Source organism: Albidovulum denitrificans (genome assembly GCF_002973535.1).
GTDB classification, from domain to species: Bacteria; Pseudomonadota; Alphaproteobacteria; order Rhodobacterales; family Rhodobacteraceae; genus Albidovulum; species Albidovulum denitrificans.
The window spans coordinates 113,514-157,226 of record NZ_PVEP01000008.1 but is presented as its reverse complement, the minus strand read 5'-3'; the positions used below and the strand labels follow the sequence as shown (position 1 = coordinate 157,226).

The 43,713-nt window shown below is 65.2% G+C and carries 42 protein-coding genes and 1 pseudogene (1 of these 43 cut by a window edge); 22 read left to right on the top strand and 21 right to left on the bottom strand.

What is annotated here, in order from left to right; translation table 11 throughout:
- On the bottom strand, nucleotides 1-578 hold a 578-nt coding region (locus tag LX70_RS16410), incomplete at its 3' end, for a GTP-binding protein (RefSeq protein ID WP_146111629.1).
- 90 nt (nucleotides 579-668) lie between these two features.
- Nucleotides 669-1,322, bottom strand: a complete 654-nt coding sequence (locus LX70_RS16405; RefSeq protein ID WP_245885113.1) for a hypothetical protein — start codon at nucleotides 1,320-1,322, stop codon at nucleotides 669-671.
- Nucleotides 1,323-1,442: 120 nt separating this feature from the next.
- Between LX70_RS16405 and LX70_RS16400 the strand changes: the two genes are divergently transcribed.
- Nucleotides 1,443-2,807 (top strand): cytochrome P450, encoded by a 1,365-nt coding sequence (locus LX70_RS16400; RefSeq protein ID WP_425430597.1) that lies wholly within the window; start codon nucleotides 1,443-1,445, stop codon nucleotides 2,805-2,807.
- A gap of 85 nt (nucleotides 2,808-2,892) precedes the next feature.
- Nucleotides 2,893-3,846, top strand: coding sequence for a tellurite resistance TerB family protein (locus LX70_RS16395; RefSeq protein ID WP_105515879.1), 954 nt, complete (start codon nucleotides 2,893-2,895; stop codon nucleotides 3,844-3,846).
- 120 nt (nucleotides 3,847-3,966) lie between these two features.
- Here the strand turns inward: LX70_RS16395 and LX70_RS16390 are convergent, their stop codons facing one another.
- From LX70_RS16390 to LX70_RS16380, 3 genes are all read right to left on the bottom strand, one after another.
- Nucleotides 3,967-5,109 (bottom strand): M48 family metallopeptidase, encoded by a 1,143-nt coding sequence (locus LX70_RS16390; protein WP_105515878.1) that lies wholly within the window; start codon nucleotides 5,107-5,109, stop codon nucleotides 3,967-3,969.
- Nucleotides 5,106-6,317: a YjgN family protein gene (locus LX70_RS16385; RefSeq protein ID WP_105515877.1), complete on the bottom strand. Its 1,212-nt coding sequence runs from the start codon at nucleotides 6,315-6,317 to the stop codon at nucleotides 5,106-5,108. The genes LX70_RS16390 and LX70_RS16385 overlap by 4 nt, the downstream gene beginning before the upstream one ends.
- A gap of 69 nt (nucleotides 6,318-6,386) precedes the next feature.
- Nucleotides 6,387-8,738 carry a DNA topoisomerase IV subunit A gene (locus LX70_RS16380; RefSeq protein ID WP_105515876.1) on the bottom strand — a complete coding sequence of 784 codons (2,352 nt, stop codon included), beginning with the start codon at nucleotides 8,736-8,738 and terminating at the stop codon, nucleotides 6,387-6,389.
- Nucleotides 8,739-8,932: 194 nt separating this feature from the next.
- Here LX70_RS16380 and LX70_RS16375 point away from each other — a divergent pair, with 194 nt between their 5' ends.
- The 6 genes from LX70_RS16375 to pheT all read left to right on the top strand — a co-directional run bounded on the left by LX70_RS16375 (nucleotide 8,933) and on the right by pheT (nucleotide 14,237).
- Entirely contained in the window at nucleotides 8,933-9,442 is a 510-nt protein-coding gene (locus LX70_RS16375) for an SH3 domain-containing protein (RefSeq protein ID WP_170076230.1), read from the top strand.
- Nucleotides 9,443-9,559: 117 nt separating this feature from the next.
- Nucleotides 9,560-9,760 (top strand): 50S ribosomal protein L35, encoded by a 201-nt coding sequence (gene rpmI, locus LX70_RS16370; protein WP_105515895.1) that lies wholly within the window; start codon nucleotides 9,560-9,562, stop codon nucleotides 9,758-9,760.
- A 12-nt stretch (nucleotides 9,761-9,772) separates the two neighbouring features.
- Nucleotides 9,773-10,135, top strand: a complete 363-nt coding sequence (gene rplT, locus LX70_RS16365; RefSeq protein WP_105515874.1) for a 50S ribosomal protein L20 — start codon at nucleotides 9,773-9,775, stop codon at nucleotides 10,133-10,135.
- A 124-nt stretch (nucleotides 10,136-10,259) separates the two neighbouring features.
- Complete coding sequence (gene pheS, locus LX70_RS16360; RefSeq protein ID WP_105515873.1) at nucleotides 10,260-11,342, top strand: phenylalanine--tRNA ligase subunit alpha; 1,083 nt, start codon at nucleotides 10,260-10,262, stop codon at nucleotides 11,340-11,342.
- Entirely contained in the window at nucleotides 11,339-11,731 is a 393-nt protein-coding gene (locus tag LX70_RS16355; RefSeq protein WP_146111628.1) for a DUF2513 domain-containing protein, read from the top strand. The genes pheS and LX70_RS16355 overlap by 4 nt, the downstream gene beginning before the upstream one ends.
- Before the next feature lie 97 nt (nucleotides 11,732-11,828).
- Entirely contained in the window at nucleotides 11,829-14,237 is a 2,409-nt protein-coding gene (gene pheT, locus LX70_RS16350; RefSeq protein ID WP_105515871.1) for a phenylalanine--tRNA ligase subunit beta, read from the top strand.
- A gap of 36 nt (nucleotides 14,238-14,273) precedes the next feature.
- Here pheT and LX70_RS16345 read toward each other — a convergent pair whose 3' ends face one another.
- Nucleotides 14,274-14,969, bottom strand: coding sequence for a glutathione S-transferase N-terminal domain-containing protein (locus tag LX70_RS16345; RefSeq protein ID WP_105515870.1), 696 nt, complete (start codon nucleotides 14,967-14,969; stop codon nucleotides 14,274-14,276).
- 160 nt (nucleotides 14,970-15,129) lie between these two features.
- Here LX70_RS16345 and mscL point away from each other — a divergent pair, with 160 nt between their 5' ends.
- On the top strand, nucleotides 15,130-15,549 hold the full coding sequence (gene mscL, locus LX70_RS16340; RefSeq protein ID WP_105515869.1) for a large conductance mechanosensitive channel protein MscL: 420 nt from the start codon (nucleotides 15,130-15,132) through the stop codon (nucleotides 15,547-15,549).
- Between the two features lie 67 nt (nucleotides 15,550-15,616).
- On the opposite strand, the gene ald is transcribed toward mscL, so the two are convergent.
- Nucleotides 15,617-16,735 carry an alanine dehydrogenase gene (gene ald / locus LX70_RS16335; protein WP_105515868.1) on the bottom strand — a complete coding sequence of 373 codons (1,119 nt, stop codon included), beginning with the start codon at nucleotides 16,733-16,735 and terminating at the stop codon, nucleotides 15,617-15,619.
- A gap of 140 nt (nucleotides 16,736-16,875) precedes the next feature.
- Here ald and LX70_RS16330 point away from each other — a divergent pair, with 140 nt between their 5' ends.
- Nucleotides 16,876-17,334: an Lrp/AsnC family transcriptional regulator gene (locus tag LX70_RS16330; RefSeq protein ID WP_105515867.1), complete on the top strand. Its 459-nt coding sequence runs from the start codon at nucleotides 16,876-16,878 to the stop codon at nucleotides 17,332-17,334.
- Nucleotides 17,335-17,337: 3 nt separating this feature from the next.
- Here LX70_RS16330 and LX70_RS16325 read toward each other — a convergent pair whose 3' ends face one another.
- Nucleotides 17,338-17,784, bottom strand: coding sequence for a lytic transglycosylase domain-containing protein (locus tag LX70_RS16325; RefSeq protein ID WP_105515866.1), 447 nt, complete (start codon nucleotides 17,782-17,784; stop codon nucleotides 17,338-17,340).
- A gap of 246 nt (nucleotides 17,785-18,030) precedes the next feature.
- Nucleotides 18,031-18,237: a 30S ribosomal protein S21 gene (gene rpsU / locus LX70_RS16320; protein ID WP_010398727.1), complete on the bottom strand. Its 207-nt coding sequence runs from the start codon at nucleotides 18,235-18,237 to the stop codon at nucleotides 18,031-18,033.
- A gap of 109 nt (nucleotides 18,238-18,346) precedes the next feature.
- Between rpsU and LX70_RS16315 the strand changes: the two genes are divergently transcribed.
- From LX70_RS16315 to LX70_RS16290, 6 genes are all read left to right on the top strand, one after another.
- Nucleotides 18,347-19,027: a COQ9 family protein gene (locus LX70_RS16315; protein ID WP_105515865.1), complete on the top strand. Its 681-nt coding sequence runs from the start codon at nucleotides 18,347-18,349 to the stop codon at nucleotides 19,025-19,027.
- On the top strand, nucleotides 19,024-20,016 hold the full coding sequence (locus tag LX70_RS16310) for an NAD(P)H-quinone oxidoreductase (RefSeq protein ID WP_105515864.1): 993 nt from the start codon (nucleotides 19,024-19,026) through the stop codon (nucleotides 20,014-20,016). The genes LX70_RS16315 and LX70_RS16310 overlap by 4 nt, the downstream gene beginning before the upstream one ends.
- 111 nt (nucleotides 20,017-20,127) lie before the next feature.
- Complete coding sequence (locus LX70_RS16305) at nucleotides 20,128-20,595, top strand: SpoIIAA family protein (protein ID WP_105515863.1); 468 nt, start codon at nucleotides 20,128-20,130, stop codon at nucleotides 20,593-20,595.
- Nucleotides 20,596-20,676: 81 nt separating this feature from the next.
- Entirely contained in the window at nucleotides 20,677-21,309 is a 633-nt protein-coding gene (gene parA / locus LX70_RS16300) for a ParA family partition ATPase (protein ID WP_105515894.1), read from the top strand.
- A 96-nt stretch (nucleotides 21,310-21,405) separates the two neighbouring features.
- On the top strand, nucleotides 21,406-21,723 hold the full coding sequence (locus LX70_RS16295; protein WP_105515862.1) for an antibiotic biosynthesis monooxygenase family protein: 318 nt from the start codon (nucleotides 21,406-21,408) through the stop codon (nucleotides 21,721-21,723).
- 190 nt (nucleotides 21,724-21,913) lie between these two features.
- Nucleotides 21,914-23,494, top strand: coding sequence for a gamma-glutamyltransferase family protein (locus LX70_RS16290; protein WP_105515861.1), 1,581 nt, complete (start codon nucleotides 21,914-21,916; stop codon nucleotides 23,492-23,494).
- 12 nt (nucleotides 23,495-23,506) lie between these two features.
- Here LX70_RS16290 and hspQ read toward each other — a convergent pair whose 3' ends face one another.
- Entirely contained in the window at nucleotides 23,507-23,833 is a 327-nt protein-coding gene (gene hspQ / locus LX70_RS16285) for a heat shock protein HspQ (protein ID WP_105515860.1), read from the bottom strand.
- Between the two features lie 235 nt (nucleotides 23,834-24,068).
- Between hspQ and LX70_RS16280 the strand changes: the two genes are divergently transcribed.
- Nucleotides 24,069-24,650: a transglycosylase SLT domain-containing protein gene (locus LX70_RS16280; protein ID WP_105515859.1), complete on the top strand. Its 582-nt coding sequence runs from the start codon at nucleotides 24,069-24,071 to the stop codon at nucleotides 24,648-24,650.
- Here the strand turns inward: LX70_RS16280 and LX70_RS16275 are convergent.
- A complete protein-coding gene (locus LX70_RS16275; RefSeq protein WP_105515858.1) occupies nucleotides 24,647-25,249 on the bottom strand; it encodes a LolA family protein in 603 nt (200 codons plus the stop codon). The two genes, LX70_RS16280 and LX70_RS16275, sit on opposite strands and share 4 nt — an antisense overlap.
- 161 nt (nucleotides 25,250-25,410) lie before the next feature.
- Between LX70_RS16275 and LX70_RS21150 the strand changes: the two are divergent.
- Nucleotides 25,411-25,470 (top strand): annotated as a pseudogene (locus tag LX70_RS21150) (BrnA antitoxin family protein); the annotation flags it as partial.
- Nucleotides 25,471-25,483: 13 nt separating this feature from the next.
- On the top strand, nucleotides 25,484-25,699 hold the full coding sequence (locus tag LX70_RS20945; RefSeq protein WP_245885111.1) for a hypothetical protein: 216 nt from the start codon (nucleotides 25,484-25,486) through the stop codon (nucleotides 25,697-25,699).
- 65 nt (nucleotides 25,700-25,764) lie between these two features.
- Here LX70_RS20945 and LX70_RS16265 read toward each other — a convergent pair whose 3' ends face one another.
- The 9 genes from LX70_RS16265 to LX70_RS16225 form a co-directional block, all read right to left on the bottom strand.
- Nucleotides 25,765-27,240, bottom strand: a complete 1,476-nt coding sequence (locus LX70_RS16265; RefSeq protein ID WP_105515856.1) for an ATP-dependent nuclease — start codon at nucleotides 27,238-27,240, stop codon at nucleotides 25,765-25,767.
- 17 nt (nucleotides 27,241-27,257) lie between these two features.
- Nucleotides 27,258-30,164, bottom strand: a complete 2,907-nt coding sequence (locus tag LX70_RS16260) for a DNA translocase FtsK (RefSeq protein ID WP_105515855.1) — start codon at nucleotides 30,162-30,164, stop codon at nucleotides 27,258-27,260.
- A gap of 12 nt (nucleotides 30,165-30,176) precedes the next feature.
- The gene (locus LX70_RS16255; RefSeq protein WP_105515854.1) at nucleotides 30,177-31,355 is read right to left on the bottom strand and encodes an aminotransferase class I/II-fold pyridoxal phosphate-dependent enzyme; all 1,179 of its coding nucleotides are present in this window, start codon (nucleotides 31,353-31,355) and stop codon (nucleotides 30,177-30,179) included.
- 125 nt (nucleotides 31,356-31,480) lie between these two features.
- Entirely contained in the window at nucleotides 31,481-32,809 is a 1,329-nt protein-coding gene (locus LX70_RS16250; protein ID WP_105515853.1) for an amidase, read from the bottom strand.
- A gap of 308 nt (nucleotides 32,810-33,117) precedes the next feature.
- The gene (locus LX70_RS16245; protein ID WP_105515852.1) at nucleotides 33,118-33,741 is read right to left on the bottom strand and encodes a queuosine precursor transporter; all 624 of its coding nucleotides are present in this window, start codon (nucleotides 33,739-33,741) and stop codon (nucleotides 33,118-33,120) included.
- Between the two features lie 94 nt (nucleotides 33,742-33,835).
- A complete protein-coding gene (locus LX70_RS16240) occupies nucleotides 33,836-34,720 on the bottom strand; it encodes an esterase-like activity of phytase family protein (RefSeq protein ID WP_105515851.1) in 885 nt (294 codons plus the stop codon).
- Nucleotides 34,693-35,586, bottom strand: a complete 894-nt coding sequence (mepA, locus tag LX70_RS16235) for a penicillin-insensitive murein endopeptidase (protein WP_105515850.1) — start codon at nucleotides 35,584-35,586, stop codon at nucleotides 34,693-34,695. The genes LX70_RS16240 and mepA overlap by 28 nt, the downstream gene beginning before the upstream one ends.
- Nucleotides 35,583-36,953: an MFS transporter gene (locus LX70_RS16230; RefSeq protein ID WP_105515849.1), complete on the bottom strand. Its 1,371-nt coding sequence runs from the start codon at nucleotides 36,951-36,953 to the stop codon at nucleotides 35,583-35,585. Before LX70_RS16230 ends, mepA begins: the two co-directional genes overlap by 4 nt.
- An 80-nt stretch (nucleotides 36,954-37,033) precedes the next feature.
- Complete coding sequence (locus LX70_RS16225) at nucleotides 37,034-37,567, bottom strand: acyl-CoA thioesterase (protein WP_105515848.1); 534 nt, start codon at nucleotides 37,565-37,567, stop codon at nucleotides 37,034-37,036.
- A gap of 139 nt (nucleotides 37,568-37,706) precedes the next feature.
- Here LX70_RS16225 and LX70_RS16220 point away from each other — a divergent pair, with 139 nt between their 5' ends.
- Both LX70_RS16220 and recQ read left to right on the top strand, forming a co-directional pair.
- Nucleotides 37,707-38,000, top strand: a complete 294-nt coding sequence (locus tag LX70_RS16220) for a YggT family protein (RefSeq protein ID WP_105515847.1) — start codon at nucleotides 37,707-37,709, stop codon at nucleotides 37,998-38,000.
- Between the two features lie 62 nt (nucleotides 38,001-38,062).
- Complete coding sequence (gene recQ, locus LX70_RS16215; RefSeq protein WP_105515846.1) at nucleotides 38,063-40,105, top strand: DNA helicase RecQ; 2,043 nt, start codon at nucleotides 38,063-38,065, stop codon at nucleotides 40,103-40,105.
- Here the strand turns inward: recQ and LX70_RS16210 are convergent.
- Nucleotides 40,084-42,294, bottom strand: coding sequence for a response regulator (locus LX70_RS16210; protein WP_245885110.1), 2,211 nt, complete (start codon nucleotides 42,292-42,294; stop codon nucleotides 40,084-40,086). The genes recQ and LX70_RS16210 overlap by 22 nt on opposite strands.
- 139 nt (nucleotides 42,295-42,433) lie before the next feature.
- On the opposite strand from LX70_RS16210, the gene LX70_RS16205 reads away from it, so the two are divergent.
- A protein-coding gene (locus tag LX70_RS16205) for an alpha-2-macroglobulin family protein (RefSeq protein WP_105515844.1) crosses the window boundary here: on the top strand, nucleotides 42,434-43,713 show its beginning. The gene runs 4,174 nt beyond the window's last position; the window shows 1,280 of its 5,454 coding nt (coding positions 1-1,280); it begins with the start codon at nucleotides 42,434-42,436; its stop codon lies off the right edge, out of view.

The following is a 43,713-nucleotide window of genomic DNA, read 5'->3' as shown; positions in this document are numbered from 1 at the left end:
ACCGCTTCCATCAGCGCCTTGATCGAGTTCTCGCCGATCTCCGCGTCGCGCCCTTCCAGAGCCGCAAGCGCCGAGCCCTTGATGATCGGAATGTCGTCGCCCGGATAGTCGTAGGAGGACAGAAGCTCACGCACTTCCATCTCGACCAGCTCCAAGAGTTCCTCGTCATCCACCTGGTCGACCTTGTTCAGGTAGACGACCATGTAGGGAATGCCGACCTGACGGCCGAGAAGGATATGCTCGCGCGTCTGCGGCATCGGGCCGTCGGCCGCGTTCACCACCAGGATCGCGCCGTCCATCTGCGCCGCACCCGTGATCATGTTCTTGACGTAGTCGGCGTGGCCCGGGCAGTCGACATGGGCATAGTGACGCGTCGGCGTCTCATATTCCACGTGCGCGGTCGAGATCGTGATCCCCCGCGCCTTCTCTTCCGGCGCCGCGTCGATCTGGTCATAGGCCTTGAAATCACCGAAATACTTCGTGATCGCAGCCGTCAGCGTCGTCTTGCCGTGGTCAACGTGACCAATGGTCCCGATGTTCACGTGCGGTTTCGTCCGTTCAAACTTTGCCTTTGCCATATCGCGGGCGCCTCATGCTCGGGGGGGCCGGCGCGGCCCCCGTGTCAACATCGCGCGCTACCTATTGGCTGGAGGCCGAAAAATCAAGCGTCAGTTGGCCGCGGCGGGTGTCGCGGGGGCGGACGTGCCGGCGGGCTTGGCAGTGGGCTTGGGCGGCGCCACCTTCTCTGGCCCCTCGGCGGCGGTCACGGCCGCCCGCGCGGCGGCAGCCTCGGGCGTGAACCAGGCCTTGTTCTCCACCAGCCAGTCATTGATAAGCCGCGCCGCGTTTTCCGACAGCGCCTTCATCTGCTCCTCGCGGCTCCGGGTCAGGCCGGAACCGACGACGGTCGATCCCGAAAGCCCCTCGAAGACGGTAAAGGTCTTGGGTTCGGAATTGACGGTCCGCTGCGCGCTGTCGTCCCAGATGTTGACGGTAATCGCCAGCACCGATTTCGGGCTGAGGACAAGGGGAATGCCCGGCACGGCCAGCGCATAGGCATCGACGCCGATGCCGATATGGTAAAGCTTCTCGCCCTGATACCGCTCGAATCGCGCGGCGATGGCGGTCTTGATCGCCTCTTCCCATTCGGCGGGCGTCGCCTGGCGCGAGGGGCCGACAGGCTTCGCATTCTTCGCCACGACGATGTTGTAGCCGAGGCTGAAATCGCCGAAATCCTTCGGCGGACCGGAAAGGTCGTTGTTCGCGCAGGCAGCGAGAACGAGAAGCCCCGTCAGGGCCGCGAACAGTCGGACGAGTCTCATGCTTCCCCCATCGGTCATTCCCCCAGCCATAGCCCGTCACGGCGGGCCGGGCAATCGGATAGGCTTGGCCGCACGCGGCCGCGCGCCTATATTGACCGGCGAAAGGAGCGTTTCATGGACATGATCGCGCCGGGGGCAGAGGCCGGGGTTCCGGTCCGGGTTCCGCTGGTCACCAAGCCGATGGGCGTCTGGGGCAGCTTCCAGACCGGCCGTCAGAACGTCCTTGAACTGATCCCCGAGATCGCACTGCACCAGCCCATCGTCTCAGGCCGGACCGTCAAGCGCTGGCACATGGTCATGGACCCCGGCGCGCTGCGGCGCATTCTGAAGGACCGGGTGGAGGATTATCCGAAGTCGGACGTCACCAAGATGATCCTGCGCCCGGCGATCGGCGACAGCATGTTCATCGCCGAGGGCGCGCATTGGCACTGGCAAAGACGCGCCGCCGCCCCGGCTTTTTCCCCGCGCAACGTGCAGGCGCTTGGCCCGGTGATGACGGCCGCGGCCGAGATCGCCGCCGAACGGATCGGCCAGACCGAAGGCCGCGCGACGAATGTCTTCGATGAGATGGTGACGACGACCTTTCAGGTGATCTCGGACGTGACCTTCGCGGGCGGGCGCGCCTTTGACCGCGAGGCGGTGCATCACGCGATCAACAGCTATATCGAAAGCACCGCGCGTGTGTCCTTCCTGGACATCGTCGGCGCACCGTCCTGGATTCCCCGACCATCGCGGCTTGTCACCGGATCGGCGATGCGGGCGATGAAGACGATGGCGGATCAGGCCATCGAGGACCGCCGCGGCGCGCCCGACCACGGCATTCCCGACCTTCTCGACCTGCTGCTGGATGGCGAGGACCCGGAAACGCAGCGGCGCATGTCGACCTCGGAACTGCGTGACAACCTGCTGACCTTCATCGTCGCGGGGCATGAGACGACGGCGCTGTCGCTGGCCTGGGCGCTTTATCTCTGCGGCTTCGACCCCGCCGTGCAGGACCGCGCGCGGGACGAGGCGAAGGCGGCGCTGGGCGACCGGGCGGCGACAGTCGCGGACCTGCCCGCCCTGCCCTTCTGCCGCCGGATCGTGGATGAGGCGCTGCGCATGTATCCGCCCGCCGCCTTCCTGTCGCGCACGGCCAGGGCGAAGGACAGGCTTTGCGGGCGCGAGGTTCTGCCCGGCGACACGGTCATGCTGCCGATCTACGCGCTGCACCGGAACCACCTTCTGTGGCCCGATCCGCACCGCTTCGACCCGGACCGTTTCGCCGGGGATGCCAGCTATGACCGCTTTGCCTATCTGCCTTTCGGCGGCGGGCCGCGCATCTGCATAGGCGCCTCCTTCGCGTTGCAGGAGGCGGTCATCATCCTGGCCACGCTTCTGGCGCGCTTCCGCTTCACCCGCGTTCCGGGCCGCGATCCGCGCCCGGTCCTGATCCTGACGCTGCGCCCCGAAGGCGGTGTCTGGCTGTCGGTGGAACGGGATTGAGGGCGAGACGCCAAATTTCCCCCTATCGACCGGGGACCCGATCTGTAGGCTTTGCACTGGAACAGGAAAACCGGGGGTATTGAGAATGAGTTTGATGGGAACGCTGGCCAAGGTCGCGATCGGTGTCGCGGTCGCCAAGGGCGTCAGCAGCATGATGGGCAAGAAAGCCTCTGGCTCCGCAGGTAGTGGCGGGACGTTTGGCGGGACGCATTCGCCCGGCCGGACCCAGGGCGGCGGGCTTGAGGACATGATGGGTGAGGTTCTGGGCGGCCGCCGCAGCCCGCAGGACCAGAGCGGCGGCATGTTCGGCGGATCGGGCAGCACCGGCGGCACCGGCGGGGGCCTGGGCGATTTCCTGAATGAACTTGGCAAATACGCGCCGGGCGGGGCCGGATCGACCGGGACGACGACCAGCCGCGGCGGTTCCGGTCTGGATGACCTGATCGGGTCACTGGGCGGCGGTAGTGGTGGTGCCTCGGGCGGCGGGCTTGGCGACCTCCTCGGCGGTATCCTTGGCGGCGGCGCGGGTGGTACGCAATCCGGCGGCGGGCTTGGCGATCTGCTGGGCGGGCTGCTTGGCGGGATGGCCGGGGGCGCGGCGGCGGGCCAGGGCGGCAGCTTTGGCGATCTTCTCAACCAGTCGCTTGGCAACCGGGGCGAACCCGACGCCGCCCCCACCCCGCAACAGGACGCGGTCGCGGGGCTTCTTCTGACGGCGATGATCCAGGCGGCCAAGTCCGACGGCAAGATCGACGCCGAGGAACAGCGCAAGCTGATGGGCAATCTGGGTGACGTGACGCCCGAGGAGAAGCGCTTTGTCGAGGCCGCGATCCGCGCGCCGATCGACGTGCAGGGCCTTGCGCGGCAGGTGCCGAAGGGGCTTGAGGCGCAGGTCTACACCATGTCCCTGATGGCCATCGACCTCGACAACCGGAATGAGGCGACCTACCTGCACCAGCTTGCCACCGCGCTTGGCATCGACCAGCGCCATGTCAACGCGATCCACGCCCAGCTTGGGGCGCCCGCACTCTACAGCTGATCACCTTGGGGCGCCCGCACTCTACAGCTGATCACCAGGGTGAGGCAGGCCCGGCAAAACCACGCAGCCGGGCAGGACGGGCGGGGCCATGGTCCCGCCCGTGTTCGTATGGCGAAGGGGTCAGTCCCCCTTGGCGCAGATCGCCTTCAACGCGGCCCAGTCGTCATCATCGAGCGAAGGGCGCGTATCGCCCTGCATCCCCGCCTGATCATGCGCGCGCTGCGCCCGCCCTGCGCTCAGCGGGTGGGAAGAGGTATATTCCGGCAGCATGTCGGTATCGGCCGAAATCCGGTCGAAGAACCCCGCCAGCCCCTCGGCACTGATCCCGGCACCGTCCAGAAGGCCCAGCGCATAGCGGTCCGCCTGCGCCTCGGCATCGCGGGTATAGGAGGCGCGCATCAGGTATTCGCCCGCCGCCGCGATGGCCGTGCCGCCGCTGACATCGCCAAGGATCATCGACAGGATGCCCGCCGACCCCGCCGCGCGCAGCGCGATGCGCGTCGGATCGCGCGCGGCGACATGGCCGATTTCATGCGCGAGAACCCCCGCGACCTCATCCGGCCCCTCGGCCTTGTCCAGAAGCCCGCGAAAGATCACGATCTGCCCGCCCGGCACCGCGAAGGCATTGACCATCTTGTGGTCGAAAACCGAAAGCTGAAGGTCATAGCCAAGGTCGCGCCCCTCGATCAGGCGGTCCTTCATCCGGTTCAGCGCGGCAAGGCCATCGGGGTTGGTGCAGGTCAGGTCGCCCGCGCCCTCCTCTTTCACCATCCATTCGACCTGCCGCATGACCGAGCGGCCAAAGGCCGTCTCCGTCTCCACCGGCAGGTGACCGGCGAGATAATCCGACAGCGCGGGCAGGATCACGAAAAGCATCAGCACCATCGCCGCCGTCGCCGCGCCCAGCCAGAGCAGGACCTTGCGGACCGTCCCCGCATGCACGTCGCGCTTGCCAAGATCGGGAACCATGCGGCGGAACCAGAGGATCGCCAGCGGATCGGTGACGACCAGCCGCGCCGGATCGCGCGGCGCCTCATCCCCTTCATCGGAATGAAGGGTCAGGGTGATGCTCTTTTCGTCGGACTGGTCGCGAAGCGCGCGCAGCCGGTTCATCTGCCACAGGAACTGGTGGCCCTCTGACGTCTCGAGGACCAGCATACGCTGATCCTCGGACGGCCAGACAAGAACCGGCTGACGCCGTGCGGAGAGGCCGTCATAGAAGCTTGCGGCAATCTTGCCGGACGGCACCTCCGGCGCGGTCATATCGCCGCGCCAACATCAAGCGCATCGGCGAACCCGCCCGCATCGGCGGCCGGATCGTAGGCGCGCTGCTGAACCTCGTCGATGATCGAGGGATCGGTCAGGGTCAGTGTTTCGGCGAAATGGGCGATGATCGGCTGGATGAGGAAGACCAGCCCCAGCGCCCCGGCGGCGATGAACACGCACAGATACAGCACCGCGATCAGCACAAACATGGCCGGGCCGGGGGCGCCCCCGGTGGCCTGGCTGGCGGCGGCCATTGCGGCGATGATCGCGCCGAAGAGAAGCATGCCAATACCGATAATCAGGCTGATCGCGATGCTGCCCAGGATATAGATACCGATGATGCGGCCAGTGCGCGGCTCGGCCCGGAAGATCCGGCGCCCCATGAGGATCGTGTTGTCCATCAGGTAGCGATAGGCGTGAACGCGGTAATAGAGATAGCCGATGGCGGCCCAAAGCAGGCCGATGAAGGTCAGCACAATTCCGATCATCGCGATGGCAGAGAGGTCCTCGCCACTTGAGCCCTGCGCCATCACTCCGGCCACGACCATGGCCACGAAGCCAAGCACGACAAGGGCAAGGCCGATCAGAACATGGCGCATGGCGCCGTAAAGCCCGGTCCAGCGGCCGTCCTGCGTGAACTTCTGGTCGCCGTACCAGCTGCGGTCGGTCTTGTATTTCTCAAGCCAGAAGGTCTGGCGCGGCAGCAGGATGCCCAGCGTGACGACGGTCAGCGCCCCATGCGCGATGGCGCGCCAGACATAGCCCCAGGCACCCTTGTCCATGCCGAAACGAATGCCCATGAAGCGCGTCCGCGCCATCATGTAGCGCCGCGCGCGGTAGCGGGCGAAGATCATCAGCGGCATGATCGCGAAAAGCGAGATATAGACGACCGCAATCTGCATCAGGGCCTGCGCCTCCGATTTCGGCTCAAGCACGAAATGCATGCCGAAATAGAACAGGATCAGCTGGACCAGGCCCAGATAGATCGCGAGAACGACAACCGCGACGAGAAATCCAAGGAATTTCTCAAGCCCGGTCCCGGTATATTCCGGCCGGTTGCCGCCAAGATCAACGGACGACCAGATATAACGCCGGATACGGGTCTTGCCCCAGAAGCGATAGATGCCGAGGGTGAGGATCGTGAACAGGCCGTTCAACAGTGCGAGGCCGAAAAGAGCGCTTCCTGTTCCAGTGTAACGTGCCATAACGGCAGGGGATTTCAGATCAAACATGGTCACCACTTTAGTTTAACGCAACCGCGCGATAGCGGCTAATTAAGGAAATTTGTTGTCCCTCGGGAAACCATGCGGGGGCGTTTTGCCCACACCGGCCCGTTTGGCGACCCAATCGGTCATATCCTCGGTCCGCGTGTTCCCGTTCGACATCGGCCAGGACAACCCCTTGGCGAGTTCGAATGTCGTCAGGTCGGACAGGCCGCCGTCAAGCTCCAGCACCCCCTGACGCCCGCGCGCCATGTTGTATTTCTGAAGCCGGACGCCCTTGCCGCGGGTCATCTCCGGCAGATCGGCCAGCGGGAAGACCAGAAGCTTGCGGTTCTTCGACACGATCGCCAGATGATCGCCCGCGACGCGCTTGCAGATCGCCATCCGCGCCTCGGACGGCAGGTTCATCACCTGCTTGCCCGCCCGCGTCTGCGCCACCGTCTCATCGGCCGAGACGACGAAACCCTCGCCCGCCGTCGAGGCGACGATCAGCTTTTCGCCGGGCCGGTAGATCAGCAGATCGACGATCTCCGCCTCATTCGGCAGGTCGACCATCAGGCGCACCGGCTCCCCCAGCCCGCGCCCGCCGGGCAGGTTCGCACCCAGAAGCGTGTAGAACCGCCCGTTGGCCCCGGCGAGCAGGATCTTGTCGGTCGTCTCGGCATGGAAGACAAAGCGGCCTTCGTCGCCGTCGCGGAACTTGACCTCGGCATCGACCGGCTGATGCCCCTTCATGGCGCGGATCCAGCCCATCTTCGAACAGATGACGGTGATCGGCTCCCGCTCGATCATCGCCTCAAGGGGGACCTCCTCAACCACGGTGGCATCGGCGAAATCGCTGCGCCGGGCGCCGCCGGGGGCGTCCTTGCCAAAGCGCTTCTGGATGTCCTTCAACTCCCCCACGATCTTCTTCCACTGAAGCGTGTCGGAGTTCAGCAGGTCGTCCAGCTCGGCGCGTTCGCGCATCAGCGCGTCCTGCTCCTTGAGAAGCTCCATCTCCTCAAGCTTGCGCAGGGACCGCAGGCGCATGTTCAGGATCGCCTCGACCTGAACCTCGCTCAGCCCGTCGGTGGAATGCGGCAGGGTCAGGGGGGAGACATAGTCCTTCTCCGACGTCGCGCGGGCCTGCTTGCGCGCCCAGTCCTCGGCCATCAGCGCGGATTTGGGATCGGCGTCGTAACGGATGATGTCGATCACCCGGTCAAGGTTCAGGAAGGCGGTGATGAAGCCTTCCAAGACCTCAAGCCGGTGGTCGATCTTGTCCATCCGGTGCTGGCTGCGGCGGATCAGAACCTCGCGCCGGTGGTCGAGGAAGGCGCGCAGCACCTCTTTCAGCGAACAGACCTTCGGCACGCGCCCGTCGATCAGCACGTTCATGTTAAGGCTGAACCGGGTTTCGAGGTCGGAGTTGCGGAACAGCATCCCCATCAGCATCTCGGGATCGACATTTCGCGAACGCGGTTCCAGCACGATGCGGATGTCATCGGCGCTTTCATCCCGCACATCGGCCAGAAGCGGCACCTTCTTGGTCTGGATGATCTCGGCCAGACGCTCGATCAGCTTCGATTTCTGCACCTGGAACGGGATCTCGGTCACGACGATGTTCCAGGTCCCGCGCCCGGTATCTTCCTTTTCCCACCGCGCGCGGGTGCGGAAGCTGCCGCGCCCGGTCAGATAGGCCTCGCGGATCGATTCCTTCGGCTCCACGATCACGCCGCCGGTGGGGAAGTCCGGGCCGCGCACAAGCTCGATCAGCGTGTCGTCGCGAACCAGGTCGGAATTCTCGGCCTTGGCCAGATGGATGCAGGCGTCGATCAGCTCATGCAGGTTATGCGGCGGGATGTTCGTGGCCATGCCGACCGCGATGCCGCTGGCGCCATTGGCCAGCAGGTTCGGGAAGGCGGCGGGCAGCACCACGGGTTCTTCCAGCGTGCCGTCATAGTTGGGGCGGAAATCGACGGAGTTCTCCGCCAGCCCCTCCATCAGCGCCTCGGACGCTGCGGTCAGCCGCGCCTCGGTATAGCGGCTGGCGGCCGGGTTATCGCCGTCGATATTGCCGAAGTTGCCCTGCCCGTCCACAAGCGGGTAGCGCATATTGAAGTCCTGCGCGAGACGCGCCATCGCGTCATAGATCGCCGCATCGCCATGCGGGTGATAGTTTCCCATCACGTCGCCCGAGATCTTCGCCGACTTCCGAAACCCGCCAGAGGAGCTGAGCTTCAGCTCGCGCATGGCGAAGAGGATTCGCCTGTGGACCGGCTTCAAACCGTCCCGCGCGTCGGGCAAGGCGCGGTGCATGATCGTGGAAAGTGCATAGGTCAGATAGCGCTCGCCGATCGCGCGAGAGAGCGGTTCGGAGGTCGTCAAATGCTCGATCTTGCGGTCTTCGGGTGCGTCGCTCATGCATGTTGTGTAGTAGCTGGAAACGACCGGGTCCAGAACGAATTCTTGGTTTCGCCACAGGCGTGTAATCGACCGGAAAACGCCAAATCGCTTGGCGTTCGGGGGCGAATCTGGTCTAGCGTTCGGCAGGGGAAGTGCCGGGGTAGGGTATGGTCCGGGTGGGCCTTGTAACTTGTGCTGTGGTTTTCACGGTGATGCTGTTCATTCCGATGCCGCTTCGGAAGGGTGAGGCTATCCATGCGCCGCAGGACCTGACGCAGGAGGTCGGCACCGCCCGCGTCGTCGCCCGCCACCCGATCGCCGCCTTCGCCAGCATCGAACCCGACCGCCGGGTCGAGGTCCCCGCCCCGCCGCTGCCGCAAACCGATGACCTGCTGTCCCCCATCATCGTCTCCGCCCCGCCGGTCGTGGCGGCGGAAGCGGCGGCAGAAGCGGCACCGGCCGCCAAGCCGGGTCCGAAATCCCTCCCGCCGCGCGAACCCGACTTTTACCGGGTGACAAGCGCCAAGGCCGCGCTCAGGGCCGGACCGTCGGGAGACACCCGCAAACTGGCCATGCTCGGCGCCGGGGATACCGTCGACGTGCTGACCAGCTTTGACGGAAAGTGGTACTTTGTCCGCCTCGCCGACGGGCAGACCGAAGGCTATCTGGAACAATCCGACGTGGCCAGGGCGGACACGGCCGCCGTCAGCCTGGGCCAATAGCCCCCGCCCCCTTGCCAGATCGGGCCGGGGCGCGTATACGGCGCCTCTCGAATACCCCGCGTGTCCGGCCAAGTGGCATTGCCGAGTCGCGCGTTCACTCTGACCAAGGAGATGAAAATGCCCAAGATGAAGACCAAATCCGCTGCGAAGAAGCGGTTCAAGATGACCGCCTCCGGCAAGGTCAAATCCGGTGTCGCCGGCAAGCGTCACGGCATGATCAAACGCTCGACGGACTTCATCCGCAAGGCGACCGGCACCATGGTGCTGTCCGATGCGGACACGAAGATCGTCAAGAAATACATGCCGTATAACCGCTGAGGAGAGTGACACATGGCTCGCGTTAAATCCGGCGTCGTCACCCACGCCCGTCACCGCAAGGTCATCAAGAAGGCGAAAGGCTACTACGCCGCGCGTTCGACCAATTTCCGCACCGCCACGCAGGCCGTGGACAAGGCGCAGCAATACGCCACCCGCGACCGCAAGGCCCGCAAGCGCAACTTCCGCGCGCTGTGGATTCAGCGGATCAACGCGGCGGTCCGTGCGATCGACGCCGAAATGACCTATTCGCGTTTCGTGAACGCCCTCGGCAAGGCCGGGATCGAGGTGGACCGCAAGGTTCTCGCCGATCTTGCCGTGCATGAGCCGGCGGCGTTTGAGGCCATCGTCGGAAAGGCGAAGGCCGCGCTCGCGTAAGCTCAGGACTGAGGGACAGTCAGAACCCCGCGAGTGGCCGCCCGGCCTTCGCGGGGTTTTTCTTTGGCGCCTTGCAATGCGGGGGCGCCGTGGGTAGCAGGAACCGGATGGGCCGGAGGAAGACATGGACGGATTGGACGCGCTGAAGGGCAAGTATCTGGAAGGGATTTCCGGGGCCGGGGACGAGGTCGCGCTTGAGGACCTGCGCGTGGCGGCCCTTGGCAAGAAGGGTGAGATTTCCCTCAAGATGCGGGAACTGGGCCAGATGGACCCGGCCGAGCGTCAGGCGGCGGGCGCGGCGCTGAACCGCCTGAAGGATGAGATCGACGCAGCGCTGCGCGCCAAGAAAGCGGCGCTGGCGGATGCCGCGCTGGATGAGCGGCTGAAATCCGAATGGCTGGACGTGACGCTGCCGGGGCGCCCCCGCCGTCAGGGGACGATCCACCCCGTCAGCCAGGTCACCGAGGAGATCACCGCGATCTTCGCCGACATGGGCTTTGCCGTGGCCGAGGGGCCGCAGATCGAAAGCGACTGGTACAATTTCGACGCGCTGAACATCGCGCCCGAACACCCCGCCCGGCAGGAGCATGACACCTTCTTCATGGCCCGCGAGGCAGGCGACAACCGCCCGCCGCACGTCCTGCGCACCCATACCTCGCCGGTCCAGATCCGCGCGATGCAGACGCAAGGCGCGCCGATCCGCGTCATCGCGCCCGGCCGCGTCTACCGCATGGACATGGACCAGACCCACACGCCCATGTTCCATCAGGTCGAGGGGCTGGCCATCGACCGCGACATCTCCATGGCCAACCTGAAATGGGTGCTGGAGGAGTTCTGCCGGTCGTTCTTTGAGGTCGACAGCGTCGAACTGCGCTTCCGCGCCTCACACTTCCCTTTCACCGAACCCTCCGCCGAGGTCGATATCCGTTGTTCGTGGGAAGGCGGGCAACTGAAGATCGGCGAGGGCGACGGCTGGATGGAGATCCTCGGGTCGGGCATGGTGCATCCGAAGGTCTTGCAGGCGGCGGGCGTGAACCCCGACGACTGGCAGGGCTTTGCCTTCGGCATGGGGATCGACCGGCTGGCGATGCTGAAATACGGCATCCCGGATTTGCGGGCGTTCTTTGAGAGCGACCTGCGGTGGTTGCGGCATTACGGGTTCGCGAGCCTCGACATGCCGACGGTGGCCGGGGGGTTGAGTCGGTGAAGCGTGATCTCGACCTTGTTCGCAGTATGCTCATAAAAGCGGAAGATTCCGATGAGCGATACTTTGATATCGGGGTGTGGGAGTGGACTGACCATGACATGCGAGACCGAGAGCTTGATACCAAGCTTGGCCAAGCGGAACTCTTCCATTTGGACTTAATGGAGCAGGGCGGACTGATAAAGAAATCTGTATGCGAGAATTCAGATATCGTGATGTGGGAGATTACGTGGTACGGCTATGATTTTCTGGATGCCAGTAGATCTGAAAAACTGTGGAACCGGCTTAAGAGAGAAGCCAAAGCACAGGGTATATCTCTGACCGTCAGCGGAGCCATATCTGCCGTAAGAGCTCTAAGTGCGGAACTGCTTTCGGTAGGAGCGGCTCAATGAAGCTCGACAACAATCCTTACCACGCCGTAGGGCGGGGTTCATCCCGCCACGCGCCACAATGGCGGGGTGAACCCCGCCCCACGAATGGGACGACAAGATGAAATTCACCCTCTCCTGGCTGAAAGACCACCTGGAAACCGAGGCGAGCCTCGATGACATCCTCTATGCGCTGACCGACCTCGGCCTTGAGGTCGAGGAGGTGCAGGACCGCGCGGCGAAGCTGAAACCCTTCACGCTCGCCAAGGTGCTTGAGGCGACCCAGCACCCCGATGCCGACCGGCTGCGGGTCTGCCGCGTCATGACGGATGAGGGCGAAAAGCAGATCGTCTGCGGCGCGCCTAACGCGCGGGCGGGGATCACGGTCGTCCTCTGCAAACCGGGTGACTATGTCCCCGGCATCGACGTGACGCTGGGCATCGGCAAGATCCGGGGCGTCGAAAGCCACGGCATGATGGCCTCGGAACGCGAGCTGGAGCTGTCCGAAGAGCATGACGGCATCATCGAACTGCCCTCGGGTGAGGTCGGCGAGAAGTTCACCGACTGGCTGGCGCAGAACCGCCCCGGCGCGGTCGATCCGATGATCTATATCAAGATCACCCCGAACCGCCCCGATGCGCTGGGTGTGCGCGGCCTTGCCCGCGATCTGGCGGCGCGCGGTCTTGGCACACTGAAACCGCTGAAAGTGGAGCCGGTGAAGGGCGGCTTTGACAGCCCGATCACCGTGACGCTGGCCGAGGACGTGAGGGGCAATGCCTGCCCGCATTTCGTCGGCCGCTACATTCGCGGCGTGAAGAACGGCCCCTCTCCGGTCTGGTTGCAGGAACGGCTGAAGGCGATCGGCCTCCGGCCCATCTCGGCGCTTGTCGACATCACCAACCTCTTTACCTTCGACCTGAACCGCCCCTTGCACGTCTTCGACGCCGACAAGGTCCATGGCAACATCACCGCCCGTCAGGCGCGTGAGGGGGAAACGCTTCTGGCGCTCGATGGCAAGACCTATGCGCTGGGGCCGGGGATCACCGTCATCGCCTACGATCAGGCGCCCGAGGCGCTGGGTGGCGTCATGGGCGGCGAGGTGTCGGGCGTGACCGAGGAGACCGTGAACGTCTTCGTCGAATCCGCGTATTTCGACCCGATCACCACGGCGGCGACCGGGCGGCGGCTAAAGATCCATTCCGACGCGCGCTACCGCTTCGAACGCGGCATCGACCCGGCCTTCACCCGCGACGGGATGGAGCTTGCCACGAAGCTGATCCTCGACCTCTGCGGGGGGGAGGCGTCGATGATTGTCGAGGCCGGCGCCCCCGCGCTGTCTGACCGCGCCTATCGCTTCGACCCGAAGAAGGTCGTCAGCCTGGTCGGCATGGACATCGCCGAGGGCGACCAGCGCGCCACGCTTGAGGCGCTGGGCTTCACCCTGAAAGGCGACATGGCCACGCCGCCCTCCTGGCGTCCCGACGTGCTGGGCGAGGCCGATCTGGTGGAAGAGGTGGCGCGGATCGCGTCGCTGACGAAACTGGAAGGCAAGCCGCTGCGCCGCACGAAACCGGGCGTGCCAAGGCCGATCCTGACGCCGATCCAGATGCGCGAAAAGGCGGCGCGGCGGACGCTGGCGGCGCTGGGCTACAACGAATGCGTGACCTATTCCTTCATCGACGGCGCGACGGCGGACCTGTTCGGCGGCGGTTCGGAGGCGACGCGGCTGGAAAACCCGATTTCCTCGGAAATGACGCATATGCGCCCCGACCTGCTGCCCGGCCTCTTGCAGGCCGCCGCCCGCAATCAGGCACGCGGCTTCATGGACATGGCGCTGTTCGAGGTCGGCCCGGTCTTTTCCGGCGGGGAGCCGGGGCAGCAAGCCTTGCAGGCGACCGGGCTTCTCGTCGGCGCGACCGCGCCGCGCGATCCCTATGGCTCCCGCAGGGTGGCGGACCTTTACGACGCCAAGGCCGATGCCGAGGCGGTTCTGGCCGCCATCGGCGCGCCCCAGAAGGTGCAGATCAGCCGCAAGGCCGAAGGCTGGTGGCATCCCGGCCGGTCCGGCGTGATGGGCCTTGGCCCCAACGCGCTGGCGACCTTCGGCGAGGTGCATCCGAAGGTCCTCAAGGCGCTTGACGTCAAAGGCCCGGCGGTCGCCTTCACCCTGCGGGTCGAGGCCATCCCCTTCCCGAAGACGAAGACCGCGACGCGCCCCGCGCTTGGCCGGTCCGATCTTCAGGCGGTCGACCGCGATTTCGCCTTTGTCGTCGACAAGGGGGTTGAGGCGCTGACGCTGGTCAACGCCGCGCAAGGCGCCGACAAGGCGCTGATCGACAGCGTCGCCGTCTTCGACCAGTTCACCGGCGAGAAGGCAGAGGCACAGATGGGCGCGGGCAAGAAATCCCTTGCCATCACCGTGCGCCTGCAACCGCGCGACAAGACCCTGACCGACGAGGAGATCGAGGCGGTCAGCGCGAAGATCGTCGAGAAGGTCGCGAAGGCCACGGGCGGTGCGCTGAGGGGCTGAAGAGGCGGGGGCTAAGGGGGCGGCAGCCCCCTTCCCTCACTCTCGTGCCGGGATCTTCAGCCCGCGCTGCACCGCCGGGCGCGCAAGGAAACGGTCAAGCCAGGCGGCAACATTGGTGAACCCGTCGAACCCGACCTCTTCGCGCGCGCCGTAGAAATCGCGCAGCGTGCGCAGCCAGGGGCAAAGCGCGATGTCGGCGATGGAATAGTCGCCCGCGATCCAGTCGCGCCCCTCCAACTGCCGGTCCATCACGCCCAGAAGCCGCTTCGCCTCGGTGTAGTAGCGTTCGCGCGGGCGCGGGTCCTCGATCTCCTTCCCGGCGAAATGGTGGAAAAAGCCCACCTGCCCGAACATCGGCCCGACGCCCCCCATCTGGAACATCAGCCACTGGATCACCTGCCACCGCCCGGCACCGTCCGGCAGGAACCGCCCGGTCTTCTCCGCCAGATAAAGCAGGATCGCCCCGCTTTCGAACAGGGGCAGCGGCTCGCCCCCCGGCCCGTCCGGGTCGATGATCGCCGGGATCTTGTTGTTGGGGCTGAGCGAGAGGAATTCCTTCGTCATCTGGTCATTCTTGCCGAAATCGACCAGATGCGCCTCATAGGGCAGGCCCAGTTCCTCAAGCATGATGGACACCTTGACGCCGTTCGGCGTCGGCAGGGAATAGAGCTGAAGCACACCGGGGTCCTGCGGCGGCCATTTTTTCGTGATCGGAAAATTGCCGAGTTTCATGGATTTTTCCCCCTATGCAGCGCAAAGAACACGTTGGATAGGTAACCTCATGACGCGCGGATGAAAGTCTCATCCGTGATGATAATTGGTGATATGTTGCAATGACGCGGCGCAGGAAACGCGCGCCACCAACCGTGGAAAAAAGTGTGGGGACACGCGAATGCTCAAAGAGTTCAAGGACTTCATCGCCAAGGGCAATGTCATGGACATGGCCGTTGGTATCATCATCGGCGCCGCCTTCACGGCGATCGTGACATCGCTGGTCAGCGACCTCATCAACCCGATCATCGGTCTGATCACCGGCGGCGTCGATTTCTCGAATCTGTTCGTGAACCTCGGCGATGGCGAATACGCCACGCTCGCCGCCGCGCAAGAAGCGGGGGCGCCGGTCTTTGCCTACGGCTCTTTCTTCACGGCCGTCATCAACTTCCTGATCATCGCCTTCGTCGTCTTCTTGCTGGTGAAGATGGTCAACCGGGTGAAGGACGCCGCCGCGAAGAAGGAAGAGGAAGCGCCCGCACCGGCTGGCCCGACCGAGGTTGAGCTTCTGACCGAGATTCGCGACGCGCTGAAAAAGTAAGCGCCCGATCAGACAGGAAAAGGCCCGCCAACCGGCGGGCCTTTCGCTTTTTCAGGGGTCGACGCCCTTAAAGCTTCAGCGCCTCCGCGCCGCTGATCGAGGGCAGTCCCAGCGCCTCGCCCACGGCGGCATAGGTCAGCTGACCGGCATGGACGTTCAACCCGTTCAGAAGATGCGGATCGTCGGCACAGGCCTGCTTCCAGCCCTTGTCGGCCAGCGCGATCATGAAGGGCATCGTCGCATTGCCCAGTGCGATGGTCGAGGTCCGCGCAACCGCGCCCGGCATGTTCGCCACGCAGTAATGCATGATGCCGTCGACCTCATAGATCGGGTCCTGATGGGTCGTGGCCTTCGACGTCTCGAAGCAGCCGCCCTGGTCGATGGCGACATCAACCAGCGCCGCGCCGGGCTTGAGGTCCTTCAACTGCGCCTTCGAGATCAGCTTCGGCGCCGCAGCCCCGGGGATCAGCACCGCGCCGACGATCATGTCGGCCTGACGCGCCAGTTCGATCGTGTTCCCCGCCGAGGCGTAAGAGGTCTTGAACGTGCCGCCGAAGACATCGTCAAGATACCGCAGTCGCGGGATCGAACGGTCCAGCACGGTCACATCCGCGCCCATCCCGGCGGCGATTTTCGCCGCATGGGTGCCGACGACACCGCCACCGATCACGACGACCTTCGCAGGGCCGACGCCCGGCACACCGCCCAGCAGCACGCCCCGCCCGCCATTGGCTTTCTGAAGCGTCCAGGCCCCGACCTGCGGCGCCAGCCGCCCGGCGACCTCGGACATCGGCGCCAGAAGCGGCAGCCCGCCCATGCGGTCGGTCACCGTCTCATAGGCGATGCAGGTCGCACCAGAGGCCAGCAGGTCCTTCGTTTGCTCCGGGTCCGGCGCCAGGTGAAGGTAGGTGAACAGGATCTGCCCCTCGCGCAGCATCTTGCGTTCGACCGCCTGCGGCTCCTTCACCTTCACGATCATGTCGGCGGTCTCGAAGACCTCCTTCGCGGTGCCAAGGATCTTGGCCCCGACAGCGGTGTAATCCGCATCGGTGAACCCCGCGCCCATGCCGGCGTTGGTCTCGATGACAACCTCATGGCCATGGCCGATGGCCTCTTGCGCCGCAGCCGGCGTCATGCCGACGCGGAATTCCTGCGGTTTGATCTCTTTCGGGCAACCGAGTTTCATTCGCGCACCTCTCTGAATTTCATTGCGCCGAATCTGCCTGATCGGACATGAAATTACTTTGAGATTTCGGGGGTGAAAGCATCCCGGATTGGTGATATATTCGATGATACGCCATAATCATCGAAGAATATTCCACGACCATGGACATTGACGCGATAGACCGCCGCCTTCTTGCTGCATTGCAGAAAGAAGGCCGTATCACCAATGCCGAGCTTGCGGAAAGGGTCAACCTCTCCCCCTCCGCCTGCCACCGGCGTGTGCAGCGGCTGGAATCCGAAGGCTATATCTCGGGCTTCGTCGCGCTTCTGAACGCCCGCCGCCTGGGCCGCCCGACCACCGTCTTTGTCGAGATCACGCTTTCGGGCCAGGCCGACGAATTGCTTGAGGCGTTCGAGCGCGCCGTCACCACGGTACCCGACATCCTCGAATGTCACCTGATGGCGGGATCGGCCGACTATCTCCTCAAGGTCATCGCCGAGGATACGGAGGATTTCGCCCGCATCCACCGCCGCCACCTCGCCCGCCTGCCGGGCGTGGCGCAGATGCATTCGTCCTTCGCGCTCAGGACCGTGCGCCAGACCACCGCGATCCCGGTCTGATCGTCAGGCGCGCAGCCCCGTCTCACGCAAAAGGCCCATGCGCTTGGCCTCATAATAATAGCCCTTGGCATACCACATCACCGCCCGGTCCCGGTCGCCCCGCGCGACCATCCAGGCGCCGCGCAGGTACTTCACGCCGTAGCGCAGATTGGTGTCGGCATCGAGCAGCCCCTCAGCCCCGCCGCGATAGCCCATGGTCCGAGCGGTTTCCGGCAGGATCTGCATCAACCCGTAATAAGGCCCGTTGCGCGCGCCCGGATTATAGCTGCTTTCGCGCTGCACGACGCGATGCACCAGATCCTCCGGCACATCGTAGACGCGCGCATAGTGCGCGATCAGGCGGTTGATCTCCTCCGGCCCGCCCGCGGATCGGCGCGGCTGCGGCCGCCCACAGGCCGCAAGCCCGGCCAGCAACAGCCCAAGAGCGGCGCGGCGCGACAGGTCGTTCATCAATTCACCTCGCAAGGGCACTGGATCACACCCCCTCTTACCTGCCCGCTTCTTCGTTGTCCAAATACTCCGGGGGTCGCCCTTTGGGGCGCCATTGGTTAGAGAACCAGTGGACGACGGGGCTGGCCCCCGCGCGGGTCGCCCGCGCCAGCGAACGAAACCCCGGACAAACGAAAACCCCCGGGCCGGGCCGCGGGGGTTCGCGTCTTCGCGGGGGCCAAGGCCCCCGCCAGCGTCACACACGCTTCAAAGCGCGCCTTCGCGCTGGGCCTTCTTGCGCGCCAGTTTGCGGGCACGGCGGATGGCCTCGGCCTTTTCGCGCGCTTTTTTCACGGACGGCTTCTCGAAATGCTGCTTGAGCTTCATTTCACGGAAAACCCCCTCGCGCTGAAGTTTCTTCTTCAGAGCACGAAGCGCCTGTTCGACATTGTTGTCGCGAACGCTGACCTGCATGTGGTTGTCACCACCTTCCTAAGTTAGAGTTGCATTGCCTTGCAGGAAGCGCCCCTATAGCAAAGGCCCCGGCCTTTGTCTACGGGCGCCGCAGTTGATGGAGAGGACGATGGACACCCCCCGCGAACGGCTTCTCGACGCGATCCTCGGCCATGCCGTTTTCGACGGCTGGAGCGAGGCGGCCTTTCGCGCCACGGCGGAGGATTGCGGCATCGACCCCGCGCTGGCCCGCGCCCATGCGCCGCGCGGCGCGGTCGATCTGGCCGCCGATTACCACCGCCGGGGCGACCGGCAAATGGTCGCCGCGCTGGCCGACGCGGCGCTCTCGAACCTGCGCTTTCGCGACCGGATCGCCCATGCGGTGCGGCTTCGCCTTGACGGAGCGGACCGCGAACTGGTCCGGCGCGGCGCGGCGCTTTTCGCGCTGCCGCAACACGCGGCGACCGGGGCGCAGCTGATCTGGGGAACCGCCGACGCGATCTGGACCGCGCTTGGCGACACCTCGCGCGACATCAACTGGTATTCCAAGCGCGCCACACTCTCGGCCGTCTATTCCGCCACCGTGCTTTACTGGCTGGGCGATGAAAGCGAAGGGCATCAGGCGACGTGGGACTTCCTCGATCGCCGGATCGAGGGCGTGATGCGATTCGAAAAGACCAAGGCGCAACTGCGCGACAACCCGGTGCTGTCGAAGCTGCTCGCCGGGCCGCTCGACATCATCGGCCACGTCCGTGCGCCCGAAGGACAGGCCGGACTGCCCGGACAGATGAAGGAAGACCCCACGACATGACCCTGCCCAAGACCATGCGCGCCGTCGAGATCACCAAGCACGGCGCCCCCGAGGTATTGCAGATCGCCACCGTTCCGGTCCCCGAACCGGGGCCGGGCCAGATCCTGATCCGCGTGGACTGGGCGGGCGTGAACCGGCCCGACGCGCTGCAACGCGCGGGCGCCTATGCCCCGCCGCCCTCCGCCTCGCCCCTGCCGGGGCTTGAGGCATCGGGCACGGTCGCGGCCCTTGGCCCCGATACCTCGGGCTGGAAGGTGGGCGACGCCGTCTGCGCGCTTCTGCCCGGCGGCGGCTATGCGGACTATGTCGTGACACCCGCCGCCCATGCCCTGCCCGTCCCCGAGGGGATGAGCATGAAAGAGGCCGCCTGCCTGCCCGAAACCTGCTTTACCGTCTGGTCCAATGTCGTCATGCGCGGCAGGCTGAAGGCAGGGGAACGCTTCCTTGTCCATGGCGGGTCCTCCGGGATCGGCACGACGGCGATCCAGATCGCCCATGCGCTTGGCGCGCGGGTCTTCACCACCGCAGGCTCGGCCGAGAAATGCGCCGCCTGCGCCGCCCTTGGCGCCGAACGCGCGATCAACTACCGCGAGGAGGATTTCGTCACCGCCGTGACCGCCGAAGGCGGGGCCGACGTGATCCTCGACATGGTCGGCGGCGACTATATCGCGCGCAACCTCAAGGCGCTGGCCGAGGACGGGCGGCTGGTGCAGATCGCCTTCCTGCAAGGCCCGAAGGCCGAGATTAATTTCGCGCCACTGATGACCCGGCGCCAGACCATCACAGGATCGACGCTGCGCCCGCAAAGCGACCTTGCCAAGGCGCGGATCGCGGCAGAGCTGCGAACCCATGTCTGGCCGATGATCGCGGGCGGCAAGCTGCGCCCGATCATCGATTCGGAATTCCCGCTGGATCAGGCCGCCGAGGCGCATCGGCGGATCGAAAGCTCCGGCCATATCGGCAAGATCGTGCTGAAGGTCGGCGGCTGACTCCGCCTGCGGCAAATCGACCCGCGCCATGGCAGCGGCACAGGGGAAGGGCCACATCCCGTTTTGGGCATATGGCCCTTCCGGCCGCGCCCGTCAGCCAAGGAGAGAGCCATGACCAAGGAAAATCCCGGCGGCTTCGCCTTTGATGAAGGTTTGCCGGCCGACGTGATCGCCGTCACCGCGCATGGTCACATCACCCGCGCGGATTATGAACGCGACCTGATCCCGCGTGTGGAAGACAGGCTGCGCGCCGAAGGGAAGGTCAAGCTTCTCTACGAACTTGGCGCTGATTTTGCTGGCGTTTCGGCCGGTGCGGCCTGGGACGACACAAAGCTTGGCCTGCTGCATCTGGCCGATTTCGCCCGCATCGCGGTGGTGACGGACCATGATTGGGTGCGCATCGGCGTCAAGATGTTCGCGCCGCTGATCCCCTGCCCCGTCCACCTCTTCCACCTGACCGAACGTGCGGCGGCGCGCGACTGGATCTGCGCCAACGGCCCGGAACGCCCCCACAAGCCCGGCGTGGACGCCACACACAAAATCCCGCCGCTGGAAGACCGGATGCCGCCCGAGTCCTGATCCCCGCGCGCAAGCATCGTGCAATCCCCCTGCGTCTGCGCTATGCTGCAACGCAGCGAAGCCATGCGGGGGGTACGGGCCATGCCGGGAAAGGTGATCGCGGTCGTTCAGCAGAAGGGCGGGTCGGGCAAGACCACGCTTGCCGTCAACCTCGCGGTGTCCTGTCTGCGCCGGGGCCTCACGGTCGCGCTTCTGGACACCGATCCGCAGGGTTCCCTCGGGCGCTGGTTCATGGCCCGGCGCGAGCGTCTGGGCGAGGCGGGGATGGAGTTCTCAACCTCTTCCGCCTGGGGCGTGTCCTATGAATGCGAAAAGCTGAAGCGCAGCGCCGACATCGTCATAGTCGACACGCCGCCCAAGGTCGATGCCGACCTGCGCCCCGCGCTGCGCGAGGCCGACCTGATCCTTGTTCCCGTGGCGTCCAGCCATGTCGACCTCTGGGCCACCGAAGGCGTCCTTGACCTTGCCGCGCGGGAACGCAAATCCGCCTGGCTGGTCCTGAACCGCGTCCGGTCCGGCACACGTCTGGCCGAAGATGTCGCGCGCGCGGCGGCCGACATGACCGCCGAACTGGCCACCGCGCGGCTGGCAAACCGCGTCGTCTATGCCGAAACGCTGGGCCAGGGCCTTGGCGCCGAAGAGGCCGGGACCAGGGCCGTGAGGGCCGAGGTCGCGGCCCTGACGGATGAGGTCCTGCACCTGCTGGAGGGCTGAACCGGACCAGCCCGCGCCACAGCAAGGCTTTGACATCCCCGCCCCGCCAGCGCGATAGTCGGGCTATCGCGCGGGCGGAACGAAAGGAGAGGGCGAATGACGAAGATCAGCAAGGATTTCGACGGCCAGACGGTACTTACCACCTTCGAGATGACGCCCGGCACGGCGCAGGAATTGATGGATGCGCTGACCGATGCCTATGAGAACTTCATCAGCCGCCAGCCCGGCTTCATCTCTGCCGGCCTGCACATGAACGACGCCCAGACCCGGATCGCCAACTACTCCCAATGGCGCGACCGCAAGGATTTCCAGGCGATGCTGCGCACCCCGGAAATGCGCGACCGCAACAAGCATATCCATGGTCTCTGCTCGCGGTTCGAACCCGTCATGTATGAGGTTGTCGCGGCGTTCTGAGCCGCGCCCCTGCCCCAAAGATGCCGCAAAGGCTCCGCAACTCGGCCCGAATGGGTGGGAATAAAGGGCCTGTAGCTGCAAAAGGCTTCCCTCGGCGCCGCGTTCAACAGCCCCCACCCATTGCGCGGCGTCGAGGTCTTTCCTTTCCCCCCTGACCAACCTAGCCTCACCGTGAACAGCGGAGGGCAAGATGCGCGATTTCCAGCGTCCCGGACGGTCCGAGGTCTTTGCAGCGAACGGCATGGCGGCGACATCGCACCCGCTGGCCGCAAAGACCTGCATCGACATCCTGCAACAGGGCGGCAACGCGGTGGATGCCGCGATTGCCGGGGCGGTCCTTCTGGGCCTGGCAGAGCCGCAATCCTGCGGGATCGGCGGCGACTGCTTTGTGCTGCTGAAACCCGCCGGGACCGAGGAGGTGATCGCGCTGAACGGATCGGGCCGCGCGCCCGCGGGCCTGTCCGCCGACGCGCTGCGCGCCCGCGGGAAGACCGCCATCGGCACCGAAGACATCGCGGCCGTGACCATCCCCGGTGCCATCGACGCGCTCTGCCGACTGTCGCAGGACCACGGCCGCCTCGGCCTGGCCGACACGCTCGCCCCCGCGATCCGCTATGCCGAGGAGGGCGTGCCGGTCGCACCCCGCGTCGCCTTCGACTGGGCCGAAGCCGCCGGTCGCCTTCAAGGCCCCGGCCAGCGGCACTACCTGACCGCTGGCAAGGCCCCGGCCGTGGGCGACCTGTTCCGCAGCCCCGCCCATGCCGAGGCGCTGCGCGCCATCGCCCGCGACGGGCGGGCGGGCTTTTACGAAGGCCCCGTGGCCGAGGATATGGTGGCCACCCTCCGCGCCGCGGGGGGATGCCACACGCTGGACGATTTCGCCGCGACCCGCGCCGACTATGGCAGCCCGATCCGGGGCGGCTATGCGGGGCATGAGGTTCTTGAACACGCCCCGAACGGTCAGGGCGCGACCGCCCTTCTGATGCTGAAGATCCTGTCGCGCTTTGACCTTTCACGACTGGCCCCCTTCGGCGCCGAACGCGCGCATCTTGAGGCCGAGGCGGCCAAGCTTGCCTACGACGCCCGCGACCGCTTCATCGCCGACCCGGACCACACGACGCGGCTGGATCACATGCTGTCCGACGACACCGCCAACCGTCTCGCCGCGCTGATCGACCCGGCCCGCGCCATGCCCTCGGCGCAGGCCGCCAGCGAGGCGGTTCACCGCGATACCGTCTATGTCACCGTCGTCGACCGCGACCGCATGGTCGTGTCGCTGATCTATTCGACCTATTGGAGCTTTGGCTCCGGCCTCGCCTCGGACCGCTACGCGATCCTGATGCAGAACCGCGGCGCAGGGTTCAGCCTGACACCCGGCCACCCGAACGAGGCCGGACCGGGCAAGCGTCCGATGCACACGATCATCCCCGGAATGCTGGCGCGCGACGGGCGCCTTGTGATGCCCTTCGGCGTCATGGGCGGCGCCTATCAGCCGACCGGCCACACGCGGCTGATCACCAACCTGCTCGACTACGGCCTGTCGCCGCAGGCCGCCATCGACGCCCCGCGCTGCTTTGCCGGGGACGGCGTGCTGCGGGTCGAGCGCGGCTATGACCCTGCCGTCACGGCAGCGCTTGCGGAAATGGGCCATCGGATCGAGGTGCCGGACGGCCCGCTGGGCGGCGCGCAGGCGATCCGCATCGACGACGGGCGCGGCATCTTGATCGGCGCCTCGGACCCGCGCAAGGATGGCTGCGCGCTGGGGTATTGAGGCGCGGAAAGGTCAGTTCAGCTGATAGTGAAGCGGGTAATAGCCGTCCTCGAAATCGCCGAAAAGGTCGGGCAGATCGGGGTGGTCCACAGGCTCCCCCGACTGGTCGGCGATGAGGTTCTGTTCCGACACATAGGCGACATAGTAGCTTTCGTCATTCTCGGCCAGAAGGTGATAGAAGGGCTGGTCCTTGGACGGACGGCTGTCTTCCGGGATCGCGGCATACCATTCGTCCGTGTTCGAGAAGATGGCATCCACATCGAACACGACACCACGGAACGGGTGCTTGCGATGGCGCACCACCTGTCCAAGATGATATTTTGCCTGCGTCTTCAGCATCTGAGCCTTAGTCCCTGTTTTCATTCATAAACCCTTGGGCATGGTCCTGTCCATGGGCGCTACGGAAACAGTCTGTGATTCACCTTCTGACAGTGGCCGCAAAACCGACCCTTCCCGGCGCCCGCCGACCTCTCGCAATGATTGCAGGGGGCCTTCGCGCCCGGCCAAAAGGTTTGTGATTTCCTCCGGCCGCAAATTTCCGTAAAATGCCGGAAAAACAAACGTGAGAGGCAGTATGGGCAAGGTTCTGCGGCTGGGTATTTTGCTGCTGTTGGTATCCTGTGGCGGCGGCAGCAACACGGCGCCGCGCAACCTGGAGAATGCATGCGCCATTCTTCAGGAACGTCCGCGCTATGAGGATGCCATGAAACGGGCGGAGCGGCGCTGGGGTGTTCCGATCCACGTTCAGATGGCAACGATCTACCAGGAGAGCAAGTTCATCGGCAACGCCAAGACCCCGCACAAATACGCTCTGGGGATCATTCCGATGGGCCGACAAAGCTCGGCCTACGGCTATTCGCAGGCGCTTGACGGGACCTGGGATGACTACGTCAAGGCGACCCGCAGCTATGGCGCGCGGCGCAACAAGATGGACGACGCCGCCGATTTCATGGGCTGGTACATGGACCAGTCCGAGAAGAAGCTCGGCCTGTCGAAATACGACGCGACATCGCAATATCTAGCGTATCATGAAGGCCACACCGGCTATATGCGGGGCAGCCATCAGTCGAAGGCCTGGCTCATGCGGGTCGCGGCCGAGGTCGGGCAGCGGGCGGAGATGTATCAGTTCCAGTTGGCGAGTTGCGGAAAGCTTTAACGGTCGTTGGATTTTCGCAGCAAAGCGTCAATGGAAAAGAAAGACAGCGGATATTTCTTGCCCAGCGTCAGCTTCTCGAACGTCACCTGCGTCTGGGAACCCGTCCCGTCGGTCACGATCCATTGGCGTAACGCTATGGGATCGCTGGAGAAAAACAGCGTGATCTGACCGTATTCGGGATGCTTCGGGTCCTGCGCGGTGACATAGGTCAGGTCGCCCTGCATGCCTTGGGCGACCACCATCTTCGCCTGGTTCAGGTTCACCCGCGGCGTCAGGATCAGGCTGAGGGGCGTCTTCGACAGCGGGTACTGCTCGGCCGAAGTGTTTGATTTTCCGTCGAAAATCGCAACCTGCCCGGCCGCGGCAAGGACCAGCGTCCGGTCCGGCGGCGCATATTCGAAGCGCATCCGGTGCGGGCGGCTGATCCAGAGCGTACCCTTGGAGGTGGAGCCATCGGCATTCACCTGCGTGAACGGCGCCTCGGCCGTCGTTATGCCGTTGAAATAGTTGGAAATAGCGCCAAGCGAGAGCTGTTCGGCATGGGCCGGAAAAGCCAGCACGGCGGCGAGGGCGGGGGCGAAAAGCGCGGTGTATCTCATGCCCCATATCTAGGGCAGGCCCCGTGGTTATGCCATAACACATCCGTCACGACCGCGTAGGGTTGGCGTAACGACACGGCGCACGGGCGGGAAACCGCTGGCGCGGGGCGTGGTCCCGTGCGGTCACAGACCGCCATGACCAAAGCCACCCGCGTCGTGCGATCCGGCTGGACGAGGACGTGCTGACCTTCTTTCGCGCCATGGGGGCGGGATATCTGCCCCGGATGAACGCCGGTGCTGCGCACCTTCATGCTCGCCCGGCTGGCGGGCGTGGTGACGGGGCCGGAATCCGTTCGGTATTCCCCCTCGCTGGAGGATCAGGCCAAGGCCCTCCGCCGAGAAATCCTCGACCACGCGGCAGCGGTCAGCGACGCACGGGAGGCCAAGGAGCGGGACGCGGCGCTGCGCGAGAAGGTGAAGGGGCTGAGGGATGCGCGGTTGGGGAGGTAGGAGTTTGCCGTTCGCGACGGTGGATGAACCCACGCAAATGCGCGGAACTACCCACCCTACGCTTGCTACGCGTTACCGAGCGCCTCAAGCCTAGCCAATATCTCATCGACTGCCTGCGTATTAGTCTGCGCCCACTGAGTTACGAATGCTTGTCTAACAGTTGCATCCGGCACCAAGCCTAACTTTTCTCCCAACTGGGCAAAAAGGAGATGGTGATCCATGTTTGTGGTCCTAACGTTTTTGCACAACGCAAGCACCTCTGCTTCCCGTTCAAACCTCTGCAACAGGGCGACAGAGAGCTTACCTCCAATTGAGGGCCACGTGTCAACGCAGCTATCGAAAATGAAGGATTCAGGAGCAGCACCAGGAAGGCGCAAGACTCGCTCGCCTTCTATTTGAGCTGAGTCTCCATCAATTATACATATCGACGGAACTTCGATGGCCGGGTTCGCATTGTGATACTTATTCATAGCGACTGCCGTGCCATCTCCAGCCATGGCGTGTACTTCGAAATGGTCCACTAGCCCTTTTGAAGATTCGCGCAGAATCGCTTCGACCCATGTTTTCGCAAATTCGTCTTCGACGAATATTACGCCCTGTGTCTCGATCTGGCCTGTAATAGCACGGAGAGAGGCGACGTCCAGCTTCCCTTGAAAGAGCTTGTCCTTAGTAGCCGACCAGACGGCTTTATCTGGCAATGGCTTCAGTGCTTCATTGGAATGAGTAGTAAGGACCACCTGAATTCTTTTCCTTTCGGCGACCTCAATCAGATACTCGACCAACCGCACCGTCGCTACAGGATGAAGCCCATTTTCAATCTCTTCAATCAAAACCAATGAAGCATCCTCAGCTGCTTCAATTGCCGCAACCATCTTTATGATGCTCGATTCGCCAGCGCCGAAATGAAATTCCGAGTACCCGACTCCATTTTCAGTCTTACCCGTCAGCATGCTTACCGTACCTGAGGCATTGACCTTCAGTCGCTTGAATCCTTCCACACTCTTTCCCAATATCCTGGAAATGCACTTTCTGACGTTATCCGTGAATGCTTCCACTCTGCTTTCCGGCACCGAGAATTTTCGCGATGTACAGGGTATTAACTCTTTTCTTTCGCTAGCCGGAACCGTGCGAGAAACACCGAATAGGAGCGCATTTCTTGCGAGCGCGTCACGATTCCACTTCTTATTTTTGAAACTTGCAGTTCTCTGAATCGAGCCCTTCGCCGACACGCTCCGGTCAATTACTTCATACTCGATGCTCCAATCTTGCATTTCCGCATCGTAATTACCGCTTTTAGAAAAGAACTGCCGCGGCGCGATTGATCTATGTAATATCGCGGCCGCGCCAAGAACTGTAGTTTTCCCCCCGCCGTTCGGACCAATAATCGCCGTTACTGGAAAATCAAATGAGATGTGTTCGTCCGAGAATCCACGAACCTTCTTGAGAGTCAATCGGGACAGATATTTATCGTATTTCCTATCCCGAACCTTTTCCAAAAGGTTGTTAATTGTGCTTTGTCGCACTTCGCTCTTAAAACTCATGGTTTTCGAACTTCTCCCTACTGCTCCGGCACCAGAATCTCCCGTTTCCCCACATGGTTCGCGGCCGAGACGAGGCCTTCTTCCTCCATCTGCTCCACCAGCCGGGCGGCCTTGTTGTAGCCGATGCCAAGCTTGCGCTGGATGTAGGAGGTCGAGACCTTCCGGTCGCGCAGCACGACCTGCACGGCCTGATCGTAAAGCGCGTCCTCGCCGTCGGTATTGCCGCCGAGGCCGAGGACCATGTCGATGTCGGCCTCCTTCTCCTCATCGGGGCCTTCCACGACGCCGGACATATATTCGGGGGGGCCGAAGGACTTGAGGTGGGTCACGATCTCCTCGACCTCCTCATCCGACACGAACGGCCCGTGGATGCGGGTGATGCGGGAGCCGCCGGCCATGTAGAGCATGTCGCCCATGCCCAGAAGCTGTTCGGCGCCCATCTCGCCCAGGATGGTCCGCGAGTCGATCTTCGACGTGACCTGGAAGGAAATCCGGGTCGGGAAGTTGGCCTTGATCGTGCCGGTGATGACATCGACCGAAGGCCGCTGCGTCGCCATGATCAGGTGAATTCCGCTCGCACGCGCCATCTGCGCAAGACGCTGGATGCAGGCCTCGATCTCTTTCCCCGCGACCATCATCAGGTCGGCCATCTCGTCGACGATGACGACGATGTAGGGCAGGGATTTCGGCTCGAACTCCTCCGTCTCGAACACCGGCTCGCCGGTTTCCTCGTCAAAGCCGGTCTGGACGGTGCGCTTGAAAAGCTCGCCCTTGGCCAGCGCTTCCTTGACGCGGCCGTTATAGCCCTCGATGTTCCTGACGCCCATCTTGGACATCTTGCGGTAGCGTTCCTCCATCTCGCCCACGGTCCATTTCAGCGCGACGACGGCCTTCTTGGGGTCGGTGACGACGGGGGAAAGAAGGTGCGGGATGCCGTCATAGACGGAAAGCTCCAGCATCTTCGGGTCGATCATGATCAGGCGGCATTCCTCGGGCGTGAGCTTGTAGAGGAGCGACAGGATCATCGTGTTGATAGCGACCGACTTGCCCGAACCGGTGGTCCCCGCGATCAGAAGGTGGGGCATCTTGGCAAGGTTGGCCACGACCGGCTCACCCGCAATGTCCTTGCCAAGCGCGAGCGGCAGCTTGAGGTTGCTGTCACCATATTCGCGGGCCGACAGGATCTCGCGCAGGACCACCTTCTCGCGGTAGGCGTTCGGCAGTTCGATGCCGATCACGGTGCGGCCCGGAACGGTAGAGACGCGGGCAGAGAGCGCGGACATGGACCGCGCGATGTCATCGGCCAGCCCGATCACGCGAGAGGCCTTGAGGCCCGGCGCGGGTTCGAGTTCATACATGGTGACGACGGGACCGGGGCGGACCGAGGTAATCTCCCCCTTTACGCCGTAATCGTCGAGAACGCTCTCCAGCATCCGCGCGTTTTCCTCAAGCGCCTCATCGGACAGCGGGCGGCGCTGGATGGAGGCAGGGTTGGCAAGGAGGTTCAGCGGCGGGATTTCATACTCCGCCGCCTTTTCATCGAACCTGAGGCGCGGCTGGGCCTCGCTGATCGCCTGGCGCGAGGGGGCGGATTTCTTCACCGCATGCTGGACCAGAGGCCGCTGGGGCGTGGCGTCGCCTTCGGTCTCGAACAGCGGCTGGGCGGTGAGGGCGGCGCTGTCGTCGATGTCGGTGACATCGTCGAAATCGTCATAATCCTCGACCGGCTCCGCCTCGATCACCTCGGGCTGGGCCGGACGGGAACCGCGCAGGAAGCGCGGCGCAACATCGCCATCCACCGGCGCGGCGGCGGCGGGCGCGGCAGGGGCGGCCATCGCGGCGCGGGCGCGGTTGACGGCGGCGGTCAAGGGCGGTTCGACCCGCGGCGCCTCGGCCATGGGCGCGGTCTGCCCGCGGGTGCGGACGGCATCGGCGATGCGGGCGCGGATACGCTCCTCGCTCGGCGCTTCGGCCATGCGGGCGTTCCAGGACATTTCCTGTTCGATCAGCTCCGCCTCCGGCTCGGGCTCCGCCCCACGGCGGGCAAGGCCGGAGACACGGGCCAGAAGGCCCTTCTTCTGCGGCGCCACAACCGGGGCGGCATCGTCAAAGTAAGGCTCCGCCCGCATCACCTGCGCGCGTCGCGCAGGCTGCGGCGCGGCGCTGACCGGCGGCTCGGACGGGTGCCAGTCCTCGTCCACCACCTCGTCATAGGCCTCGCGCCGGGCGCGGTTGCGTTCCTGAAGGACCTGCGCCCCCCGGACCGACGCCCGCGCCCCCTGCCCCATAAGACGCAAGAGCGCGTCATAGGCGAAGATCGTGCCGTAAAGCAGGAACCGCCCCACGGCGCGCAATTCGCGCATGTCAAAGCCCAGGACGAACAGCGCGACACCCAGCGTGGCGATGCCGATCAGGAACGACAGCGCCTTCAGCCCGATGGCGGCGCTGAACGGCAGCACGCCCAGAAGCGCGCCAAGGACGGTATCGCCAAAAAGCCCGCCCAGGCCGAAGCTGTGGACCCATTCCGGCCCCGCAACCAGCGTCGAGGCATAGACCGAGGCCAGCGCCACCGCGATCGGCGCGAAGATCACCCGCGACAGCGCCCGGTCTTCGCCCTGATGGGCAAGGAAACGGGCGCCCCAGGCGGCGAAGATCACCGCGATCATCCACGCCCCCTTGCCCGCGATCACGAAAAGCGGTGAGGCGATGGCCGCCCCGAAGCGGCCAAGGATGTTCTGCGCCGGCGCATCGGTCGAGGCGAGCCAGCTGGGATCGTCGGGCGAATAGCTGACCAGCATCAGCGCCGTCATCAGGCCCAGAACGCAAAGACCGACGCCCAGAAGCTCCTTGCCTCTCCGTTCGATCGCCGCCTGCATGTTCTGATCCAGAAGCGGATCGCGTTGCCGTGCCTGATAAGACGCCATGAACCCTTGTCCCTAACCGTAGAGGCAGTCGCGGATCATCGTCAGACCGCGCCGCATTTCTTCTTTTGGAGCTACCATCGCCACGCGAATATAGCCCTTGCCCGGATTATGCCCCGCAACCTCGCGGGACAGGTAGGCGCCGGGCAGGACCCGGACGCCGGTCTGTTGCCAAAGCTTCAGCGCCGCCGCTTCCCCGTCTTCGACCGGAAGCCAGAGGAAGAAGCCGCCTTCGGGGCCTTCATAGCCCTGAACCCCGGCAAAGATCTTGTCGGCGATGCGGAATTTCTCCTGATACATCGCGCGGTTGGCCTCGACATGCACCTCATCGCCCCAGGCGCGTTCGGCGACATGCTGAAGCGGCAAGGGCAGCGGGGCGCCGCCATAGCTGCGGATCTGGCGGAAACGGCGGATGCTTTCCGGCCCGCCCGCGACAAAGCCGGACCGCAGGCCGGGAAGGTTCGACCGCTTCGAAAGCGAATGGAAGACGGCAAGCCGCTCGGGATCGGTGCCAAGCTCGTCCGCGACCTCAAGCGCGCCAACCGGCGGGCTGGTACGCCAGATCTCGGAATAGCATTCGTCGGCCAGCACGGTGAAATCGTGGCGGTCCGCCAGCAGAAGCAGCCGCGTCAGGTAATCGCGCGAGGCGACCGCCCCCTGCGGGTTGGCGGGGGAGCAGATATAGGCCACCGCGGTCCGGTCGAGGACGTCTTCGGGCAGCGCGGCATAATCCGGCAGGAAGCCATTGGCGGCGTCGGCGGCGACAAAGACAGGCTCCGCCCCCACCGACAGGGCCGAGGCGGCATAGACCTGATAGAACGGGTTCGGCATCAGCACGACCGGCTGGCGGCCGTTCTTGACCTCAGGACACAGCGCCATGCAGGCGTCGAACAAGCCTTCCCGCGTGCCGTTCAGGACCATGATCCGTTCGGGGCCAAGCTCTGCCCCGTAGCGCAGCCTGAGCCAGCCGCAGATCGCGGCCAAAAGGCCGGGCGTGCCTTCGTTGACCGGGTAGCGGCCGAATTCAGCCGTGTGGGCGGCCAGGATCGGGGCGACGAAATCCGGGATCGGGTGGCGCGGTTCGCCGATCGACATGGCAATCGGGTCGGCGCCCGGTTCATGGGCGTCAAGCAACGCGCGCAGGCGCGGAAATGCGTATTCAGGCAGGTTCGAAAACCGCTCGGGAAATGCCATGTCTGCCTCAGTCGCGGGGTCGTAGCGCCCCGTTTTGCCGCCAGATTAACGGCGCGCGCGGGCCGGGTCCAGAAAAACCGAGGCGATTCCGCCGCTTGAAAGCACCGATTGTGGCTTTTGCGTCCTTACCCCAGGGCCTTTTCCGCCGCCGCACCAAGACGCAAAAGCGCCTCTTCCCCGAAAGGCTTGCCCATCAGCATGATACCGCAAGACGGTGTTCCGCTGGGCAGGGTCAGCGCCGAAACGCCCAGAAGGTTGCCGATCCTTGTGTTGCGCAGCGCCAGCAGGTTCTCGGTCACGAAATAGTCGTGGTCAGCGACAAGCCGCGCGGCATTCGGCGGCAGGATGGCCGAGGTCGGGATCAGCACCGCGTCATAGGCGGCGGTGGTATCGGACCATTCGGCGCGGATCGCCCTTAGCCGCAGCCAGGCGGCGACAAAATCGGCGGCGTTGTAGGCGGCGCCCGCGCGGAAACGTTCACGCACCGGCGGGAACATCAGGTCCGGCGCGGCCTCGATCTTCTCGCGCCAGGTCGCGTAGGCCTCAGCCGTGAAAAGGATACCGGCCAGCGCCATCGCCTCATCCAGCGCCGGGAAGGTCAGCCGGTCGATCCGCGCCCCGGCGGCCGACAGGCGCGCGGCGGCGCTGTCGAAGGCGCGGGCGGGGGCGTCGCGGATGTCGTCGAAGGCAAGCGTGTCGAGGATGGCGAGCCGCGCGCCATGCAGCCCTGCGCCGCGCAGATCGGCGGGCCTTGCGCCCTCAAGCGCGGCGAACAGCAGCGCCGCATCCTCGACGTTGCGGGTCAGTGGGCCGACCGTGTCGAAGCTGGCGACAAGCGGCACGACGCCGGTCAGGGGCAGCCGGCCCGAGGTGGTCTTCAGCCCGACAATATCGTTCCACGCCGCCGGGATGCGCACCGACCCGCCCGTATCGGACCCCACGGCGGCGGCGGCCAGCCCGAACCCGACCGAGGTCGCGGCGCCCGAGGACGACCCGCCCGGCACCAGCGCCGGATCGTTCACGTTCGGCGGCGTCGCGGTAACCGGGTTCAGTCCGAGGCCGGAAAAGGCAAGTTCCGTCATATGCGTCTTGCCAAGGCAGATCAGGCCAAGGCTGGTCGCATTCGCCAGCACGGTCGCGTCGGCGTCAGGCACGCGGCCCTTCAGAAGCGCCGCCCCGGCCTCGGTCGCGACACCCGCGCTGTCGAACAGGTCTTTCCAGGATATCGGCACCCCATCGAGCGGCGACAGGCGCAGGCCCGCCTTCGCGCGTTCGGCCGCGGCCTTCGCCTCGGCCCGCGCGCGATCGGGTGTCATGCGGGCATAGATGCGGTCGGCGTCGGGATGGGCGGCAATAGCGGTCAGATAGCGTTCGGCCAGATCCACCGGATCGACCGTTCCGGCACCAATCGCCCGGCCAAGATCGCCCGCCGTCGCCCTCAGGTCACCGTCCATGATCCGCCCTCCACTGCCCATCGGGCGGACGGTAGCGCCGCCCCGATGCCTTGACCAGAGGCGCCAAACGGAAAGGGCTGCTCCGGGTGGGAGCAGCCCTTCGAGATCTACGGAGATGGGCCAGTTAGGGTGTCGAAGATCGACAAGGCCCAGTCAGGGTTCTTAACCCATGGGTCTGCCCTTAGGCCACGGCCCCCCTGACTGTCCCGACACCTCTCTCCAATATCACTCTAGACACTGGATCACCTCCTTTCTCTGCGTTGCCGTTATCCACAGGCTGCCACAGATTTTGTGTCTGTCAAACGTTTTTACGCAATGCGTTCCGTCAATCGGCCCACAATCACGCGAAACGGCACCAATGCCACAATGGCGAGCGACAGTTTCACAAGCCAGTCCGCCGTCGCGAGCGACACCCAAAGCGGCACCATCGGCCCGGCGCCCAGAAGCGGCAGAACCTCAGTCGCCCAGGACACGTCATTGGCCGGTTCGATGAAGGCGAGCGCGCCCGAAAACGCGACGGTGAAGAAGAGGATCGTATCGAGGGACGACCCGATCAGGGTGGAAACCAGCGGCGCGCGCCACCAGCTTCCCTTGCGCAGGCGGTTGAAGACCTGCACGTCCATCAACTGCGCCGTCAGGAACGCTAGGCCCGAGCCAAGCGCGATGCGCAGCGTCACGAGGGGGCCGAATTCGCCCATGATCTGCGTACCGATCAGCGAACAGATCACGCCGACGACGAAACCCGCCACGACCACCTTGCGCGCGGCGGCGGCGCCCTGGAAGCGGTTCGTCAGGTCGGTGACGAGGAAGGCGAAGGGATAGGTGAAGGCACCCCAGGTCAGCCATTGGCCGAACAGGAACTGCACAAGGATGTTGGAGGCCACGACAATGGCGGCCATGGCAAGAATGCCGGGGATCAGATTGCGGGTCATGTCTTGTTTTTCCGTTTTGGCAAGGTCGCGGAGACTTGGTCCCGGCCCGTGCCGGAACGGGCGGCGTCTACGCCCTTGCCTTTCACAGGTCAAGTCATTCCGTGACGCGGAAATCCACAAGCTCGGTCCGCTGGGTGGGCAGGAAATTGTCGTCCGAAACCGCCGTCAGCCGGATTGCCCCCTGCCCGTCCTGCCAGACCGCCAGCCCTTCAAGGTTGTCATAGGTCCCGGCCTCGCTTTGCATCAGCACAAGGTCCTCGGCCACCCGGTCGCCGTCGAAGGCGATCCGCCGGATGCGGTTCATGAAGCCCAGCAGCGGCCAGTAATCGCGCTCCAGCAGATAAAGCCGCCCGTCCGGCCCGAAATCCGCCCCGACCGCGCGCCAGTTCCCGTCCCGGCGCAGCAGGATCGGGCGGGTCCAGCGGTCACCCTCACGCCGGTAGACGGGGATCTTCGTCTCTGCCGGACCGCCCTCGGGCATGGCCCAGAGCCGTCCTTTCGCGTCGATCGCCAGCGCCTCGATCCCGGCGTTGAGATTGAAATGGGCAAACGCCTCCGCCCGGTCCTCCGCCAGCCATGTCCGGCCCGCGTCGCCATATTCCACGATCCGGTCCACGGTTTCGTAGGAGACGTAGAAATCACCGTCGGGCAACAGGGCGACACCTTCGGAATCGACCGCCTCCCCCGTCACCGGCCCGCCGGTCCCGGTCCGGGGCAGCACCGGCATTTCGGGCGCGAGGGTGACGGCGGTGACCTGCCCCTTGTCCCCGCGTGTGAAGCGGCCAGAGAAGATCGCGCTGCGGTCCGACACGGCGACGAACGCCGCCCCGTCCGGGGACAGTTCAATCGCCGAAAGGCCGCCGAAATCCGCCATGCCCTCCTGCCAGACATAAAGCCCCACCTCCACCGCGCGGGGCGCGGCAAAGGCGGGAGCAGCGGCCAGCGCCGCGATCAGTCCGAGGACAGTACCGAGGTACATGCGCGCGGCAGATCGGCCATCGTGAATTCGCGCGCGGTCTTCTTGCGCTTGCCCGGCTTCTTCTTCGTGGCCTTGGGCGGGTTGCGAAGCTCTTCCAGATAGGTCGTGACCCACCAGTTCAGCGTCTCGTCACAGCCATCCCCGCCCTTGGACAGTTCCGCCACCGTCGGCTTCTGCGTCTTGCAGTAGCGCGCGCCACGGGGGCATTTCAGGCGGACATGGAAATGCGTGTTATGGCCGTAAAGCGGGCGGATCTTCTGAAGCCAGTCGCGGTCGTTGCGCGGGGTGGCGTTGCACATGGCGATCTTGACCGCGGCGGCGACAAAGATCCGGTCCACCCGCGGGTCCGACGCGGCGGCGCGCAACAGCGCCTGATGCGCCGGGGTCCAGTTGCCGTTGATACGAGTTTGATCCTCGGTCCGCACGGAGATGGAGCTGATCTTCTCCCGCTCCCCCCGGCTCAGGTTCAGGCGCTTTGGCGGAAGCATCCAGATATCGGCGTCGAGGCCGATCTGGTGGCTGGCATGGCCCGATTTCATCGGCCCGCCACGCGGCTGGCTCATATCCCCGATGTATAGCCCGGCCCAGCCGATCCGCCGCGCCTGGACCGACAGGTCCATCAGGTATTGCACCAGCTCCGGCTGTCCCCAGTTGCGGTTGCGGCTAAGCCGCATCGCCTGCCAGGTCGGCCCGCTTTCGGGCAGTTGCACCATGCCCGCGCCGCAGCCGTTGGCATAGGTCCCGATCGCCTCGGGCCTTTGCTGCGACGGGCCGCGCTGCGCCCCGAACAGGTCCTTGGCCAAGGGCGCGGACAGCGCCGCCGAGGGCAGCGCAAGGAACAGGATCACAAGCAAACGCACAATCATTTCACCGGACGCTCCCCTTTCGGACTCACCCATAGCATAAGGATCAGGCCGATCAGGAAAAGCCCCACCAGCGGCGCAATGCCAAGCCGCGCGCTGCCCGTCATGGTGGTCGCCAGCGTGATGAGGCCGGGCGCAAGGAAGGCCGTCGCCTTGCCCGACAGGCCGTAAAAGCCGAAATCGCCCGCCGCGTCATGGGCGCTGGTATGGAACACCATCAGCGTCCGGCTGGCCGCCTGCGCGATACCGCCGCAGGCGCCGATGACCACGCCGCAGCCATAAAAGATCATGTTCGGCAGGGGGGAGCCGTCGGGCAGCACCCGGCCAAAGAAGCTGACCGGGGTGAGGTTCATCATCACGATGATGGTCAGCGTCAGGAACACCACCGCCAGCACGATCACCGGCTTTGGCCCGACCGAGGCGTCAAGCTTGCCGCCCAGCCATGAAGCGAAAGTGGCCGCGATAGCTGCGACGATGCCGAAAACCCCGCTCTGGATCACGGTCCAACCCATGACGTTCGAGGCAAAAGCCCCGCCCAGCGCATAGGTCGCATTGAGCGAATCCCGGTAGAACATCGAGGCGAGCAGGAAAAAGAGCAGGCTGCGCCGGTGCCTCAGCCCCCGGATCGCATCGCCCAGCCCGGCAATCGCCGCGCCGATCTTCTTGCCGCCCGCAACCGCCGGTTCCCGCACCCACAGGAAGAACGGGACCATGAAGACGACATACCAGATCGCCGTGAACGGACCGACCGACCGCGTCCCTTCCCGCGTCGCCGGATCGAGAAGTCCGAAGGCCGGCGAGAGTCCCACGAACGTCTTCCCGGTCTTCGCATCGTCGGCGAAGAACAGAAGGAAGATAAAAAGCGCAAGCACACCCCCCAGATAGCCGAAGGCAAAGCCCGAGCCGGAGACCTTGCCCATCTCCTCCTCCGCCGCCAGCGAAGGCATCAGCGCATTGGTGAAGTTCGTCGCAAGCTCCATCCCGATGAAGCCGAAGGCGAACCAGAAGGCCGCCCAGAACAGCGTCGGCATCCCCGGCACCGCCCACCACAGCACAAAGGCCCCGGTGACATACATGGCCGAAAACAGCCAGATCCACGGCATCTTGCGCCCGCGCCCGTCGGCGATGACGCCCAGAAGCGGCGCGAGGATGGCGATGATGATGCCGGTCACGGTCTGGGTTGCCGACCAATAGGCCTGCGACGCGGCGCTGGCGGCTTCGGCATCAAGGCCCTGCGCACCGAAATGCGCCCGCGCGAGTTCGGCGAAATAGGGGCCGAAGATAAAGGTCAGAAGCAGCGTGTTGTAAGGCTGGCTGGCCCAGTCGAAGAACCACCAGCCCCAGATGCGCTTCTTCGCCGATACCGTCATGTGCCTGCCCCTTGCGTTGCGCCGATGAAGCCCGAAAACGGCAGGCGGCGCAAGCGCGCGCTTGCAACCGGGGGTGGCGGTCAGGGCCGTTCGGGTGGCCAGGGCCGGTCCGCATCGGCCCCGATCCATGCGTTCACCCAGTCGGGAAGCGCGGGCGACGGCCCGTCATGGCCCAGCGCAGCAATGACACGCGCCGAGGGGACGATGCCGTTCCGGTCGGTGAAGGCCGACCGCAGCAGCATGTGGCTGGTACACTCGCCCTTCCGCCACATGCTTTGTTCCATGTAGAAGAACCGCGCGTCCCAGCCGATCAGGCGGCTGACCATCTCCACCCTCTGAAACATCCGCACCCGGCGGCGGTAGCGCGTGGTATTGCCCGCCACCGTGATCCCCCAGCGCTCCGCCTTCAGGATCGGGATCAACCCGGTGCGCTGCGCCATCGGAATACGGCCAAGATCGTAAAGCGTCAGCGTCCGGCCATTGTTCAGCTCGACCCAGATATCAAGATCCCAGGGCCAGCAAATGTGATGGGAGACATGCGGCTCGGTCAGGCCAAGCGGCGCCGCGTTGCGGTACTTCCACATCTCCTTCAACATGCGAACGAAGGGATACATCGCGGCTCCTTCCCGGTCGGCCTCTGCCCTTCGGGTGACCCAGCCTGACGCGAAGGTCAACGGGGAACGTGGCGTTACGCGGTTGCGCAAGGCCCGCCCAGCCCTTACCTCTGGTCCCGGTTCAAGAACGGAGCGGACGATGGTGACGCTGTTTCAGGCACTGATGGTTATCCTCAACGTGATCTGGTTCATCATGATCGCGCATATCGTGATGTCCTGGCTGATCAGCTTCAATGTGCTGAACACCCGTCAGCCGATGGTCGCGCAGATCTGGTACGGGCTGAACCGCGTCCTTGAACCCGTCTACGGCCCGATCCGGCGCATCCTTCCGGCGACCGGCGGCCTCGACTTCGCGCCCTTGGTGGCGTTCATCATCCTCATCATCCTTCAACGCGCGCTGATCAACAACGCGGGCGCCTTCTTGGGTTACTGAGCCTTGCCCCCGTCCGGGCGCTGTGACAGTTTCCCCGGAAACGAGCAGCCAGCCCAAAGACGATGAGCAAGCCTGAGGAACTTCTGTCCTCCATCTTCGGATTCTCCGCCTTCCGCCCCGGACAGGCGGAGATCGTCGCCGCCGTCGCGGGCGGGCGGAACACCCTGGCCATCATGCCGACGGGCGGTGGCAAGTCGCTGTGTTTCCAACTGCCCGCCCTTCTGCGCGATGGCGTGACGGTCGTCATTTCCCCCCTCATCGCGCTGATGCGCGACCAGGTGCGCGGCCTGCGCGAGGCGGGGGTGGAGGCGGGCGCGCTGACATCCGGCAATACCGAGGAGGAGACGGAAGAGGTCTTTGCCGCCCTCGACGAAGGGCGGCTGAAGCTGCTCTACATGGCGCCCGAACGGCTGGCCTCCGGCGGCACGCTGACCCTCCTCCGGCGCATCAACACCTCGCTGATCGCGGTGGATGAGGCGCATTGCGTCAGCCAGTGGGGCCACGATTTCCGCCCCGATTATCTGCGCATCGGCGATCTGCGCCGGGCTCTGGACGTGCCGCTTGCCGCCTTCACCGCAACGGCGGATGAGGAAACGCGGGCCGAGATCGTCACCCGCCTTTTCGACGGAACCGCACCCGAAACCTTCCTGCGCGGCTTCGACCGGCCCAACATCCGCCTCGCCTTCGAGGTCAAGGACCAGCCGCGCCGCCAGATCCTGAACTTCGCCGCCGCGCGCAAGGGGCAATCCGGCATCGTCTATTGCGGCACGCGGGCAAAGACCGAAACGCTGGCACAGGCGCTCTGCGAGGGTGGCCACGCCGCCTGCCATTATCACGGCGGCATGGACCCCGACGACCGCCGCGCGGTCGAGGCGCGGTTTCAGCGCGAGGACGGGCTGATCGTCGTGGCCACCGTCGCCTTCGGCATGGGCATCGACAAGCCCGACATCCGCTGGGTCGCCCATGCCGACCTGCCGAAGTCGATCGAGGCCTATTATCAGGAGATCGGCCGCGCCGGGCGTGACGGCGCCCCTGCCGAAACGCTGACGCTTTTCGGCCCCGATGACATCCGCCTGCGCCGCAGCCAGATCGACGAAGGTCTTGCGCCGCCCGACCGCAAATCCGCCGATCACGCGCGACTGAACGCGCTTCTGGGTCTGGCCGAGGCGACCGCCTGCCGCCGCCAGCGCCTGTTGGCCTATTTCGGCGAAACCTCTGACCCCTGCGGCAATTGCGACCTTTGCGAAACGCCGCCCGAGCTGTTCGACGGGACCGAGGCGGTGCGCAAGGCGCTGTCGGCGATCCTGCGCACCGGGGAAAGCTTCGGCGCAGGCCACCTGATCGACATCCTGACCGGCGCCATGACCGACAAGGTGCGCGAGCGCGGCCATGACGGCCTGCCCACCTTCGCCGTCGGGCGCGACCTGCCCAAGGCGGAATGGCAGGCGGTCTTCCGGCAGATGATGGGCCATGACCTGATCCGGCCCGATCCCGAACGCCACGGCGCCTTCCGCATGACCGAAGCCGCGCGCCCGATCCTGCGGGGCGAGGAAGGCATCACGCTGCGCCGCGACACGATCCGCAAATCCGTCGGCAGGCCGGTGGTGAAGACGCTGGTCTCGGACGAAGACGCGCCGCTTCTTTCGGCGCTGAAAGCCAAGCGGCGGGCCTTGGCCGAGACCGCGCGCGTCCCGGCCTATGTGATCTTCACCGACCGCACGCTGATCGAGATGGCCGAAAAGCGGCCCGCGACGCTGGACGACATGGCGCGCATCAGCGGGGTGGGCGCGAAGAAGCTGGAAAGCTACGGCGCGGCGTTTCTTGAGGTCGTGGCGGGCGCGGCCGATCCCATGCACCCGACGCGGCTGAAGCTGGCCGGGCGGCCCGAGGGCGCGCTGTTCGACCGGCTGATGGCGGCGCAGACAGAACTGGCACGCGGTGAGGACGGGACCGGCAAGTACCTGTCCTGCACCCATTCCACCCTGCGCAAGATCGCCGAAAGCCGCCCGCGCAACCTTTCGGACCTGAACCGCATCGCCGGGCTGGGGGACCAGAAGATCGACCGTTTCGGCCCCCGCTTCCTTCAGATCCTCGCCGAAGGCTGACCCTCCGCCCGGCGCGGCGGCAGCACCCCCTCGGGCGCGAAGGCATCGACGGCCGACAGGATTTCGGCCTTCTTCAGCGGCTTGGTCAGGAAACGGTCAAGGCCCGCCGCCATGATCGCCTCGCTGTCGCTTTCCCGCGCATGGGCGGTCAGCGCGACGATGGCGACCCGTCGCCGGTTTTGCGCCGCCTCGGCCGCCCGGATCGCCTCGGCCGCCTCGCAGCCATCCATGCCGGGCATGGAGATATCCATGAAGATCAGATCGGGGCGGAAGCTTTGCCACAGATCAACCGCCTCGCGCCCGTTGACCGCGAAGACCAGGTCGATGTCCAGATCCTCGACCATCTTGCGGAAGACAAGCTGGTTGGTGCGGTTGTCCTCGGCCGCCAGTACCCGCATCCGGCGCGCCACCGGCACCGGGGGCGGCGCCTCCTCCACCGGGACGGGCAGGGCGAGGCCGGGATAGGACAGCACCTCGATCAGGTCGAAAAGCGCGTTGCGCAGGACCGGCCGGGTCAGGCGGTAGAGCCCCGGCCCCTCGTGCAGCTCCGCATCGTCGGGCAGGACGAAGGCGACAGGGACCGTCCCATCGCGCGCACGGATGGCGCGGACCAGATCACCTGCCGCCGACGCCTCGGCCGGTTCGGCAAGGATCAGGTCGACATCGGTCGCGTCAAGCGTCTCCACGGCATCCTCGATCCGGCGGCAGGCGGTGACCTCGATCCCGAAGGTCTGCAACTGACGCTGAAGGATGGTACGGTCGATCTGCACATCGGCGATGACGAGCGCACGTTTCAGCAGGATCGGCCTGCGGTCGCGGCTGGGCGCCAGCCCCGGCTCGGCGGCAGGCAGCATGATCTGGAACCCGAAGCAGGAGCCATGGCCAAGCTCGCTGTCGACCCAGATCTGCCCCCCCATCATGTCGACAAGCTGGCGCGTGATGGACAGGCCAAGGCCGGTCCCCTCGAACTGGCGGTTGGACTGGCTGTCGACCTGGTTGAATTCGCCAAAGATCGCCTCGAGGTTCTCGGCCGCGATGCCGATCCCGGTATCCTCGACCGAGATATGAAGCTCGAACGCCTCCTCCCGCTCGATCCCCACCACGCGGGCAAGGACATGACCACGGGCGGTGAACTTCACCGCATTGCCCAGAAGGTTGGTCAGGATCTGCCGCACCCGGCCCCGGTCGCCGATAAAGCGCGTCGGCAGGAACATGTCGTAGTCGGCCAGAAGCGCGACGCCCTTGTCCTGCGCGGTATGTTGCAGGATCAGCATCACCTCATGCAGGCAGCGTTCAAGGTCGAACGGCTCGGGGTAAAGCTTCAGCTTCTCCGCCTCGATCTTCGAATAGTCGAGAAGGTCGTTGATGATGGTCAAAAGCGCCTCGCCCGAGGTGCGGATCGTCTCGGCGCAAAGCCGCTGGTCCTCGGTCAGATCGGTTTCGCACAAAAGCTCGGCCATGCCGACGACGCCGTTCATGGGGGTCCTGATCTCATGGCTCATATTGGCGAGGAAGGCGGATTTCGCCCGGCTCGCCGCCTCGGCCCGTTCGCGGGCCTCGCGCAGCTCCCCCTCGCGCGCGACGGCCTGGGTGATGTCACGCGCCAGACTGACGAGGTCGCCGAAGGCGCCGCGCCGGTCCATCAGGCGAAAGTGGCGGCCATCGGCAAGGTCCAGCACCTCGGGTTCTATCTCCTCACCGTCGATCCGGGCGATCATGCGGGATTGCCAGTCGCGGCGCATATCGGGGTCGGCCTCCGGCAGCGCGCGTTCGGCAAGGCTTGCGATCACGTCGGCATAGCCCAGCCCGCGCGGCAACTCCTCCCCCGCGCCGATCATCGACAGATAGACCCCGTTCGCCGCGATCAGCCGCTGCTTTTCGTCGAAAAGCGCGAACCCGTCGCGGATCGTCTCAAGCGCTTCCCACAGCCGCCGCTCGGCGATCTGCGCGGCGGCGGTCGCACGCTCAAGCTCGCTCAGCGCCTGCGACCTTTGGCCGCGCAGCGCCTCGGCCTCATGCCGGGCGCTTTCCAGCCCGTCGCGCTGTTCCCGGATCTGGGCGGTCAGGGATTGCGCATGGCGGGCAAGCTGTGCATTGGCCGCGAACAGCTCGCGCTGCTTCTGCTCCAGCAAACGCTCCGCCGCGAGCCGCCCGCGCCGCTCCTTCGCAAGCCGATCAACGAAATTCACCCGCACCTCCGAAACGATCGCGGTCACCATGAAACGATGTGGTGAACGATCTCTTAACGACGATATTCGCCCACACACCGCTTGCGAATCCGGCCCCGCCCCGCCAGCATGGCGGCGTTTCATTGCCAAGGGGTTTCCGATGCAGATTGTTCGTGCCGTTCTTGTCCTCGCCGCCGCCTGCATCGGCACCGTCAGCCACGCGCAGCAAAGGACCTATGTCCCCGAACGCCGGGCCGTTCTGGTGCAGGACCTCGATTTCTACGGCTCTGATCTGCGCTCGATCTTCGACACCACCCGCGACGCCTGCGAAACCGCCTGCGTGGCCGAGGCGGCCTGCAACGCCTTCACCTTCAACGGCCGCGCCAATTCCTGCTTCCTCAAATCCGAGATCACCCGGCAAGAGCCCTATCAGGGCGCGGTGTCGGGCTGGATCCGCCGGGCCGAGGCGGGAACCGCCGCCCGCGCCGCAACCCGCGCGGCAGAGATGGCGTTCCTGGACCCCGCCGATTTCGACAGGGCGCTGTCGCAGGCAGAGGGCCTTGCCGCACGCCATGTGACCGGCACCGCGACCGCCGAAGAGCTGCTGGACGCGGCGGCCGACGCGCGCCGTTCCGGCAGCACGCGCAGCGCCATGCGCCTGACCGGCGCCGCGATCAACCTGACCGACGCGGCAGACCTCTGGGCCGACTACGCCGACCTCGCGCTGGCGATCCCGACAGAGAACAGCAGCGACCGTCGCGCCCTTGCCAACGATGCCGCCGCCGCCGCGATCAACGCGACCTTGCGCACCGACAGCCCGGCGATCCGCGCCACCGCGCTCGCCACCCTCGCCCGCGCCTTCGAGATCACGAACCGGGGCCGCGACATGATCCCCGCACTGCGCCTGGCCCAGACGCTTCAGCCGCGCGACGACACCGCCGCAGCACTTGACGACGCGATCGCGAAATACGGCTTCCGCGTCACCGAAACGCAGGTCGACAGCGACAGCGCAAGCCCGCGCATCTGCGCCACCTTCAACACCGAACTGATCCGCGCCGGGACCGACTATGCGCCCTTCGTGAAACTGCCCGAAAGCGGCCTGTCGGTGGAACCTTCGGGCAACCAGATCTGCGTCGGCGGGGTGGAACATGGCAAGCGCTACACGCTGACCTTCCGGCAGGGCCTGCCCGCCGCCGATGGTGAGGTACTGGAGAAGGACATCGCCGTCACCCAATATGTCCGCGACCGTGGCCCCGAGGCCCGCTTTCCCGGCCGCGCCTATGTCCTGCCGCGCGTGGGGCAAGGCGGGATTCCGGTCCGCACGGTGAATACCGAGACGCTCGACCTTACCCTTCTGCGCGTCTCCGACCGCAACCTGATCCGCACCATCCAGGCCGACTATTTCGGCCGCCCGCTGGATCAATGGGCCAGCGACAACCT

What these genes read in the sequence shown, in the direction of transcription:
- LX70_RS16405 (WP_245885113.1), bottom strand. Translation starts at nt 1,322, where the DNA reads ATGAGACTCGTCCGACTGTTCGCGGCCCTGACGGGGCTTCTCGTTCTC.
- LX70_RS16400 (WP_425430597.1), top strand. Translation starts at nt 1,443, where the DNA reads ATGATCGCGCCGGGGGCAGAGGCCGGGGTTCCGGTCCGGGTTCCGCTG.
- LX70_RS16395 (WP_105515879.1), top strand. Translation starts at nt 2,893, where the DNA reads ATGAGTTTGATGGGAACGCTGGCCAAGGTCGCGATCGGTGTCGCGGTC.
- LX70_RS16390 (WP_105515878.1), bottom strand. Translation starts at nt 5,109, where the DNA reads ATGACCGCGCCGGAGGTGCCGTCCGGCAAGATTGCCGCAAGCTTCTAT.
- LX70_RS16385 (WP_105515877.1), bottom strand. Translation starts at nt 6,317, where the DNA reads ATGGCACGTTACACTGGAACAGGAAGCGCTCTTTTCGGCCTCGCACTG.
- LX70_RS16380 (WP_105515876.1), bottom strand. Translation starts at nt 8,738, where the DNA reads ATGAGCGACGCACCCGAAGACCGCAAGATCGAGCATTTGACGACCTCC.
- LX70_RS16375 (WP_170076230.1), top strand. Translation starts at nt 8,933, where the DNA reads ATGCTGTTCATTCCGATGCCGCTTCGGAAGGGTGAGGCTATCCATGCG.
- rpmI (WP_105515895.1), top strand. Translation starts at nt 9,560, where the DNA reads ATGCCCAAGATGAAGACCAAATCCGCTGCGAAGAAGCGGTTCAAGATG.
- rplT (WP_105515874.1), top strand. Translation starts at nt 9,773, where the DNA reads ATGGCTCGCGTTAAATCCGGCGTCGTCACCCACGCCCGTCACCGCAAG.
- pheS (WP_105515873.1), top strand. Translation starts at nt 10,260, where the DNA reads ATGGACGGATTGGACGCGCTGAAGGGCAAGTATCTGGAAGGGATTTCC.
- pheT (WP_105515871.1), top strand. Translation starts at nt 11,829, where the DNA reads ATGAAATTCACCCTCTCCTGGCTGAAAGACCACCTGGAAACCGAGGCG.
- LX70_RS16345 (WP_105515870.1), bottom strand. Translation starts at nt 14,969, where the DNA reads ATGAAACTCGGCAATTTTCCGATCACGAAAAAATGGCCGCCGCAGGAC.
- mscL (WP_105515869.1), top strand. Translation starts at nt 15,130, where the DNA reads ATGCTCAAAGAGTTCAAGGACTTCATCGCCAAGGGCAATGTCATGGAC.
- ald (WP_105515868.1), bottom strand. Translation starts at nt 16,735, where the DNA reads ATGAAACTCGGTTGCCCGAAAGAGATCAAACCGCAGGAATTCCGCGTC.
- LX70_RS16330 (WP_105515867.1), top strand. Translation starts at nt 16,876, where the DNA reads ATGGACATTGACGCGATAGACCGCCGCCTTCTTGCTGCATTGCAGAAA.
- LX70_RS16325 (WP_105515866.1), bottom strand. Translation starts at nt 17,784, where the DNA reads ATGAACGACCTGTCGCGCCGCGCCGCTCTTGGGCTGTTGCTGGCCGGG.
- rpsU (WP_010398727.1), bottom strand. Translation starts at nt 18,237, where the DNA reads ATGCAGGTCAGCGTTCGCGACAACAATGTCGAACAGGCGCTTCGTGCT.
- LX70_RS16315 (WP_105515865.1), top strand. Translation starts at nt 18,347, where the DNA reads ATGGACACCCCCCGCGAACGGCTTCTCGACGCGATCCTCGGCCATGCC.
- LX70_RS16310 (WP_105515864.1), top strand. Translation starts at nt 19,024, where the DNA reads ATGACCCTGCCCAAGACCATGCGCGCCGTCGAGATCACCAAGCACGGC.
- LX70_RS16305 (WP_105515863.1), top strand. Translation starts at nt 20,128, where the DNA reads ATGACCAAGGAAAATCCCGGCGGCTTCGCCTTTGATGAAGGTTTGCCG.
- parA (WP_105515894.1), top strand. Translation starts at nt 20,677, where the DNA reads ATGCCGGGAAAGGTGATCGCGGTCGTTCAGCAGAAGGGCGGGTCGGGC.
- LX70_RS16295 (WP_105515862.1), top strand. Translation starts at nt 21,406, where the DNA reads ATGACGAAGATCAGCAAGGATTTCGACGGCCAGACGGTACTTACCACC.
- LX70_RS16290 (WP_105515861.1), top strand. Translation starts at nt 21,914, where the DNA reads ATGCGCGATTTCCAGCGTCCCGGACGGTCCGAGGTCTTTGCAGCGAAC.
- hspQ (WP_105515860.1), bottom strand. Translation starts at nt 23,833, where the DNA reads ATGCTGAAGACGCAGGCAAAATATCATCTTGGACAGGTGGTGCGCCAT.
- LX70_RS16280 (WP_105515859.1), top strand. Translation starts at nt 24,069, where the DNA reads ATGGGCAAGGTTCTGCGGCTGGGTATTTTGCTGCTGTTGGTATCCTGT.
- LX70_RS16275 (WP_105515858.1), bottom strand. Translation starts at nt 25,249, where the DNA reads ATGAGATACACCGCGCTTTTCGCCCCCGCCCTCGCCGCCGTGCTGGCT.
- LX70_RS16265 (WP_105515856.1), bottom strand. Translation starts at nt 27,240, where the DNA reads ATGAGTTTTAAGAGCGAAGTGCGACAAAGCACAATTAACAACCTTTTG.
- LX70_RS16260 (WP_105515855.1), bottom strand. Translation starts at nt 30,164, where the DNA reads ATGGCGTCTTATCAGGCACGGCAACGCGATCCGCTTCTGGATCAGAAC.
- LX70_RS16255 (WP_105515854.1), bottom strand. Translation starts at nt 31,355, where the DNA reads ATGGCATTTCCCGAGCGGTTTTCGAACCTGCCTGAATACGCATTTCCG.
- LX70_RS16250 (WP_105515853.1), bottom strand. Translation starts at nt 32,809, where the DNA reads ATGGACGGTGACCTGAGGGCGACGGCGGGCGATCTTGGCCGGGCGATT.
- LX70_RS16245 (WP_105515852.1), bottom strand. Translation starts at nt 33,741, where the DNA reads ATGACCCGCAATCTGATCCCCGGCATTCTTGCCATGGCCGCCATTGTC.
- LX70_RS16240 (WP_105515851.1), bottom strand. Translation starts at nt 34,720, where the DNA reads ATGTACCTCGGTACTGTCCTCGGACTGATCGCGGCGCTGGCCGCTGCT.
- mepA (WP_105515850.1), bottom strand. Translation starts at nt 35,586, where the DNA reads ATGATTGTGCGTTTGCTTGTGATCCTGTTCCTTGCGCTGCCCTCGGCG.
- LX70_RS16230 (WP_105515849.1), bottom strand. Translation starts at nt 36,953, where the DNA reads ATGACGGTATCGGCGAAGAAGCGCATCTGGGGCTGGTGGTTCTTCGAC.
- LX70_RS16225 (WP_105515848.1), bottom strand. Translation starts at nt 37,567, where the DNA reads ATGTATCCCTTCGTTCGCATGTTGAAGGAGATGTGGAAGTACCGCAAC.
- LX70_RS16220 (WP_105515847.1), top strand. Translation starts at nt 37,707, where the DNA reads ATGGTGACGCTGTTTCAGGCACTGATGGTTATCCTCAACGTGATCTGG.
- recQ (WP_105515846.1), top strand. Translation starts at nt 38,063, where the DNA reads ATGAGCAAGCCTGAGGAACTTCTGTCCTCCATCTTCGGATTCTCCGCC.